This window comes from Streptomyces sp. NPDC058665, from assembly GCF_042714995.1.
Lineage (GTDB): Bacteria > Actinomycetota > Actinomycetes > Streptomycetales > Streptomycetaceae > Streptomyces.
In genome coordinates, this window is the sequence record NZ_JBHXRX010000064.1 from 1 (window position 1) to 50,885 (window position 50,885).

At 70.2% G+C, this 50,885-nt stretch carries 51 protein-coding genes and 2 pseudogenes; 20 read left to right on the forward strand and 33 right to left on the reverse strand.

Annotated elements, in window-relative coordinates:
• The 3 genes from ACFWV8_RS31100 to ACFWV8_RS31110 form a co-directional block, all read right to left on the reverse strand.
• On the reverse strand, nt 1–119 hold a 119-nt coding region (locus ACFWV8_RS31100), incomplete at its 3' end, for a PHP domain-containing protein (protein ID WP_384211683.1).
• Nucleotides 120–129: 10 nt separating this feature from the next.
• Nucleotides 130–741 (reverse strand): TetR/AcrR family transcriptional regulator, encoded by a 612-nt coding sequence (locus ACFWV8_RS31105; protein ID WP_384211521.1) that lies wholly within the window; start codon nt 739–741, stop codon nt 130–132.
• Between the two features lie 80 nt (nt 742–821).
• Nucleotides 822–1,439, reverse strand: a complete 618-nt coding sequence (locus ACFWV8_RS31110; RefSeq protein WP_384211524.1) for a TOPRIM nucleotidyl transferase/hydrolase domain-containing protein — start codon at nt 1,437–1,439, stop codon at nt 822–824.
• A 124-nt stretch (nt 1,440–1,563) separates the two neighbouring features.
• On the opposite strand from ACFWV8_RS31110, the gene ACFWV8_RS31115 reads away from it, so the two are divergent.
• Nucleotides 1,564–1,989: a universal stress protein gene (locus tag ACFWV8_RS31115; RefSeq protein WP_329384592.1), complete on the forward strand. Its 426-nt coding sequence runs from the start codon at nt 1,564–1,566 to the stop codon at nt 1,987–1,989.
• Between the two features lie 71 nt (nt 1,990–2,060).
• Here the strand turns inward: ACFWV8_RS31115 and ACFWV8_RS31120 are convergent, their stop codons facing one another.
• Nucleotides 2,061–2,417, reverse strand: coding sequence for a nuclear transport factor 2 family protein (locus ACFWV8_RS31120; RefSeq protein WP_384211527.1), 357 nt, complete (start codon nt 2,415–2,417; stop codon nt 2,061–2,063).
• Nucleotides 2,418–2,505: 88 nt separating this feature from the next.
• On the opposite strand from ACFWV8_RS31120, the gene ACFWV8_RS31125 reads away from it, so the two are divergent.
• The 3 genes from ACFWV8_RS31125 (at nt 2,506) to ACFWV8_RS31135 (ending at nt 6,867) form a co-directional block, all read left to right on the forward strand.
• The gene (locus ACFWV8_RS31125; RefSeq protein ID WP_384211530.1) at nt 2,506–3,018 is read left to right on the forward strand and encodes a winged helix-turn-helix transcriptional regulator; all 513 of its coding nucleotides are present in this window, start codon (nt 2,506–2,508) and stop codon (nt 3,016–3,018) included.
• Between the two features lie 185 nt (nt 3,019–3,203).
• Nucleotides 3,204–3,524 carry an SCP2 sterol-binding domain-containing protein gene (locus tag ACFWV8_RS31130; protein WP_329384601.1) on the forward strand — a complete coding sequence of 107 codons (321 nt, stop codon included), beginning with the start codon at nt 3,204–3,206 and terminating at the stop codon, nt 3,522–3,524.
• 109 nt (nt 3,525–3,633) lie between these two features.
• Nucleotides 3,634–6,867, forward strand: coding sequence for an ATP-binding protein (locus tag ACFWV8_RS31135; RefSeq protein WP_384211533.1), 3,234 nt, complete (start codon nt 3,634–3,636; stop codon nt 6,865–6,867).
• 130 nt (nt 6,868–6,997) lie between these two features.
• Here the strand turns inward: ACFWV8_RS31135 and ACFWV8_RS31140 are convergent, their stop codons facing one another.
• The 4 genes from ACFWV8_RS31140 to ACFWV8_RS31155 form a co-directional block, all read right to left on the reverse strand.
• On the reverse strand, nt 6,998–8,077 hold the full coding sequence (locus ACFWV8_RS31140) for a MerR family transcriptional regulator (protein WP_384211536.1): 1,080 nt from the start codon (nt 8,075–8,077) through the stop codon (nt 6,998–7,000).
• A 166-nt stretch (nt 8,078–8,243) separates the two neighbouring features.
• On the reverse strand, nt 8,244–9,104 hold the full coding sequence (locus ACFWV8_RS31145) for an ABC transporter permease (protein ID WP_384211539.1): 861 nt from the start codon (nt 9,102–9,104) through the stop codon (nt 8,244–8,246).
• A complete protein-coding gene (locus ACFWV8_RS31150; RefSeq protein ID WP_384211542.1) occupies nt 9,101–10,129 on the reverse strand; it encodes an ATP-binding cassette domain-containing protein in 1,029 nt (342 codons plus the stop codon). Before ACFWV8_RS31150 ends, ACFWV8_RS31145 begins: the two co-directional genes overlap by 4 nt.
• Nucleotides 10,130–10,221: 92 nt before the next feature.
• Nucleotides 10,222–10,812, reverse strand: coding sequence for an NADPH-dependent FMN reductase (locus tag ACFWV8_RS31155; protein ID WP_384211545.1), 591 nt, complete (start codon nt 10,810–10,812; stop codon nt 10,222–10,224).
• Between the two features lie 205 nt (nt 10,813–11,017).
• Between ACFWV8_RS31155 and ACFWV8_RS31160 the strand changes: the two genes are divergently transcribed.
• Nucleotides 11,018–12,511: an alpha/beta hydrolase gene (locus ACFWV8_RS31160; RefSeq protein ID WP_384211548.1), complete on the forward strand. Its 1,494-nt coding sequence runs from the start codon at nt 11,018–11,020 to the stop codon at nt 12,509–12,511.
• A 120-nt stretch (nt 12,512–12,631) separates the two neighbouring features.
• Complete coding sequence (map, locus tag ACFWV8_RS31165) at nt 12,632–13,399, forward strand: type I methionyl aminopeptidase (RefSeq protein ID WP_384211551.1); 768 nt, start codon at nt 12,632–12,634, stop codon at nt 13,397–13,399.
• 40 nt (nt 13,400–13,439) lie between these two features.
• Here map and ACFWV8_RS31170 read toward each other — a convergent pair whose 3' ends face one another.
• The gene (locus ACFWV8_RS31170; RefSeq protein WP_384211554.1) at nt 13,440–13,874 is read right to left on the reverse strand and encodes an acyl-CoA thioesterase; all 435 of its coding nucleotides are present in this window, start codon (nt 13,872–13,874) and stop codon (nt 13,440–13,442) included.
• Nucleotides 13,875–13,904: 30 nt separating this feature from the next.
• Nucleotides 13,905–14,348: a hypothetical protein gene (locus tag ACFWV8_RS31175; RefSeq protein ID WP_384211558.1), complete on the reverse strand. Its 444-nt coding sequence runs from the start codon at nt 14,346–14,348 to the stop codon at nt 13,905–13,907.
• 117 nt (nt 14,349–14,465) lie between these two features.
• Here ACFWV8_RS31175 and ACFWV8_RS31180 point away from each other — a divergent pair, with 117 nt between their 5' ends.
• The gene (locus ACFWV8_RS31180; RefSeq protein ID WP_384211561.1) at nt 14,466–16,442 is read left to right on the forward strand and encodes an FUSC family protein; all 1,977 of its coding nucleotides are present in this window, start codon (nt 14,466–14,468) and stop codon (nt 16,440–16,442) included.
• Here the strand turns inward: ACFWV8_RS31180 and ACFWV8_RS31185 are convergent.
• The 5 genes and pseudogenes from ACFWV8_RS31185 to ACFWV8_RS31205 all read right to left on the reverse strand — a co-directional run bounded on the left by ACFWV8_RS31185 (nt 16,436) and on the right by ACFWV8_RS31205 (nt 21,493).
• Entirely contained in the window at nt 16,436–16,834 is a 399-nt protein-coding gene (locus ACFWV8_RS31185) for an ATP-binding protein (protein WP_384211564.1), read from the reverse strand. The two genes, ACFWV8_RS31180 and ACFWV8_RS31185, sit on opposite strands and share 7 nt — an antisense overlap.
• 71 nt (nt 16,835–16,905) lie before the next feature.
• Nucleotides 16,906–17,340, reverse strand: a complete 435-nt coding sequence (locus tag ACFWV8_RS31190) for an RNA-binding S4 domain-containing protein (RefSeq protein ID WP_384211570.1) — start codon at nt 17,338–17,340, stop codon at nt 16,906–16,908.
• A 10-nt stretch (nt 17,341–17,350) separates the two neighbouring features.
• Complete coding sequence (locus tag ACFWV8_RS31195) at nt 17,351–18,286, reverse strand: ATP-binding cassette domain-containing protein (protein WP_384211686.1); 936 nt, start codon at nt 18,284–18,286, stop codon at nt 17,351–17,353.
• Nucleotides 18,287–18,409: 123 nt separating this feature from the next.
• Nucleotides 18,410–19,348 (reverse strand): annotated as a pseudogene (locus ACFWV8_RS31200) (ATP-binding cassette domain-containing protein); the annotation flags it as partial.
• Nucleotides 19,349–19,426: 78 nt separating this feature from the next.
• Nucleotides 19,427–21,493 (reverse strand): PhoX family protein, encoded by a 2,067-nt coding sequence (locus ACFWV8_RS31205; RefSeq protein WP_384211575.1) that lies wholly within the window; start codon nt 21,491–21,493, stop codon nt 19,427–19,429.
• Nucleotides 21,494–21,955: 462 nt separating this feature from the next.
• Between ACFWV8_RS31205 and ACFWV8_RS31210 the strand changes: the two genes are divergently transcribed.
• Nucleotides 21,956–23,251, forward strand: coding sequence for a VWA domain-containing protein (locus ACFWV8_RS31210; RefSeq protein WP_384211578.1), 1,296 nt, complete (start codon nt 21,956–21,958; stop codon nt 23,249–23,251).
• A gap of 85 nt (nt 23,252–23,336) precedes the next feature.
• Nucleotides 23,337–24,047 carry an AAA family ATPase gene (locus tag ACFWV8_RS31215; RefSeq protein ID WP_384211580.1) on the forward strand — a complete coding sequence of 237 codons (711 nt, stop codon included), beginning with the start codon at nt 23,337–23,339 and terminating at the stop codon, nt 24,045–24,047.
• 74 nt (nt 24,048–24,121) lie between these two features.
• Here the strand turns inward: ACFWV8_RS31215 and ACFWV8_RS31220 are convergent, their stop codons facing one another.
• On the reverse strand, nt 24,122–24,937 hold the full coding sequence (locus tag ACFWV8_RS31220) for a class I SAM-dependent methyltransferase (protein ID WP_384211583.1): 816 nt from the start codon (nt 24,935–24,937) through the stop codon (nt 24,122–24,124).
• Between the two features lie 106 nt (nt 24,938–25,043).
• Between ACFWV8_RS31220 and ACFWV8_RS31225 the strand changes: the two genes are divergently transcribed.
• Nucleotides 25,044–25,580, forward strand: a complete 537-nt coding sequence (locus tag ACFWV8_RS31225) for a DUF4240 domain-containing protein (RefSeq protein WP_384211585.1) — start codon at nt 25,044–25,046, stop codon at nt 25,578–25,580.
• Here the strand turns inward: ACFWV8_RS31225 and ACFWV8_RS31230 are convergent.
• From ACFWV8_RS31230 to ACFWV8_RS31240, 3 genes and pseudogenes are all read right to left on the reverse strand, one after another.
• Entirely contained in the window at nt 25,577–26,572 is a 996-nt protein-coding gene (locus ACFWV8_RS31230; RefSeq protein ID WP_384211689.1) for a threonine/serine dehydratase, read from the reverse strand. The two genes, ACFWV8_RS31225 and ACFWV8_RS31230, sit on opposite strands and share 4 nt — an antisense overlap.
• A 5-nt stretch (nt 26,573–26,577) precedes the next feature.
• A pseudogene (locus ACFWV8_RS31235) lies at nt 26,578–26,838 on the reverse strand (helix-turn-helix domain-containing protein); the annotation flags it as partial.
• A gap of 367 nt (nt 26,839–27,205) precedes the next feature.
• The gene (locus ACFWV8_RS31240) at nt 27,206–27,475 is read right to left on the reverse strand and encodes a hypothetical protein (RefSeq protein WP_329384655.1); all 270 of its coding nucleotides are present in this window, start codon (nt 27,473–27,475) and stop codon (nt 27,206–27,208) included.
• 345 nt (nt 27,476–27,820) lie between these two features.
• On the opposite strand from ACFWV8_RS31240, the gene ACFWV8_RS31245 reads away from it, so the two are divergent.
• The 3 genes from ACFWV8_RS31245 to ACFWV8_RS31255 are packed head-to-tail and all read left to right on the forward strand — an operon-like array spanning nt 27,821 to nt 28,975.
• Entirely contained in the window at nt 27,821–28,621 is an 801-nt protein-coding gene (locus tag ACFWV8_RS31245; protein ID WP_384211588.1) for a helix-turn-helix domain-containing protein, read from the forward strand.
• Nucleotides 28,600–28,809: a DUF397 domain-containing protein gene (locus ACFWV8_RS31250; protein ID WP_384211591.1), complete on the forward strand. Its 210-nt coding sequence runs from the start codon at nt 28,600–28,602 to the stop codon at nt 28,807–28,809. Before ACFWV8_RS31245 ends, ACFWV8_RS31250 begins: the two co-directional genes overlap by 22 nt.
• Complete coding sequence (locus tag ACFWV8_RS31255) at nt 28,802–28,975, forward strand: DUF397 domain-containing protein (protein ID WP_384211594.1); 174 nt, start codon at nt 28,802–28,804, stop codon at nt 28,973–28,975. The genes ACFWV8_RS31250 and ACFWV8_RS31255 overlap by 8 nt, the downstream gene beginning before the upstream one ends.
• Here the strand turns inward: ACFWV8_RS31255 and ACFWV8_RS31260 are convergent.
• Nucleotides 28,962–29,390: a DUF6210 family protein gene (locus ACFWV8_RS31260; protein ID WP_384211596.1), complete on the reverse strand. Its 429-nt coding sequence runs from the start codon at nt 29,388–29,390 to the stop codon at nt 28,962–28,964. The genes ACFWV8_RS31255 and ACFWV8_RS31260 overlap by 14 nt on opposite strands.
• Before the next feature lie 18 nt (nt 29,391–29,408).
• Here ACFWV8_RS31260 and ACFWV8_RS31265 point away from each other — a divergent pair, with 18 nt between their 5' ends.
• Nucleotides 29,409–29,897 carry an HIT family protein gene (locus ACFWV8_RS31265; protein ID WP_384211599.1) on the forward strand — a complete coding sequence of 163 codons (489 nt, stop codon included), beginning with the start codon at nt 29,409–29,411 and terminating at the stop codon, nt 29,895–29,897.
• Here ACFWV8_RS31265 and ACFWV8_RS31270 read toward each other — a convergent pair.
• The 3 genes from ACFWV8_RS31270 to ACFWV8_RS31280 form a co-directional block, all read right to left on the reverse strand.
• The gene (locus tag ACFWV8_RS31270; RefSeq protein WP_384211602.1) at nt 29,890–30,213 is read right to left on the reverse strand and encodes a hypothetical protein; all 324 of its coding nucleotides are present in this window, start codon (nt 30,211–30,213) and stop codon (nt 29,890–29,892) included. The genes ACFWV8_RS31265 and ACFWV8_RS31270 overlap by 8 nt on opposite strands.
• A 71-nt stretch (nt 30,214–30,284) precedes the next feature.
• Nucleotides 30,285–30,581, reverse strand: a complete 297-nt coding sequence (locus ACFWV8_RS31275) for a hypothetical protein (protein ID WP_384211605.1) — start codon at nt 30,579–30,581, stop codon at nt 30,285–30,287.
• 227 nt (nt 30,582–30,808) lie between these two features.
• Nucleotides 30,809–31,306: a hypothetical protein gene (locus tag ACFWV8_RS31280; RefSeq protein ID WP_384211607.1), complete on the reverse strand. Its 498-nt coding sequence runs from the start codon at nt 31,304–31,306 to the stop codon at nt 30,809–30,811.
• Between the two features lie 148 nt (nt 31,307–31,454).
• On the opposite strand from ACFWV8_RS31280, the gene ACFWV8_RS31285 reads away from it, so the two are divergent.
• The 3 genes from ACFWV8_RS31285 (at nt 31,455) to ACFWV8_RS31295 (ending at nt 34,319) form a co-directional block, all read left to right on the forward strand.
• Nucleotides 31,455–31,901, forward strand: coding sequence for a hypothetical protein (locus ACFWV8_RS31285; RefSeq protein ID WP_384211610.1), 447 nt, complete (start codon nt 31,455–31,457; stop codon nt 31,899–31,901).
• 9 nt (nt 31,902–31,910) lie between these two features.
• The gene (locus tag ACFWV8_RS31290; protein ID WP_384211613.1) at nt 31,911–33,719 is read left to right on the forward strand and encodes an alpha/beta hydrolase; all 1,809 of its coding nucleotides are present in this window, start codon (nt 31,911–31,913) and stop codon (nt 33,717–33,719) included.
• Between the two features lie 117 nt (nt 33,720–33,836).
• Nucleotides 33,837–34,319, forward strand: a complete 483-nt coding sequence (locus ACFWV8_RS31295) for a hypothetical protein (RefSeq protein ID WP_384211616.1) — start codon at nt 33,837–33,839, stop codon at nt 34,317–34,319.
• On the opposite strand, the gene ACFWV8_RS31300 is transcribed toward ACFWV8_RS31295, so the two are convergent.
• From ACFWV8_RS31300 to ACFWV8_RS31310, 3 genes are all read right to left on the reverse strand, one after another.
• A complete protein-coding gene (locus tag ACFWV8_RS31300; RefSeq protein ID WP_384211619.1) occupies nt 34,307–35,437 on the reverse strand; it encodes an ATP-binding protein in 1,131 nt (376 codons plus the stop codon). The two genes, ACFWV8_RS31295 and ACFWV8_RS31300, sit on opposite strands and share 13 nt — an antisense overlap.
• Nucleotides 35,434–36,093, reverse strand: a complete 660-nt coding sequence (locus ACFWV8_RS31305; RefSeq protein WP_329384683.1) for a response regulator transcription factor — start codon at nt 36,091–36,093, stop codon at nt 35,434–35,436. The genes ACFWV8_RS31300 and ACFWV8_RS31305 overlap by 4 nt, the downstream gene beginning before the upstream one ends.
• A 182-nt stretch (nt 36,094–36,275) precedes the next feature.
• Nucleotides 36,276–37,505 (reverse strand): RNA-guided endonuclease InsQ/TnpB family protein, encoded by a 1,230-nt coding sequence (locus tag ACFWV8_RS31310; RefSeq protein WP_384211625.1) that lies wholly within the window; start codon nt 37,503–37,505, stop codon nt 36,276–36,278.
• A 191-nt stretch (nt 37,506–37,696) separates the two neighbouring features.
• On the opposite strand from ACFWV8_RS31310, the gene metG reads away from it, so the two are divergent.
• Nucleotides 37,697–39,310 (forward strand): methionine--tRNA ligase, encoded by a 1,614-nt coding sequence (metG, locus tag ACFWV8_RS31315; RefSeq protein ID WP_384211630.1) that lies wholly within the window; start codon nt 37,697–37,699, stop codon nt 39,308–39,310.
• A gap of 68 nt (nt 39,311–39,378) precedes the next feature.
• Here the strand turns inward: metG and ACFWV8_RS31320 are convergent, their stop codons facing one another.
• The 4 genes from ACFWV8_RS31320 to aspS all read right to left on the reverse strand — a co-directional run bounded on the left by ACFWV8_RS31320 (nt 39,379) and on the right by aspS (nt 43,464).
• On the reverse strand, nt 39,379–40,215 hold the full coding sequence (locus ACFWV8_RS31320) for a hypothetical protein (protein WP_384211636.1): 837 nt from the start codon (nt 40,213–40,215) through the stop codon (nt 39,379–39,381).
• Between the two features lie 10 nt (nt 40,216–40,225).
• Complete coding sequence (locus ACFWV8_RS31325; RefSeq protein ID WP_384211642.1) at nt 40,226–41,044, reverse strand: hypothetical protein; 819 nt, start codon at nt 41,042–41,044, stop codon at nt 40,226–40,228.
• Entirely contained in the window at nt 41,037–41,546 is a 510-nt protein-coding gene (locus ACFWV8_RS31330; protein WP_384211649.1) for a SigE family RNA polymerase sigma factor, read from the reverse strand. The genes ACFWV8_RS31325 and ACFWV8_RS31330 overlap by 8 nt, the downstream gene beginning before the upstream one ends.
• Nucleotides 41,547–41,700: 154 nt before the next feature.
• Nucleotides 41,701–43,464 carry an aspartate--tRNA ligase gene (gene aspS / locus ACFWV8_RS31335; RefSeq protein WP_384211655.1) on the reverse strand — a complete coding sequence of 588 codons (1,764 nt, stop codon included), beginning with the start codon at nt 43,462–43,464 and terminating at the stop codon, nt 41,701–41,703.
• Between the two features lie 221 nt (nt 43,465–43,685).
• Here aspS and ACFWV8_RS31340 point away from each other — a divergent pair, with 221 nt between their 5' ends.
• Entirely contained in the window at nt 43,686–45,830 is a 2,145-nt protein-coding gene (locus ACFWV8_RS31340; protein WP_384211662.1) for a SpoIIE family protein phosphatase, read from the forward strand.
• A gap of 40 nt (nt 45,831–45,870) precedes the next feature.
• On the opposite strand, the gene ACFWV8_RS31345 is transcribed toward ACFWV8_RS31340, so the two are convergent.
• From ACFWV8_RS31345 to ACFWV8_RS31355, 3 genes are all read right to left on the reverse strand, one after another.
• Nucleotides 45,871–46,932 carry an AI-2E family transporter gene (locus tag ACFWV8_RS31345; protein WP_329384701.1) on the reverse strand — a complete coding sequence of 354 codons (1,062 nt, stop codon included), beginning with the start codon at nt 46,930–46,932 and terminating at the stop codon, nt 45,871–45,873.
• 319 nt (nt 46,933–47,251) lie between these two features.
• A complete protein-coding gene (locus tag ACFWV8_RS31350; protein WP_384211672.1) occupies nt 47,252–48,205 on the reverse strand; it encodes a pirin family protein in 954 nt (317 codons plus the stop codon).
• A gap of 150 nt (nt 48,206–48,355) precedes the next feature.
• Nucleotides 48,356–48,817, reverse strand: a complete 462-nt coding sequence (locus ACFWV8_RS31355) for an SseB family protein (protein WP_329384705.1) — start codon at nt 48,815–48,817, stop codon at nt 48,356–48,358.
• A gap of 173 nt (nt 48,818–48,990) precedes the next feature.
• Here ACFWV8_RS31355 and ACFWV8_RS31360 point away from each other — a divergent pair, with 173 nt between their 5' ends.
• Nucleotides 48,991–50,817 (forward strand): acyl-CoA dehydrogenase, encoded by a 1,827-nt coding sequence (locus tag ACFWV8_RS31360; protein WP_384211680.1) that lies wholly within the window; start codon nt 48,991–48,993, stop codon nt 50,815–50,817.
• Nucleotides 50,818–50,885: the final 68 nt, after the last annotated feature.

Below are 50,885 nucleotides of genomic sequence, written 5' to 3' on the forward strand. Positions count from 1 at the left end.
ATCGCGATATGAGACATCCCCATCTCATCGCACGCCTTGAACATGTCCCCCAACCGCGCCGCACCATCCAGCAACGAGTACTGCGTGTGCACATGGAGATGGGTGAATGGCCGCCGCATTTCCGTCCGTTCAGGCGTCAGCGTCGGCGCCGGTGTCAGCGTCGGCGTCGAGGCTCCGGGCGATCGCCCGCAGGCCGGTGGCGATCTCACTCGCCGACGGCGCGTGTTCGGGGTCGATGAGCCACTGCTGCGTGAGCCCGGCGACGAGCGCCATGTGCACGGAGCCGACAGCGCGGGCGGTCCCGGGCTCCTCGGCGTCGGCGATGCCGTGCAGGTCGGCGGCGAGCCGGGGCCGGGCGCGCTCGTACGCCTCCGCGATCTGCGCCCGGACCTCGGGCGTCCGCTCGGCCTGCGCGAGAGCCTCGGCCGCGGCGACGAGGAGCGGCCGGTGGGTGGTCTGGGACGCGATGACGCGCGCCCACATGGCTTCGAGCCGCTCCCCGACGGAGCCCGGTGTCTCGCCCAGGGGGTCGCTCGGGGGCTCCTGGACCTTGGCGCCCCACTCGTTGATCGACTCCAGCATCGCCGCGTTGAGCAGCGCCTCTTTGGAACCGTAGTGGTAATTGATCGTGCCGAGCGGCGCGTTGGCGGCTGCGGCGATGTCGCGCGAGGTGGTGTGCGCGTACCCGCGTTCCTCCAGGCAGCGCCTGGCCCCGGCCATCAGCTTTTCACGGTGTCCCATGGGCGACACCGTACAACAGGTTTGAACGTCCGTTCAGAACGTTGGTTCAGAACGGGCGTTCAGATGCCGTGCTCCGGGCGTCACAGGCCGGTCAGCAGGTCGTCCAGCGGGGCGGGGGTGCGGTCGGGGTCCAGGGCTTCCACGAGGACGCGGCCGTAGTGGATCTTGCGGCCCTTCTTCGTACCGAGGAAGCGCCTCAACTGCTGGTCCGCCGGGCGTCCCTGCTGCGCGGGCTGGCGCAGGAACGTCTGCAGGGCGCGTACGTCACCCTCCGCCCGTACCAGCTCCGCGACCCGCGCCACACCCAGCGCACGGATGAGTTCGTCCTCCAGGTCCGCCATGCAGACGAAGAACTCCTGCCGCGTCGCACCGGCCCGCTCCAGGCCCGCCGTGTAGAAGCGGCGTTCCGCCTCGTCGCACAGGCCGGTGAGGCGCAGGTCGAGGCCGGGTGGGCCGAGGAGTCCCGCGAAGCGGCCGACGCTCATCGCGCCGCCCATCGGGAGCACGCAGATCCCTTCGGCCGCCAGGTCCCGGCCGCGGCGCGTGGCCAGCGCGTCGACCGCGGCGGCGTCGCTCGGGCCTTCGAGCAGGACCGCCGCCCGGACGGATAGTCGCGCGGCCAGTTCGCGCGCGGGTCCGCCGGGGCCGCCGGCCGCCCACGCGATGACCGCTTGCCGGAAAGACCCCATGTCAGCCATGAGGCGAGTCTCCGCCCTTTCCGGCGGGCGCGGTAAGGAATTTCCACCGGCGCGCCGGAATAGCCGGGTGACACCGGAGGTTGTCCGCATCGCTGGTACAAGATTCAACTGATCGAGGTGTGTGATGGGCAGGATAGTGGTGGGAGTCGACGGGTCGGCTTCTTCGGTGAAGGCGCTGCACTGGGCCGTACGGCAGGCCGGACTCACCGGCGACACGGTGGAGGCCGCGATCGGCTGGGAGTACCCGGCGGCGGCGTGGGCGACGATGGCGCCCGGCATTCCGCCGGAGTTCGACCCGGAGAAGCTGGCGGCCCAGACCCTGGACGAGACGCTGGAGTCCGCCCTCGGTAAGGAGGGCGCGGCGGCCGTGGACCGGCAGGTCGTCGCCGCACACGCCGCCCAGGCACTGCTCGCCCGCGCGGAGGGCGCCGAACTGCTCGTGGTCGGCGACCGTGGTTACAGCGGGTTCAAGGCGGCGCTGCTCGGCTCCGTGAGCCTGCATGTCACGCAGCACGCGAAGGTTCCGGTGGTCGTCGTCCGCGGCGAGTGATCCGGACGAACGGCTCGGGGCGAATGATCCGGGCGAACGACTCCGGCGAACGGCCCGCGGGCCGGGCGGAGTTACGGTGCGATGGTCAGGTCCTCGATCAGACCGTCGCGCAGGGTGAACCGGAAGCGGAGGTCGACGCGCCCGCCGGGGAAGTTCCCCTCCAAGCGGTGGGTGACGGTGTGGTGCGCGTCGTCCTCGCTCTCGGCCGCGACGATTTCCGTGGTGTACGTGTACTCGCTCGCCGCGGTTTCGAGCCAGCGCCCGATCTCGGCCGAGCCGGTGTGCGTCGAGCCCTCGTCGGTGACGGTGGCATCCTCGTGCATGGTCGCGAGTGCGGCCGGGACGTCGCGGTCCCCGTGGGCGGCCAGATAGCGGGTGACGACGTCGGGGACAGCGGGGACTGCGGGGCTGCCAGGGATCGCGGGCATGGGTCTTCGGCTCCCTCGGTGCTAAAATTGAAGTGAGTAACTTCGACTTTAGCAGTAACTGGACGGGCGAGCGGACGGGGCGGGACACATGGCGGGGCGAGGGAACCGGATGCGGCTGGAGGACCGGACATGTCCGCTGTCCACCACCGTGCGGCAGGTGGGCGAATGGTGGACGCTGCTGATCCTTCATGACGCGTTCGACGGCTATACGCGCTTCGACCAGTTCCAGGAGAGCCTCGGCATCTCCTCCAGCATGCTCACCACCCGGCTCAAGACCCTTGTCGCCGACGGGCTGTTGGAGCGCCGCCCGTATCAACAGGGCCCGACGCGCTACGAGTACGTCCTCACGGACCTCGGCCGCTCGCTGCGACCGGTCCTCGTCGCCCTCGCCGCGTGGGGCAATTCGCGACTGCCGGCCGAGGAACGGACCATGGTCCTGGTCGACGCGGCGACGGGCACGGAGGTCGAGCCCGTGGTCGTCGACGCGGCCACCGGGCAACGGCTGGACGACAGCGAGAAGTACGTTTTCACCGCCGGTCCCGCGGCGACCGGCGGCATGCTCGCGCGGTATGCCAAGTCCGGTCAGCAGCAGGGGAGTTGACACGTACCTCTACTACAAACGCGCGGTTTTTCTGGACCGGATCACGTAGCCGGTCAGGACCGTTCTGTGCATCGTCACGACACGCGCGCAAACGTTCCGAATGTTTCCCTGAAGCTGCCTCAAGCGGTCCGTCGTGGGGGGTTGAATGGACCTCGACCACGCTCGCTTGAACGATGGAGAGACCCTTGAGCACTTCCGACAACACCATGCAGGCTCTCGCCGCGAGGTTCGACTCGGCTGCCGCCGCCGGTCTGGACCTCACCTTCGGCTTCAACGTGACCGACGAGAGCAAGCACTTCTCGTTGACCGTGAAGGACGGAACCTGCTCGCTGCAAGAGGGGGAGAACCCGGACGCCAACGCCACGCTCGTGCTGGACTCGGACACCCTGAAGTCCATCCAGTCGGGGACCACGGACGGGACGCAGGAGTTCACGGCCGGCCGGCTCAAGATAGAGGGCGACCCCGCGGTCGCCCAGAAGCTGGGCACGCTGTTCCCGGCCGCCTGATCGGTCTACGTGGCGGGCCCGCGGTCACTTCGGTGGCCGCGGGCCCGCTCGCGTCGCGGGGGGAGTTCTCGCATGCCGATTGTCAGTGGTGCCTTCTATGGTTTTGGGCATGACCCCTGCACTGATCGGGCGTGACCACCCCGCAGGCGTCCTTCGCGCGGAGATCGGCCGGGCGACGGACAGCCACGGGGGTCTCGTGCTGGTCGCGGGCGAGGCGGGCATCGGAAAGACCACGCTGGTCACGGCCGCCGCCCGGGAGGCCAGACAGCGCGGGGCACTCGTGCTGGGCGGCTCCTGCTGGGAAGGCAGCGCTCCGGGGTACTGGCCGTGGGTGCAGGTCGTGCGGGGCATGCGGCGCGGCCTGGACGAGGCGGAGTGGGCGAAGGCCGGGCAGGCGGCGGGCGGCCGGCTCACGGTGCTGCTCGGTGAGGCCGCGAGGGACGACGAGGCCAAGGACGCCTTCTCCGTGTACGACGCGGTGACGACCGCCCTCGTCACGGTCTCCCAGGACCGGCCGGTCGTGGTGGTCGTGGACGACCTGCACTGGGCGGACACCGCGTCGCTCAAGCTCCTCGAATTCGCCGCCCAGCACGCCTGGTTCGAGCGGCTGCTGCTCATCGGGACGTACCGCGACGTGGAGGTGGAGGCGCCCGGCCACCCGCTCCAGCAGCTCATCCTCCCGCTCGTCGCCCGCGCCACCACGGCCGTCACGCTGACCGGGCTCGACAGGGACGACGTGGGCGCGCTCCTCGCGCTGACCACCGGGCGGGAGCCCGAGCCCGCCCTGGTGGACGAGGTGCACAGCCGTACGGGCGGCAATCCGTTCTTCGTGGAGCAGACCGCCCGCCTGTGGCACGGCGGCAGCCCGGTGAGCACGATCGCCCCCGGCGTGCGCGAGGCCGTGCGGCGGCGGCTGTCGATGCTGCCGAAGCCGGTCGGCGACCTGCTGGTCACGGCGAGCGTGCTGGGCCGGGAGTTCCACCGCCAGGTGCTCGCCGCCGCCACGTCGGCGCCCGTGCCGCATGTGGACCGGCTGCTGGACCGGGCCGTCTCCGCCCGGCTGGTGGTGACGCGCGAGGGCGGGCGGTTCGCCTTCGCGCACGACCTCGTCCGAGAGACGCTCTACGACTCCCTGGAGGAGGCGGAGGCGGCCCGGCTGCACGGCGCGGTCGTACGGGGCCTGGACACCGCACCGGCGCTGGGCGGCAAGGTCTTCCCCGCGGATCTGGCCCGGCACGCCCATCTCGCCGGTGACACCGTGGAGCGCGACCACCGCATCGATCTGCTGCTCGCCGCCGCGCGGGACGCGTCGAGCAGGCTCGCGGGCGAGGAGGCCGTCGGTCACTACCGGCGCGCGCTGGAGGTGGCGGAGACCGCCGGGGAGGGCGACCCGCGCCGCGCCGTCCTGATCGCGCTCGACCTCGCCGGCGAGCTGCGGCACCACGGCATGGAGGACGAGGCCCGGCGGTATTTCGACCGCGCGGTGACACCGGCGCGTGAGCTGGGCGATCCGGAGCTGCTGACCCGCGTGGCGCTCACGGTCCACCAGGTGCACGACCTGCCCGGCCAGGGGCCGCAGGCGGCGGAGCTGCTGCACGAGGCGTACCGCGCGCTGTTCGGCGAAGGTCAGAGTGAGGGCGGGGGGAGCGAGGGCAGGGAGAGTGAGCGGATGGCGCAGGACCTCGCCGTCCGGGCCACCGATCTCGCCCGAAGGGACGATGACGACGAGGCGCTCGCCTTCTCCCTCTGGGCGCGGCACGACACGATCTGGGGACTCGGCACCTCCGAGGAGCGCCTCACCCTCACCGCCGAGATGTCGGCCGTCGCCCGCCGCACGAAGAACCTGGACATGGAGGTGCACGCCGCGGCGATGCGCTGGGTGACGCTGCTGGAGCTGGGGGACCCGCTCTTCGTGAGCCAGTTGCGGACGTACGCGGTCCTCGCCGAGCGGGCGGGCAAGCGCAGGTACGAGCTGGGCAAGGCTGTCGACCTGGGCATCGTCGCCGCGCTCAGCGGTGACTTCGAGCAGGCCGAGAAGTGGTACGCGGACACGGTCGAAGCGGCCGACGGGCACGGTCCGTACGAGTATCTGGCCTCCCATCTGCTCTGGGCCCTGAACATGATCCGGGGTCGTTACGAGAAGGCCGACACCGTCTCGCGCGGCCTCAGCGGCATGGGCTATCCGCTGTCCGTGCTGCTCGACGGGATCGCCGCGATCGAACGCGCGGACACGGAGCGGGCGCTGCGGCATCTGCGGGAGCTGGAGGACCGGCCGGAGCCGGTGTCGCGGATCTTCGCGCCGCTGCTGTTCCGGCTCCGTGCGCACACGGCTGCCGCGACGGGCGATCCCCGGTTGATCGCGGCGGCGCGGGACGACCTCGGCGCCCACAGCGGCCGATGGCTCGTCGCGCTGTACGGGTGCGACATCAGCGGACCGGTCGACCTGTGGCTCGGCATGCTGGACGCGGCGGAGGGGCGGTGGGACACGGCGGTGACCGCGTTCACGTCGGCGCGCGAGTCAGCCGAACGTCTCGGGGCGAGACCGTGGTCCCTGCGCGCGGGCGTGGAGCTGGCGGACACGCTGCGGGCGCGCGGCGGGCCGGGGGACGCGGCGGCGGAGGCGACGCTGCGGGCGGAGACGTCGCGGGCGGCGAAGGCGATGGGGCTGGAGCACCTGGAGAGGGAGGTGGCGAGCGCGCCGGACACCCACCACCCCACCCACCCCGTCACCGACCCCGATGAAGCCCAACCTGCCCCGCCCGGCCCGGAGTTCAGGCGGGACGGGGCGGTGTGGGCGCTCGCCTTCGACGGGCGGGCGGTGCATGTGCCGGACGCGAAGGGTCTGCGCGATCTGCACACGCTGCTCTCGCATCCGGGCACGGACTTCCCCGCCGTCCGGCTGCTCGCCCCCGACGGCGGCGAGACGGCGATGGCGGCGCGCGCCATGGGCGGCGACCCGGTCCTGGACGAACAGGCCAAGGCCGCCTACCGGCGACGGCTCGACCAACTGGACCAGGACATAGATCGCGCGGGCGCACACGGCGACGACGCGCGCGCCGCCACGTACGACAGGGAACGCCAGGCCCTCCTCGACGAGCTCCGCACCGCCGCCGGTCTCGGCGGACGCACCCGGCGTCTTGGCGACGAGGCGGAGCGGGCCCGTAAGACGGTCACGGCCCGAATCCGCGACACCCTGCGCAAACTCGACGCCCTCCACCCCGAACTGTCCGCGCACCTCCGCAAGTCGGTGACGACGGGCTCAACCTGCGCGTACCGCCCCGAACCAGCAGACCCCAACACCACGGACACCGCCGAAACCCCCACCCTCACCTGGCGCCTCTGATCCCCGGCCCCGCCGGCAGCCCGAGCACCTCGTCCACCGCCACCGACCCGGCGGCCGGCAGCGGCAGCCGTACGGACGCCGTGATGCCGTCATCGCGGCCCGTGCGAAGCGGTGCCCGTCGGGGTCGCCGTCAGTCCGTGAGCGCGTCGGCCACCGCGCAGGCCACGTTGTCCGGGCCGCCCGCCGCGAGGGCCAGCGCGATCAGCTCGCGCACGGCGTCCTCCGGCCGTGCCGCCGTACGGAGCACGCGCCGGATGTCCTCGGGGCTTACGGCCGTGAACAGGCCGTCCGAGCAGAGCAGATAGCGGTCGCCCGGCTCCATGTCGTGCAGCCGCAGATCGGGGCGGGCATGATCCTCGCTGCCGTCGAGGGCGCGCAGCAGCATGGCCCGTCGGGGATGGGACACCGCCTCCTCGGCGGTGAGGCTCCCCGCGTCGACCATCGACTGCACGAGGCTGTGGTCGTGCGTGATACGGGAGACCTCGCCGCCCCGCAGCAGATACGCGCGGGTGTCCCCGACATGCACGAGCGCCAGCCGGGAGCCGGTCCACAGCATCGCCGTGAGCGTCGTCCCGGAGCCGCCCGGAGTCCCCGGCGCCTCCGCCCGGTTCACCCGGTCCACCGCGTCCGCAAGGCCGTTGAGCACATCCGCGCCCCGGACCGACTCCTCCAGCGCCACCAGCGCGTCAACCGCAGCGCCGCTCGCCCGCGCACCGTCGTCCCCGAAGCCGTCCGCCACCGCGAGCAGCCGCGAACCGGCGTACGCCGTGTCCTGGTTGACCGGCCGGACCAGTCCTCGGTCCGACCCGGCCGCGTAACGCATCCTCATCTCGGACATCTCTTCGACGCCTTTCCCTGCCGGTCTCCCCGACAGTTGTCCAACGAGGAAGGTCACCAGGTCCCGGCGCATGGCGGTCTCCGTCTCCACCCGCGCCCAGTACGCCCCGATGTCCTGGCCGGCGGCCCGCGGATCCGTCTCGCACAGATCGCAGACCTCGCCGATCCGGGCCAGCGGCATCCCGACGCGGCGCAGCCACGCCACCAGCCGCGCGCGGTCCAACTGCGCCTCGGTGTAGTACCGGTAGCCGGTCGTCCCGTCCACACGCGCCGGAGTCAACAGCCCCAGCTCGTCGTAGAGACGCAACGCCTTCGGCGACAGGCGGGAGGCGCGGGCGAACGCGCCGATGGTCAGTTCACCCGTGCTCCCCATGCCGCGAAACACCCCCGTCCGGTCGCCCTGGCATCCTTCTTCCTCGTACCGGGCACCTCGCCCGGCACGACCGATGCTGGAGCCTGCCCCTCGGTGAAGGTCAACACCCGTGGCCCGCGGTTCTCCCCCGGGGAGTCGCAGGCCACCGGCCGTCGGGGTCGCCTGCTCACTTGCGGTTGTAGAGCCGCATCGTCCAGGTGCCAAAGACGAGCACCAGGCCCACCGACCAGCCCAGCGTCACCGCGATGTCGTGGGTCGGCCAGTTGCCCGCCATCAGTTCGCGGACCGCGCTGGCGAGTTCGGAGACCGGGCTGTTGTTGACGAAGGCCTGGAGCCAGCCCGGCATCGTCTTCGGGTCGACGAAGACGTTGCTCAGGAACGTCAGCGGCATGATCACCATCATGCTGACGCCCATCACCGACTTCTCCGTGCGCAGCATCAGCCCGAACATCGTCCAGATCCAGGAGAACGAGAAGGAGAAGACGAGCAGCAGCGCCACCCCCGCCGCGATGCCCAGGACTCCGCCGTCGGGGCGGTATCCGATGGCCAGGCCCACGCCGAGGATCACGATCGAGGCGATCATGTAGCGGATCACGTCGCCGAGCAGATAGCCGACCATCGGGGCCGGGCGCCAGATCGGGAGGGTGCGGAAGCGGTCGAAGACGCCCTTGGCGATATCGGTGTTGACCGCGACGCCCGAGTACATCGTGATCATCACGACGCTCATCACCATCACGCCGGGCAGCAGGAACTGGATGTACGCGGAGACCGACCCCGCCAGCGCACCGCCGAAGAGATACGCGTACATCAGGACCATCATGACCGGGAAGACGGTCACGTCGAAAAGCTGCTCGGGCACATGCTTGATCTTCAGCATCGCCCGCCAGCCGAAGGTCATCGACGCCGAGAGCGCGCTGGGCCTCGGTGGCCGTTCCTTGTTCACGAGCAGCGCGGCGAGGTCGTCGGCGGTGGGCGTCGCGAGGTCGAGGTCGTCCAGGTCCTGGGTCTTCGTGGCTACGGTGGTCATGCCGCCGCCCCCTCCTTCACATCGGTGGTCTCGGTGCCGGCGGTCCCGGAGGACTGCCCGGACGGCTTCTTCTTGTCGGTGAGGGCGAGGAACACCTCGTCCAGGCTGGGCTGGCCGAGGGAGAAGTTGTCCACGACGATCCCCGCGCGCGCCAGCTCCGCCAGTGCCCGCCCGGCCTGCTCCGCCGCGCCCTGGTCGCTGCCGCCGCCGCTGATCGTGGCGGTGAGCGCGAGCGGGTCCGGGTCCAGCACGATGTCCGCGCTCAGCGCGGCGGCCAGCACCCGCTGGGCGTCCGGCCGTTGGGCGGCTTCGCGCAACCGCAGATGGACGGCGCCGGAGCCGACCGACGCCTTCAGGTCGCCCTTGGTGCCCTCGGCGATCACCTTGCCCTGGTCGATCACCGCGATCCGGGACGCCAACTGGTCGGCCTCGTCCAGATACTGCGTCGTCAGCAGCACCGTCGTCCCCTGTGAGACCACGGCCCGCACGATGTCCCACACCTGGTTACGGCTGCGCGGGTCGAGGCCGGTCGTCGGCTCGTCCAGGAAGAGCAGGTCCGGGGTGTTCAGGATGGACGCGGCGATGTCGATACGGCGCCGCATACCGCCCGAGTAGTTCTTGACCTGCCGGCCCGCCGCCTCGTCAAGACCGAACGCGTCCAGCAACTGCCCCGCGCGGTCCCGGGCGTCGGGCTTGGTGTGCCCGAGGAGCCTGCCGAGCAGGACCAGATTCTCCGAACCGGTCAGGTCCTCGTCCACCGACGCGTACTGCCCGGTCAGCGCGACCCGGCTGCGGACCGACTCGGCGTCCTTCACCACGTCCTTGCCGAAGACGCGGGCCTCGCCGCCGTCCGGGCGGAGCAGCGTCGCCAGCATCCGTACGACGGTGGTCTTGCCCGCGCCGTTGGGACCCAGCACTCCGTAGACCGTGCCCGTCGGCACGGCGAGATCGACTCCGTCCACGGCTCGGTTCGAGCCGAAGACTTTCACCAGCCCTGTGGTCTCGATCGCGAGATCATTACTCATCATCAGTCCTTGTCGTTCTTCTTGATCGTTCTGGTCGGTCTGGAACGCGGGGGGGCGGTTTTCCTTATGACTCCGGGGGAGCCCGAAACTCATCAGCAGATGTACGGGCGGGCCGCCCGCGCCTCGCGGAGGCCCAGGCCCCACCACCCGAGCTGGTCGAGCAGCACGCTCGCGTCGCGGTCCCTGCGCTCCTCCGTCGCCGCGTCCACGTCGAGCACGTCGTCGCCGCCGGAGTCGAAGAGGTTGATCGACACCGCGTTCCGGAGGGTCACCGTGTGCAGCTCGGTGAAGACCGTGCGCAGCCCCTCCACCGCGTACAGCCCGCCCGACCCGTGGCCGTAACTGACGAAGGCGACCGGCTTCGTCCGCCACTCGTCGTACGCGAAGTCGACGGCCTGCTTGAGGGAGGCGGGGAACGAGCGGTTGTACTCCGGTGTCACCACCACGAAGGCCTCCGCGCGGTCGACCTCCGCCGTGAAGTCCGTCATCGGCTCCGTGGCCCGGTCGGGGTAGCGCACGGGGAAGTCGAACTCGGCCAGATCGACGACCGCCACGTCCAGCTCGTCCCGCTTGCCCGCCAGCTCGGCGAACCACCGCCCGATCACGTCACCGAGCCGCCCCTCGCGGGTGCTGCCGATGATGACCGCGACCCGCAGCGGCGTCGCCGCGCCGCCCTGTCGCATACGCGCCGCCTCCTCCCTCGTCCGCCCTCACCACTGAGGCGCTAGACGTGACCGCGCGCCCGCCAGATCAGATCTGGCGGCGTCCGCGTATCGGCGGAACCGCCCGCGCCGCGAAGTGATGACGAATGTCATGGCCTGCGTGGCGGCGCCGCGAGAACACTTGATCTCGCCGCCCACGGACCAAGCGCCCACAGGAGAACATCAGATGCGCAGAACTCTGTCCCTCGCCCTCGCGGCCACCGCCCTGGCCGCGGCGACGACCGCGATACCCGGAGCGTCGGCCGCGGCGACGCCGGACTCCCTACGGTGGGGTCCCTGCCCGGAGAAGGCCGCCGAGCCCCGTCTTGAGTGCTCGACGCTCGAAGTGCCGCTGGACTACCGTGATCCGGACGGTCGGCGGATCGACATCGCACTCTCCCGGCTGGCGAGCGACAACCCGTCGAAGCGCCGCGGCGTGCTGCTGACCAATCCGGGCGGTCCCGGCGGCCCGGGGCTCACCTTCCCGGCCGTGCTCGCCGCCTCGGGACTGCCGCAGGACGTGTTGGACTCGTACGACCTGATCGGCTTCGACCCGCGTGGCGTCGGCCGGAGCACACAGGTGGCCTGCGATCTGACGCCGGAACAGGAGGCCCGCGGCCTGTTCGCGCCGTACGCGTACACCGGCGCCGACGTCGCGCGCGAGGCGGGGAACGCGCGGACGATCGCCGAGCAGTGCGCGACCTCGGAGACGTCGTGGATGCTGCCGCACACCACCACCGCGAACACCGCGCGCGACATGGACCGGATCCGGGCGGCGCTGGGCGAGCCGAAGACCTCGTACCTCGGCTATTCGTACGGGAGCTACCTCGGCTCCGTGTATACGACGATGTTCCCGAAGCGCGGCGATCGCATCGTGCTCGACAGCAACTTGGGCCCTGGCGGTTACGACGTCAAGGCCTCGCGGTTGTTCGCGCGCGGACTGGAGGACCGTTTCCCGGACTTCGCGGCGTTCGCCGCCACGCGCCCCGAGTACGGTCTGGGCACCACCCCGGAGGGGGTGACCGCGAAGTTCTTCGAACTCGCCGGGCGGCTGGACGCGAAGCCGGTCCACGGCATGGACGGGACGCTCTTCCGCGGGATGACGTTCGACCGCCTCTACAGCGACGCGACCTTTCCTCAACTGGCGGAGTCATGGCAGGCGCTCGACCACGGCCGGCCGCTGCCCGACCAGCCGCCGACGGGCATGGGGGACCCCATGTCCAGCCGCTTGTACGTGATCTGCGGCGATTCGCGCTGGCCGGGGACGGTCCGCGAGTATCAGCGGAATGTCGCGGTCGACCGGCTGCGGTACCCGATGCTGGGCGCTTCCACGGCGAGCATAGGACCGTGCGCGTTCTGGCCGGGCGAGCGGGTCGAGCCGCCGGTGCGCATCGGTGACCGGGGCCCGGCGAACGTACTCCTGGTGCAGAACGAGCGCGACCCGGGGACACCGCTGGCCGGCGCGCAGAAGCTGCGGCGGGCGTTCGGGCAGCGGGCCGCGATGGTGACCGTCGACGGCGGCGGTCACGGCGTCTATCCGTTCGCAGGCAACACGTGCGCGAACGACGCGGTGACCAAGTTCCTGGCCGGCGGGCAGCGCCCGGGGCGGGACCTCGCCTGCGCGGCGGAGCCGGGACAGGATCCGCCACTCACCGGCGTGCAGAGCCTCCCGCTCGACTGACCGGCAAGCGCGAACGGAGCCTCCGGCGGACGTCCGCCGGAGGCTTTGGCTTGCCCAGACCCTTGGACGTGATACTAATACCGGTATAAGTATTGGGTCGGGTACGGGCAGGAGTCACACATGGTGGAGATCAAGACCGACGCCGCGTTGGACGCGATGCGGGAAGCCGGGCGGGTGGTGGCTCGCGCGCTGGCCGCGGCGCGGAAAGCGGCCGGTATCGGGGTGTCCCTGAAGGAGCTCGACGAGGCCGCCCGCGCGGTGCTGGACGAGGCGGGGGCCGGTTCGCCGTTCCTCGGGTACCGGCCGTCCTTCGCCCCCGTCCCGTTCCCCGCCGTGATCTGCACCTCCATCAACGACGCCGTGGCGCACGGCATCCCCACCGGCTACCGCCTGCGCGACGGCGATCTGGTGAGCATCGACTGCGGCGCCCTGCTCGACGGCTGGGCCGGCGACGCGGCCATCAGCTTCATCGTGGGAGCTCCACGCCCCGCGGACCTCGACCTGATCGAGGCCACCCAGCAGGCACTGGACGCCGGTATCGCCGCCGCTCTGGTCGGCAACCGCCTCGGCGACATCTCCCACGCCATCGACACCGTCGCCCGCGAGGCGGCCTGCGGCATGCCCGCCGACTTCGGCGGGCACGGCATCGGCCGCAGCATGCACGAGGACCCCCATCTCCCCAACCGTGGCCGCCCCGGTCGCGGTTTCCCCCTCCGCCACGGCCTGGTTCTCGCCATCGAGCCCATGCTCATGGCCGGCGGCCAGAACGTCTATCGCACCGACACCGACGGCTGGACCCTGCGCAGCATCGACGGCAGTCAGTCCGCCCACATCGAGCACACGGTGGCCATCACCGACCGGGGCCCCCGCATCCTGACCCTGCCCTGATCCGGAGTCGACACGACCCTGACCCGGCGTCGGCCCGGAGTCAGTCCGCCGGACGGACCTGTTCCGCGAGCAGTTCCCGTGCCTTCTCGCTCCACTCCGACGGTCGCCTCGTCGCCGGGTCCAGGCGGATCAGCGTGCGGTTGCCGTGGGCGTACGTCGGCGGGCCGCCGTCCCGGGAGCGGATGCCGAAGCCGTACCTGAGTGAGGTGCGGCCGAGGTGTTCGACCCAGATGCGGACGCCGTACTCGCCGGGGCGGTCGATCGGCGCCTCGAAGGTGATCCGGAAGTCCTTGACGACGTTGAAGGCGTCGCCGTGAGTCGTCCAGTCCCTGCTGAAGGCGATCTCCCGCTCCTGCCAGTACATCACCCAGGCACGTTCGACCAGCACGCCGTAGCGGTTGTTGTAGAGCATGCCGAAGGAGTCCAGCTCGTCGAAGTGGACGGCCACCGGCACCAGGAAGCCGTCATCCTCCATTCCTTCCGCGCCTTCCATCCCTTCCGTCACTCAAGGCTCCCGCGTGTGGAAGTAGTAGAAGGCCGCTATCGCCGTCGCCGCCCCCACCGTCAGCCCGATCCCGGACGACCGGAACACGCTCGCGTACGAGAGGCTGTAGAGAAAGCCCAGGGACATGCCGGCCACCACGCCGAACGCCCCCGCCCGTATCTCCGTCGCCAGCGTCTTGGGAAGCCGCAGCAGGATGAAGACGAGCAGGGCCACCGAGAGCCCTGAGACCACGCCGAGGGTGATCTGGAGGGCGTTGAGCGGTTCGCCGCGGCGCTGGATGAACGGTGCCCAGATGCCGTAGACGATGCCGAGCGTGACCGGGATCGCCACGGTGTGGAGAGGGATGTGCGGCCGCCCCCCGCCGGAGAAGCGCGACAGACGCGAGGGGCGCGCGTGCCGGGGCCCTGGCGACCTGCTCGCGGACGTCGGTGCGTGTGTGGCCATGGCAGAGAACTCCTCCCGCTCGTCCCTCTTCCAGAGCACACCCGCCGACGCCGCCCGGCAACTCGTACCCCCGCCCTCTGCTGACAGCCCGCCCCCTCATACGTCACTGTGGCCACCGTGATCTCTCCCCGCCCCGGACTCACGCCCCCCGAGTGGCTGCTCAGCGGTCTGCGCCCGAAGCCCGCCCCCGTCCCGTGGTCGGCCGTCGTCCGCGCCGGCGTCGCGCTCGCCGCGCCGCTCGCCGTCGGGCTCGCCTGCGACCGGCCCACCTACGGCGCGCTCGCCTCCATGGGCGCCCTGTCCGGCGTGATCAGCGACACCGCCGACGCCTACCGGCTGCGGATACTGAACATCGCCGTCCCCCAGCTCTTCGGCGCGATCGGCGTGACCCTCGGCACGCTCGTCTTCGACCAGGGCTGGGTCGCCGTCGCCGCGCTGACCCTCGTCGCGCTCGTCTCCGGGATGATCTCCTCGATCGGCGCGGTGGCCTCGGTCTCCGGGCTGCTCCTGCTCCTCAACGCCGTCGTCGGCGCCGGTCTCCAGATGCCCGAGCCCTGGTGGCTGGCCCCGCTCCTGCTCGGCTCAGGCGGCCTCCTCGTGCTCGCGCTGTCCCTGCTCGGCTGGCCCTTCCGTGGCCGCGTCGCCGAACGGACCGCCGTCGCCGACGCCTACCGCGCCTTGGCCGACCTGCTGGAATCCGCGGCCCGCGAGGACGGCGACTACGAGGTGAGGCGGCAGGCCGTCACCGAGGCGCTGAACAAGGCGTACGACCTCATCCTCGCCCGCCGCGCCCGCGACCACGGCAGGCGCGGCCCCCTCGTACGACTGCTCTCCCAGCTCAACGTGCTCATCCCGCTCGTCGAGGCGGCGCCCGCCGCGCATCTGCGGCGCCGCCCGCTGCCCGACGAGATCCCGGCCCTCGTACGGGAGTTGGCGCGCGCGATCGACGAGGGCCGGGTCGACGGCGCCGCGGACGCCGACCTGCCCGCGCCCGGCACCCCGTCCGAGCGGGCCGTCGACATCGCGCTGCGGCACGCCGCCTCGGTCGTGCACAAGGCCGACCCCGACCCGTACAACGTGGACGACCGCCTCGGCCGCCCCGCCGCGCTCCGCGTCCGGATCAGGCACGCCGGGCGCGACGTGCTGTTCAGCGAGCCGTCCTGGCGCTACGGGCTGCGCCTCGCGCTCTGCATCGGTCTCGCGCAGTCCCTGGTCTCGGTGATCGACGTGCCGCGCTCGTACTGGGTCGCCCTCACCGTCACCTTCGTCCTCAAACCCGACTTCGGCTCGGTGTTCTCGCGCGGCGTCCTGCGCGCGATCGGCACGGCGGCCGGTCTCGTCGTCGCCGCGGCCGTGCTGTCGCAGGTACCGCGCGGCTGGTGGGACGTGCCGGTGACGCTGGTGCTGGCCGCGTGCATCCCGGCCGTCTCCGCGAAGAGCTACGGCTTCCAGACGGCGGCCATCACGCCGGTGATCCTGCTGCTGTCCGACGTGCTCAACCACGAGGGGTTCGCGCTGGTCGTACCGCGCCTCGTGGACAGTCTCATCGGCTGCGCGATCGCGCTGATCGCGGGCTATCTGCTCTGGCCGGAGAGCTGGCACACGCGCATCGGGGACCGGCTGGCGGACGCCGTCGACGACACGGCGGACTACCTGACGTACGCCTTCGGCCCCGCCGACGGCCTCACCGCCGCCGAAGCGGCGGCGAACCAGGCCGAGCGGGTGCGCCGGCGGCGGACGATCTACCGCGATCTGTCCGTCGTACGGACCGAGTTCCAGCGCGCGCTCACCGAGCCCCCGCCGACCGGCACACGCGCCGCGGCCTGGTGGCCGCTGGTCGTCGCGCTGGAGCGGATCATCGACGCCACGACGGCGGCGCGGGTACGCGTCAACCACGGCGCGGCGCCGCCCGGCGCCGCCGAGATCGCGGACGCGGAGAGGCAGTTGAGGGAGCTGGCGACGCGGGTGCGCTCCAGCGTCGTCCTGTCGGACGTGCGGAAGGGGTGGTCGGCGAAGGAGGACGAGGGGGTGCTCGCGCCGCTGCGGCAGGAAATCAGGTCGGCGCAGGCGATCACCTCGCAGCGCGTTCAGTAGTCCGGCGCCTTGAGCGTCACCCAGACCCGCTTCCCCGGCCCCTCCCGCCCCGCCACCCCCCAGTCGTCCGCGAGCGCCGCGACCAGCGCGAGCCCGCGCCCGCACTCGTCGACCAGGTCGGGCGTACGGGGATGGGGCAGCGCCTCGCCCGCGTCCTCGACCTCCAGCCGCAGCAGCCCGTCGCCCCTGCTCACGGTCACGTGGATCTCCCGCCCTGGCGGCGACCCGTGCCGCAGCGCGTTGGTGACCAGCTCCGACAGCAGCAGCGCCGCGGTGTCCCCGAGCTCACCCGGCAGGCTCAGCCGCTCCAGCAGGGCCTCCCTGGCACGGCCGACACTGCGGGGGTGGCGGGGGAGCCGGAGCTTCATGTGCTGCTCACAGTCGCGGTTCATGGAGATGACCTTCCCCACGTGAACGGCTTTTACTTTCCGTACACGAAAGGTGACTGTCCGGGTTTGTGCGTTCAGTGCCCCTGGAGCTCGTCCAGCACGCGCCGCTCCCGCTTCGTCGGGCGGCCCGCGCCACGTTCGCGGACCGCGACCGGGCCCGCGAACTCGCGGGGCGGGGGCGGCGGGCTGTGGTCCTCGTAGCACTGGACGGCCACCGGCGCGCCCACCCGTTTCCGTACGACGCGGGTGAGCACGACGATCCGCTGGCGCTCCGCGTGGCGGACGCGGATCTCGTCGCCCGGCTTGACCGGAGACGCGGGCTTCACGCGCTCACCGTTGACCCGGACGTGGCCCGCGCGGCACGCGGACGCCGCCTGCGAGCGGGTCTTGGTCAGCCGCACCGACCAGATCCAGACGTCCGCGCGGACGGTGCCCTGGTCCCCGGTCCCGGACCCCGCTCCGGACCCGGTCCCGGACCCGTTCCCGCCGTGAGCTTCAGCAGCAGCCATGCCCCCGAGCTTACGGCGTGTCCTCCGTATCCCTGAGGGAAAGCGCGTCCAGCACCTCGTCCCCGGACGTCTCCGTGAGTTCCTCCCCGACCACCAGCCAGCGCGTGATCCGGACCGATTCGAGGAACGGCAGGTCGTGGCTCGCGATCAGCAGCGCGCCCTCGTACGACTCCAGCGCGCCCGTCAACTGCCGCACGCTCGCGATGTCCAGGCTGTTCGTCGGCTCATCCAGCATCAGCAGTTGCGGGGCGGGCGCGGCGAGCAGCATCGCGGCCAGCGCCGCGCGGAAGCGTTCGCCGCCCGAGAGCGTCCCGGCGAGCTGTTCGGCCCGCGCCCCCTTGAAGAGGAAGCGCGCGAGCTGCGAGCGGATGTGGTTGTCGGTGGTGCCGGGCGCCAGGCGCGCGACGTTCGCCGCGATGCTCAGCGCCGGGTCGAGGACATCGAGGCGCTGCGGCAGGAACCGCGCGGGCACGAAGGTCCTGGCCTCTCCCGACAGCGGCGCGAGTTCCCCGGTGAGCGTGCGCAGCAGGGTCGTCTTGCCGGAGCCGTTGCGTCCGACGAGCGCGATCCGTTCGGGGCCGCGTACGTCGAGCGTCCCTTCCCGCAGCCGCCCGAAGCGGGGCCGTACCGCGTCGAGGGTCAGCACCGTACGGCCCGCGGGCACGGCCGTCCTCGGCAGGCTCACCCGGATCTCGGCGTCGTCGCGGATCGCCTCCGCCGCCTCCTCGCGCCGCTCGCGCGCGTCGCTCAGCCGCTCCTCCTGGAGGACCCGCGACTTGTCCGCCGACTCCTGCGCGGACCGTTTGCGCATCCCCGCGACGATCCGGGGCGCCTTGCGCTGGGCGTTGAGCTTCTTGTCGTGGCGCTGCCGGCGGGCGTTCTTGATCTGCGTCTCCTCCAGCTCGCGCTTCTGGCGCCGTACGTCGGCTTCCGCCGAGCGCAGCATGCGGCCCGCCGCCTCCTGCTCGGTGGCGAGCGCCTCCTCGTACGCGGACCAGCCGCCGCCGTACCAGCTCACGGAGCCGGCCCGCAGCTCCGCGATCCGGTCGACGCGTTCCAGCAGCTCACGGTCGTGGCTCACCACGACGAGCACGCCGGAGCGCCAGGAGTCGACGGCTTCGTAGAGCCGGTGGCGGGCGGGCAGGTCGAGGTTGTTCGTCGGCTCGTCCAGCAGGAGCACGTCGGGACGCTCCAGGAGAAGTGCGGCCAGGCGCAGCAGGACCGTCTCGCCGCCGGAGATCTCGCCGACGGTGCGGTCGAGGTCGATGGCGCCGAGGCCGAGCGAGCCGAGCATGGCGACGGCGCGTTCCTCGACGTCCCAGTCCTCGCCGACCGTCTCGAAGTGCTCCTCGCGTACGTCTCCGTCCTCGATGGCGCGCAGCGCGGCGCGCCGCTCGGCGATACCGAGCGCCTGGTCGACACGGAGGGCGGTGTCGAGGGTGATGTTCTGCGGCAGGTACGCGAGGCTGCCGCCCACGGTGACCGAGCCGGCGGAAGGGCGCAGTTCGCCCGCGAGCAGGTGCAGGAGCGTGGTCTTGCCGGCGCCGTTGGCACCGACGAGACCGGTGCGGCCCCGGCCGATACTCACGGAGAGGCCGTCGAATACGGGGGTGCCGTCCGCCCACTGGAAGGAGAGCGCGGAGCAGGTCAGGGAAGCGGAGGTGCTTGGGGTGATGGGGGTGGACATCGTCGTGGTCCTCGTCGGCGCGTCGGGATGGGGGCGTCGTATGCGAGCACCACGCGGCGACAGGGCCTTGGCCCGGGGAAGGACACGGCTGTCCGAGAGTTCACGGACGGCACATGCATCGAGGTCGCAGCCACGCGGGGCGTACGGGCGGAGGGCGTGAGCCCGGAGCCGTACGGCGTGATGATCGCGAACCTCAGATGCGCAACGTCCACCTCTATCGGAGACAACAAGGACGCTTCGAACGATAGGCGACCCGGACGGCGGAGGCAAAGGCCTTTCGTCCCTGCCCGTCCCTCGCGGCGGAGACGTACCCGGGTACATGACAGTCGCCGGGCGGAACCGGAGATCCGGTCCCGCCCGGCGACTGTTCACAGCTCACTCAGGGCTTACATGGACGTCTCAGACGCCGATGTCGTCGCCGTCCTTGCGCCAGACGGCCACGACCGCCGGACGGACCATCTTGCCGCGTCCGTCGGGCCACGCGCTGAGCGGGTTGTCGACCGTCGCGCCGTCGAGCTCGCCCGGGTGCTGCACCGCGACCAGCACGCGCCGGTCCTGGACGATCGGGCCACAGGTCTCCGCGCCGTTCGGAACGGTGAGGAACTGCTTCAGCTCACCGCGCCGCTCACCCTGCGTCGCCACACCGAACAGGCCGTCGTGCGAACCGAGTTGGGCACCGTCCGTGGAGATCCACAGATTGCCGTGCGGGTCGAACGCCACGTTGTCCGGGCAGGAGATCTGGCTGACCTTGTCCTTCGGGTACCCCGCGAAGTAGGTCGCCGGGTCCTTCGGGTCGCCCGCGACCAGGAACAGCCGCCAGGCGAAGCCGTCACCGGCCGGGTCGTCCCAGTTCTCGGCGAGCTCCAGGATGTGACCGTGCTTGTTTGCCTTGCGCGGGTTGGCCTCGTCCGCCGCGGCCTTGCCCGCGGCGCCGCGGTCGCTGTTGTTCGTCAGCGCGACGTACACCCGGCCGGTACGCGGCGAGGGCTCGACGTCCTCGGGTCGGTCCATCTTCGTGGCGCCGACCTTGTCACCGGCCAGCCGCGTGAAGACGTACACCTCGTCGGCGGTCATGCCGGGCACGTGCGAGACATCGCCGGTGGCGAGCGGGATCCACACGCCGGAGCCGTCGAACTCGCCGTCCTTGGGCAGCTTTCCGCTGCCGTCGAACTCTTCGACCGGGCTGTCGCCGGTCAGCTTCGCGACATACAGCGTGCCCTCGTCCAGCAGCGTGAGGTTGTGGTCGCGGGCGGCGCGGCTGTTGCCCTTCTTCATCGACTTGGACGACACGAACTTGTAGAAGTAGTCGAACTTCTCGTCGTCGCCCATGTAGACGACCGCGCGGCCGTCGGAGGTGAGGCGCGGCTGCGCGGCCTCGTGCTTGAAGCGGCCGAGCGCGGTGCGCTTGCGCGGCGTGGAGTCGGGGTCGTACGGGTCCAGTTCGACGACCCAGCCGAAGCGGTGCGCCTCGTTGGGCTCCTGCTTCAGGTCGAAGCGCTTGTCGAACTGCTCCCACTTGCGCTCGGTGGCGGCGGTGCCGATGCCGTAGCGCTTGTCGGTGGCGCTCGATCCGTTGGCGAAGTACTGGTTGAAGTTCTCCTCGCCCGACAGGATCGTGCCCCACGGGGTGGTGCCACCTGCGCAGTTGTTCAGCGTGCCGTAGACCTTCTTGCCCGAGCGGTCCTCCGAGGTGCGCAGCAGCTCGGAGCCCGCGGCCGGGCCGGTGAGGCGGAACTCGGTCTTGACGGTGATCCGGCGGTTCAGCTCGTGGCGCGGAACGACGGTCAGCTTTCCGCTGCGGCGCTCCTCGTCCACCACGACGACCGACAGGCCGTGCGCGGCCCAGGCGATCTCGACCTGCTCGCGGGTGGGGTTGTCGGCGTCGTAATCCTTGAACATCAGGATTTCGTCCGTGTACTCGTGGTTGGCCACGAGGAGCTGCTTGCCGTGCTCGCTCTTGAGCGGCAGCAGACTCAGGAAGTCGTTGTTGTAGCCGAACTGGCCGGCCTGCGCCTTGGCGGTCTGCCTGTCCGGGTTGAACTCGGGGGCGCCGCGCAGGATCGGGTCGCCCCAGCGGACGACGATGTTCTGCGTGTAGCCGTCGGGGACGGTCACCTTGTCGGCGGTGTTGGGCGCGACCGGCGTGAAGCGCAGGCCACGCGCCCCGTCGGGCTTCTTGCCGCCCTTGCCATGGCCGTTGTCGCCCCCGGCGAGGGGGGTCGCCGAGGCGGGGGTGTTGCCGGAGCCCGCGACGAAGGCGGTGCCCGCGGTGGCGGCGACGGTCACCACGGCGGCGGTGCGCATGATGGACCTGCGGGAGAGCGCGGTGGCGATGATGTCGCCGGAGTACTCGTTCTCACTCGTGTTGGGCGTCTCGTGGAAGCACGCGTCGCCGCAGCGGAAGCGGCAGGTCATGGCGGAACGTCCGCCCGGGTGCGAGTTGAGCAGCGGCAGCAGTTTGCGCACTTGTCCCCTCCGGTGGGCCTTGCTCGGCGCGGCCTGCGCCGACAATGTGTCGGGATATGTACGGCGGTGACGCTATGCGCGTAGGCACCCGGTTCACCGACCGCAAGGTGAACGCGGAATGAATGCACGTCGACCGGGCATCCGCAGGGGGCACATTCCAGGTCCCGGGGCGCCCCTGCCGGAGCCGACGCCGGGTGGCCGCTAACCTTACGTATCCGCCGTGGCCAGGGATGCCGAGTTTAGGTCGGGGTATGTCCCCGAATCCCCTGTTTCCAGTACGGATATATGCCGCACCCAACTCTTCTGAAAGGCTCGCCCATGGGCATTCGGAGCTTGCTGCGCAAGGTGTTTGGACGCGAGCGTGCGGAGCGTGACGAGTCGGCGGCCACGTCGGTACCGGCCCAGACCGAACGCACGCATGAGCCAGAGCCTTCCCAGCCAACGACGACTACGTCGGCCACTGTGCCGGCACCGGCGAAGGAGCCGGCACCCGCCGCGGAGAAGGTGACGGCGGAGAAGTCCACGACGAAGACGACGAAGACCGAGACCGAGAAGCGGGCGGAGGCGGAGAAGGCCGAGGACCTGGTCGCCGCGGCCTTCGACAACCCGCGTACGTCGGCGCCGTCGACGCCGGAGGCGAGTGTCCCGGCCCAGACGAAGCGCGAGGAGCCGAAGACCCCGACGGTCCCGGCGCAGGCCCAGTCGACACCGGAACCGGCGAAGTCGGCGGAGCCGGAGCCCGTGCCGGAACCTGAGCCTGTTGTCGTGCCGGAGCCGGTGGCGGAGGTCGTACCCGAGCCGGAGCCCGAGCCCGAGCCCGTCGTCGTAGCGGTCCCGGAGCCGGTTGCGGAGGTCGTACCGGAGCCGGAGCCCGAGCCCGTCGTCGTAGCGGAACCCGAGCCGGTGGCCGAGGTCGTACCGGAGCCGGAACCGGAGCCTGTTGTCGTACCCGAGCCCGAGCCCGAGCCGGTCGTCGTAGCGGACCCCGAGCCCGTCGCGGTCGCCGAGCCCGCCCCGGAGCCGGAGGCCGCCCCCGCCCCCACCCCCGCGGCCCCCAAGGAAGCGGGCAAGTCGGCGTACTCCCTCGCGAGGGTCAAGACCCACGCGCCGGGCCTCGTCGACTCGTACAAGGCGGCGGGCGCCGCGATCAAGGGCGCCGGTCTGGACGGCGAGCGCGCGACGGTCTACCTCGTGCTCGACCGTTCGGGCTCCATGCGCCCGTTCTTCAAGGACGGCAGCGCCCAGCGCCTCGGCGAGCAGGCGGTCGCGCTCGCCGCGCACCTGGACGAGAAGGCGACCGTGCAGGTCGTCTTCTTCTCGACGGACATCGACGGTACGGGGGAGGTCTCCCTCACCTCGTACGAGAACCGGGTGGACGAACTGCACGCCGGGCTCGGCCACATGGGCCGGACGAACTACCACCGCGCGGTGGAAGAGGTCGTCGCCCTGCACGAGAAGGCGGGCAACCCCGGCCCGGCGCTGGTGATCTTCCAGACGGACGGCGCGCCGGAGGCCAAGCAGGCGGCGGAGAAGGCGTTCGCGGAGGCGGCGAAGCTGCCGCTGTTCTGGCAGATCGTGGCGTTCGGCGAGCACAAGGCGAAGGGCTTCGACTTCGCGCGGAAGCTCGGCGCGGACGAGAAGGCCGCGAACGTGGCGTTCTTCCACGCGGGCCCGACGCCGAAGGACCTCCCGGACGCGGAGGTGTTCGGCAATCTGCTCGCGGCGGTCCCCGCCTGGTGGTCGTCCCACAAGGCCTGATCGCAGCTGAGGCTCTACGAGACGCGCCCTCCGTAATACGACGGAGGGCGCGTCTCGTTCTTGTGCGCTGTGAGAGGGTCGAGAGGTGATTGTCGAACGTGCGTACGCCTCCAAGCCCCTGGACGACGCGGCTGACTGGCCCTGGTCGGTGCCGTGCGTCGCCGAACTGCTCGCGAACGGGCTGCGGTTCACCGCGCCGGTGACCTTCCTCGTCGGCGAGAACGGCTCCGGCAAGTCGACGCTGGTGGAGGCCCTCGCGGAGGGCTTCGGCCTCGACTCGTGGGGCAGCTCGCACGAATGGCGTTACGTCGGCCCACGCCCCAAGTCGCAGCTCGGCGAACGGATCCGCTTCGACGCGGCGTCGGGCCGCGGCAGACGCATGCTGAGCAACTGGTCGGCGCGGCAGGGGTTCTTCCTGCGCGCGGAGACCGCGATGGACGCGCTGAAGCGCGAGAGCTTCGACCCGGAGTCGGCGAGCCACGGTGAAGGCTTCCTGGCGGTGTTCCGGGAGAAGTTCCAACGGCCGGGCCTCTATGTGATGGACGAGCCGGAGGCGGCGCTCTCGTTCCAGTCCTGCCTCGAACTCATGGGCCACATCGACCAGTTGGCGAAGAACGGCGGCCAGGTCATCTGCGCCACGCACTCCCCGCTGCTGACGGCGCTCCCGAACGCGGACATCATCGAGGTCGGCGACCACGGCCTGCGCCGCACGACGTGGGACGACCTGGCCCTGGTCGACCACTGGCGCCGCTATCTGACGGACCCACGGCTGTACTTGCGGCACATCCTCGACTGACGGGCTGACGGGCCGGGATCAAGACGTTCAGCCGCTCCGGTGCCGGATCCACCGCGACGAGTGGATGGCCGCCCTCACAGCGTTCGCGACACCCGTAGTTCCGTGAGGTACCGCTTGGTGATCCGGCCTCCGTACCGTCCGTCGATCAGTCTCGCGACGCATCCCAGCAGCCCCTCCCGGGCCTCCGGCGGCAGTGCCCGGTGGCCGGAGTAGGTCCGCAGTACGTCCAGGTACTCAGCCGTCGTGTACGCCAGGTCCCATTCGTAGCGCCGGACGACGACAGGGCCGAACCGGCCGCTGCGTGCGACCTCGTCCCTGTGGTCCGAGGTGTCGACATCATCCGCGGGGGCGGGCCGCAGCCCCGGGGGCGTTGCAGGGTCGAAACGCTCGTAGCAGCCCTGGACATCGACGAAGAACCGCTCGCTGCCGCCCGCCACATGCTGTGTGGCGACCACGGCGAGCGCGCCGCCGGCCCGCAGCGCGTCGGCGGCTCTCACCATCCGGACCGCCGGATCGATCCAGTGGAACGCCGTCGCCGAGACGATCGCGTCGAACGGCTCCAGCGGCAGCGGCCACGTCTCGAAGTCCGCCGTCACGACCTCGACCCACCCGAACCGGGCGAGGTTCCGCCGGGCGACGGCCGCCATGTTCGCGCCGAGTTCGACCGCGGTGATCCGGCAACCACGCTCCGCGAGCGGCACGGTCGCCTTCCCGGTGCCCGCGCCCACCTCCAGAACGCGACGACCGGGCCCGGTACCGGCCAACGCGTCGAGATCGTCGAACAGCTCCGACGGATACCCGGGCCTGGCCCGGTCGTACAACTCGGCGTCCTCGTCGAACGTCCGGCTCAAATGGCTACGGCGCGTCTCATCGGGCATGTCGTCGCGCATGCCCGCATGCTAGAGACCACCTCACGTAGTGATCAACCGGGTTTAGAGGCTCTGGTTCGCGGAGGATGAGACCGGTTGTCAGTGCCGGGTGGCATGCTCTGCCCCTATGAACAAGCAGCAGTTCTGGCGGCTGATCGAGGCCGCCCGCGAGCAGGTGCCGGACCCCGAGGACGGGGAGGCCGTCGCCGACCGCGCGAGCGAACTCCTCGCGGCGCGCCCGGTCGAGGAGATAGTCGCGGCGCAGCAGACCCTGTGGAACGTGCTGGGCGACTCGTACACGAACCCCCTGTGGGCGGCGGCGTACCTGATCAACGGCGGATGCTCCGACGACGGATTCGACTACTTCCGGGGCTGGTTGCTGTCGCAGGGCGAGGAGGTCTACGCACGGGTGGTCGCCGCTCCGGACACCCTCGCGGAACTGCCCGTGGTACGGGCGGCGTCGACGAACGGCATGGAATTCGAGTGCGAGTCGGTACTGAGCATCAGCTGGAACGCCCATCTCAAGGTCACGGGCGAAGAACTCCCCGCCGATTCGTTCACCATCCGGCACGAGGAACTGGACCCGGCCTGGAACTTCGACTTCGACGACCGCGCCGAAATGCGCCACCGTCTGCCTGGCCTGTCGGCGCTCTACCTGGACTAGGACCCCCAGGACCCCTGCCCTACAGACGCAACCCGCGTCCAGCGGTCGAAATCCGTCGGGGTCACGTTGCTCCCGCACAGGATCGTCGCGACCGTCCTGCCGTCGAACCGGCCGCCGCCCTCCAGGATCGAGGCGACTCCCAGCGCCCCGGCCGGCTCGACCACCAGCCCCGCGTGTACGTGGAGGAGTCGCATCGCTTCGATGATGGCGCCCTCCGTCACCAGCACCGCGTCGTCCACGACCGAGGCGAGGTCCTTGAGCACCTCCGGGAGGACATACCGGCCCGCGACCCCGTCGGCGATCGTGTTCGGGGCCCCGACCTCGACCGGCCGGCCCGCGCGCAACGCCAGCGTCATCGCCGGGGCGTTCTCGGGCTGGACACAGATGATCTCCGTGCCCCCGCGCAGACTCCTCAGCGCGTAGCCCACACCCGATGCCATCGCGCCGGCGCCCAACGACACCACCACCGCGTCGAGTTCACCGGGCAGCTCCGAGAGCTCGACCCCGATCGTGGCCGCTCCCTCGCACGTATCAAGGTCCTTGCTGTCCTCGACCAGGAACGCGCCGGTCTCGGCGGCATGCCGCGCGGCGGCGTCGAGCGCCTGCTCGATCTCCCCGTCGACCAGGATCACGTTCGCGCCGAGCGTTCTCATTCGCTCGATCTTCAGCGAGTTGGCCGCCGACGACGCGACGACAGTGACCCCAATGCCACGCAGCCGGCCGCCGAAAGCGAGCGCCTGCCCCAGGTTCCCCGCGCTCGCGCAGACGACGGCATCCGCCGCTCCGGTGTCCTGAAGGCGGTTGAGAACGGTCTCGGTTCCACGCCCCTTGAACGAGCGGACGGGATTCAGGGTCTCCACCTTCAGAATCACGCGGCAGCCGAGCGCGTCACCCAAGGACCCGCACTCGTACTGCGGCGTGTCCAGGAACACCGGATTGATCCGGGTGCGGGCCAGAAGGATTCTCGCGAGGTCCAACCGCACCGCGCGCATGTCGCTCATGCTCCGAGACCGGAGCGGGGGTGGTGCTCGTCGCGCCAGGCCCGGGGCGAGATTCCGTAAGCCTGTTTGAGCGCCTTGCTGAAATACGTCGCGTCCACGAAACCCCAACTCCGCCCTGTCGCCGCGATGGTCCGCCGCCGCCCGTTCGGGCCTGCCGGCTCTCGCTTGCATTCGGCCAGGCGGCTCGTACGGATCCAGTCTCCAAGGCTGATGCCCGACCGGGACAGTACGGCGTAGAGGTTTCGATGCTGGGTTCCACGACGGCGTCAGCGTGCACGCCCTGGTGGATGTCGTCACTGAGGGCCAACGTCGACCGCCACCAGGGACTCCCACACCGCGTGCCGGACGACTTCCTCCCGGTCCCTCGGCGGAATGAACGCGGTGTCCAGGACCGGGCTCACGAGGCAGACCCGTCCGCCCCGGTCACGGCGCCGGCCCGGCAGTACCTCCCGATCGGATCCGCGCCACCGGAGGAGGGGATGGGGACTACGGCACCGGCACGGTGGATGCCGTTGAGTGGCTCCAGGCCAACCGCGACCCCGCCGACGGAAGCGTTCAGTTCATCACCTGCTACAACCCGCCGTTCTAGTCACCGCAACGTTCCGGAGGCCGGTGTCAACCGTGTCACCCATGCCGCCCGCGCCGACTGTGCCGGTTGCGTTCCGCCAGCCGCGCGCTCAAGTTCGAGGCGGGCGGTACGAAGTCCGGGCACTTCGCGCTACCGCACTGGCACTTGGGCCACGCGAGCACGGCACCCGGTCCCAGGACCTGCTCCGCGTCGGCGTTGCCGCCGCCGTCACCGTTGCCGTCGATCTTCCGCACCACCAGCACCCCATCCGTACCGAACGTACTCATCAGCCGGGACAGAAACCGCCGCGCATCGCTGCCGCTCATTTCGCCACCCGCTTCAGTCCTTGTTCAACGCGCCGCAGCAGCTCTGGTGTCACTGGTACGTACATACGAGGTACACCCTCGGGCACGAGCCGCCAGAAACCACCGCTGTGCACAACGGCGTCCAATTCGGCCATGTGAGCGGGGATGTGGGGTGTTCGAGTCTCTGGTTCGAACATGCGAAAGACGCACCTTCCGTCATTGCGTAATTACATTCCGTGCATCAAGAATCGGCATGTGGGGCCACGTCCAAAAGGGCTTGGCCATAGCCCGGTTGCCGCTGGACACAGGGGAGTTGTCGTGGTCGCACGGAAGTCGAACGCAGGTCAGAAGCCGTCGGCCCGAGAAATGCTGGCGAAGGAACTGGCGCGGCTGCGCGAGGAGTCGGGGATGTCCTTGGCCCAACTGGGCGAGGAGACGACGTATGACCGTGCGTATCTGCACAAGCTTGAGACGGGCGCGCGGGTGGGGTCACCGGAGGTGATCGCGGCGCTCGGTGCGGTGTACGGGGCGGCGGGCGAGCACCTGTCGATGCTCTGGGTGCTGGCGCGGGAGGACGCGTTCGCGGACAAGTACAAGCGGTTCATGCAGTTGGAGGCGAAAGCAACCGTTCGCTACGAGTACGCCGTCGGCACGATCCCTGGTTTGCTCCAGACCGAGGGATACGCGCGTGAGGTTCTTCAAGCCGCCCACCCCAAGGACGACAACGATCTATCCGAACAGGTTGCGGCTCGGCTGGGACGGCAGGACTTGCTGCGGGGTGACGACCCGCCCCACTTCCGCGCCGTACTCGATGAATCCGTACTCCGGCGCGAGGCGCAGGATCCGAAGGAGTGGGCAGCTCAACTGGAACACCTGGTGGCGGTAAGTGGGTTGCCGAACGTCACCATTCAGGTGTTGCCTTTCTCGGCGGGGCTGCACGGTCTCGTAGGAACGTCGCTCACCATCTTGTGGCTGCCGGACGGGTCAGCGGTCGCGTACACAGAGGACGCGCGCTCGGGGGAACTATTCGAGGGCGCAGCAGACGTCGAAGACCTACGTCTGTCCTACGATCTACTACGAGACTTGGCCCTTTCGCCCCGGGAGTCCGTGGCGTTCATCAAGACACTGATGGAGGACGGCAGATCATGCGCGCCCGACCAGACCTGACCACCGCGCAGTGGCGCAAGTCCAGCTACAGCAACCCCGACGGGGGCAACTGCGTCGAGGTGGCCGACGGCTACCCCGGCGTCATCCCCGTCCGTGACAGCAAGACGCCCGAAGGCCCGGTGCTCCTCCTCAACCCCGCCGCGTGGGGCGACTTCGTCGCCTTCGCGAGCGGTCGGCGCCATGTCTAGCCCGGAGTGGCGTAAGTCGAGTTACAGCAACGGCGACGGCGGCAACTGCGTCGAGATCGCAGACAAAGGCCCTGGCCCCGTACTGGTCCGGGACAGCAAGACCCCGACCGGCCCGGTCCTCGTTCTCAACCCCACCGCCTGGGCCGATTTCCTCAGCCGCCTCTGACGCGTCTGGCGGACCACACCAGGAGTCCGGGGCCGTCGGGCGTGTGCACGGGTAGCCACGCGTCGTCGGCCTCGGTCAGGCGGGACTCGTCGAGCCGCAGCGGGTGCGGGGTCTCGGCCTTGCCGTCGCACGCCCAGTACCTGACGGCGCCGACGGCCTCCCGCAGGGCGTCCAGCTCCGCGCCTTCCCAGACGTGGCCGTCGGCCCCGCCGCCCCGGAAGGGTTCGAAGACGGTCGCGAGCGCGTCGACCTGGCCCGATCCCCCGGGCATGGGGACGAGGTAGCCCTCCGCCTGGCCCTGGCGGCGCGAAGTGCCGCCGTACTCCTGCTGGTAGAAGACCCCGGTCGGCGCGTCGACCACGACGTGGACCCAGTCACCGCCGGTGCCGTCGGGGTCGATGAAGACGTATCGCATGGTCGTAGTCTCCAGCACATGGAACGACACGACATGGATCTCGCCGCCTACGAAGAACGCGCCCGCAACGGACCCTGCTTCGTGTGCGCGTTCCTGCGTGGGGATCCCGGCTATCGGCACGAGACCGTCTACGAGGACGACGCCCATATCGCCTTCCTCGATCGCTGGCCCACTCTCCCCGGGCGGGTACTCGTCGCGCCCAAGGCTCATGTGGAGCATGTCGTGCGGGAGTTGGACGAGGACGCGTACAGCGCGCTCATGCTCGTCGTGCGGCGCGTCGCGCTTGCCGTGGAGCGGGTGCTGGAGCCGGAGCGTACGTATCTGCTCTCGCTCGGCAGCCAACAGGCGAACGCCCATCTGCACTGGCACATCGCCGCCCTGCCGCCCGGCGTGCCGCCGGAGCGGCAGCAGTATCACGCGCTCATGGCCGAGAACGGGATCCTGACGCCGACCCCCGACGAGGTCGCCGCCCTCGGCGCGCGGCTGCGGGCAGCGCTGGCTACCTGACTTCCGTGCTGGGTTGCCGACGCCAGTCCCATGCCGGATGCCGGTTCACCAGGGTGAGGAACTCGTTCGCCGGCAGGATCTCGAAGTGGTTGGTGTCGACGAGACCGTCGAAGCCATCGAGCACCTGGCGGAGGAAGACCCGGGCCGCGTCCATGGACTCGCACGAGACGTAGACCCCGTACGGCTCGCCGATCCGGGCCGCCACCTGCTGGAGTTCGTCCGGCTCGTAGTCCGCCAGGATCGCGCCCGAGAGGTCGATGACGTACGAGTAGCCGTGCCAGTAAAGCCTTTCGTCGCCCGTCACAGAATCAGGCACGAGCTCGAAGGACTCGAAGGAGCGGATTCGCCCTTCAAGCGACGCGCGTCGCTCCGCGGGAGCGAGAAGGATCACGGACGGCCAGGACACGCCTTCACCTCCGCAGGCGCCTCCACGCCGTCGAGCGGCCTGACCCAGCGGCTCCACCGCGCCTGCGGCGCATACCCGGCCTTCGCCCAGGCGTGGTGGGCGAGTTCGTTGTGGTCGAGGACCATCGCGGGTCGACGGCCAGGCGGTACAGGTGGCAGGAGGCGGGTGCCCCCGTCGACGTCGTCGATGATGCTGGCGCCCTCCGCCGACCGGGCCCAGAAATCCAGCAGCGCGGGGACCTCGGTGGGGGTCACGGTACGGATCTTGACCTTGCTCATGAGGACTGTCTAGTGCTCTGACCGGATAGGTTCGCCGGGTCGTTCAGGCTGTGCCGGCGAGGGGGCGGCCCCCGGGCGATCACCGGAGCCCGGTTCCCGCCCGCCGAGGCCAGCAGCATCATCGCGCGCCGGTAGCGTCATGACCGCCAACCCGGCGAACCCATGCGGTCAGAGCACTAGCAGGAGCGCCCCCGGCCGGGCAGACAATTCCGTCCCCCGGACGCTGCTTACGCCTCCACCAAGTCCCCGTTGCTCCACGCGTAGACCTCACGGTCCTTGACCGTGATCCGGTACTGGTACTGCTCCGAACAGTCCGTCCGCGCCCCGGAGTTGTCCTGCGCGTCCTCCGCGAACCAGCTCGCCTTCAGTTCGGGGCCGTCCGTGAACGCACCGGCCTCGCACGCCTTTTCGTCGCCCAGCTTCAGCGCGGTGTCACCGAGAGTGAAGCGCAAGAGCTTCGCGTTGCCCGTGGTCTCCGCCTTGATCGTCACGTCCTTGGCGTCCGCGGGAACCCACGCGGGCAGGACGAAGATCCCCTCCCCGTCGCCCGACTCCGGCGCGCTGTCCGCCGTCGGATAGTTCTTTATGCGCTCGCCGAGGACGACATCGTTGAACGCGTCCGGGAAGTGCTCGTCGTGCTTCTTCAGCACGGGTCTGAGCACCGACCCGATCACCCACAGCCCTACGCACGCCCCGACAACGATGATCAGCACCTTCTTGTTCATGCGCCTCATTGTCCAATGAACGTTTTGATTTCGGCCCTCGGGGCCAGAGATCATGTCCACACGGCCGGATGCGCCCGGGAGCGGGCCGACGGGCCGACGGGCAACGCGCCGACGGGCAACGGGGAAGAGAACGGGGAGGGCGTCGCGCATGCCGTGGGACGAGTGGGAGGGGCTCAAAGCCGATGCGGCGGCCCGCGGTGCCACCCAGATGCGGCTGAACCAGCAGCCGGCCGATCCAGGGGGCGGCCCCGCCGAGAATCTGAAGTCGGACAAGAAGGCATGGGTGACCGCCGGCGAGGGCGTCAGCGGCCTGAAGACCGGCATCGGCAAGGCGTTGACCGCGCTGGAGAGCGGACAGGCGGGGCTCGGTGACAGCTCCGGATGCCAGAGCGCCGCGGCGCAGAAGGAGTTGTACGACTCCTGGAAGAAGTACGTCGGCGATGTGAGCGCCCGCTGTGGTGAACTCGGCGGGCTGCTGGAGCAGGCGGGCCACGACCTGTCGAAGTCCGACCAGTCGGTCCTGACGGACCTCGACCGGCTCAAGGTGAAGTACGCGGACACCGAGGCTGTCGGCGGCCAGGCGAAGGAGAAGTGATCCGCGGCCATGGATCTCGCGACGCTCAAGGCCCTCAGGCCCGCGGAGTACGAGGAGGCCGCCGACGGCTACCGGACGACCGGCGACATGGCCAGTGCGGCCAAGGACACGATCGACAACCGGATCGGCGCGGGCGTACGCAACCAGTTGAAGGGCGAGGCGGCGACGGCAGCCCTGCGGGAACTGCGGGAACTGGCCAAGAACTTCCACTACGCGCAGACCGAGTGCGCTCTGGTGAGCACCGCGCTGAACGGTTTCGCCTACGACACGGCGGCGGCCAAGCGGAAACTTGACGCGGCGATCGCCGACGCCGGCGCCGACAACTGCACGGTGCGGCAGGACGGTTCGGTCAGCTATCCCGCAGGAAAGAAGCCGGGCGAGGAGAAGAACGAGCCGGGCGGCACCGTGACCGGCAGCGCCGGGGGCAGCGCGACGTCCGACGCGCTGGAGCGCCAGGCGGCGGGCATCCACCCCAACCCGTACTACGGCAGGGCCATGGCGTACGCGAACCGGATCGCCGACGCGCTGAGGGAAGCCACCGACGCGGACGCCAAGTGGGCGCCGAAACTGCGCGCGTTGAAGGCGGACGACGACCTGACCGTCTCCAAGCAGGACTGGGCCGACGCCCAGTCGGACATGGGCGGGGTGCGCGAGGCGGGCACGACCTACCTCGACTCCCTGCCGCAGGCCCCGAAGGACGGCACCCCGGCGGCCAACGCGGCCTGGTGGAAGGGGCTCAGCCCGGAGGAACAGGCGGCGTGGCTCTCGACCCGGCCCGACACCGTGGGAGCGCTCGACGGGCTGCCCGCCACCGTGCGCGACGAGGCGAACCGCGTCGTCCTGGAGGAGAAGCGCGGTCAGCTCCAGATGGAACTGGACTCCATGCCGAAGCCGCCCGCCAACGAGTGGACCTGGATAACGGCAGGCATGTACCCGTCCAAGGTGCACACGGACGAGTGGATGGCGTGGCACAACAAGTACGGGGACCGGTACGAGCAGCTCAACAAGTCCCTCAAGGGCATCGGGAGCATCCAGGACCGGTTCGACAGGACCGGGGAGAGGGGCCTGCCCGAGGCGTACCTGCTCGGCTTCAGCCCGGAGGGCAACGGCCGGGCGATCGTGGCCAACGGCAATCCGGACACGGCCGACCACCAGGCGGTCTATGTACCGGGGACGACGTCGAATCTGGGCGGTATCGGCGGGGACATCGGCCGGATGGAGAACGTGTGGCGCGTGGCCGACGGAGCGAACAACGGCTCCGTCTCCACGATCACCTGGCTCGGATACGACGCCCCGCAGGACATCGTCAAGGATTCCCCGTTCAGCCACTACGCCGATGACGGCGCCCCGGCCTACAACCGCTTCATCGACGGCCTCGATGCCTCGCGTACGGCCGAATCGGACCCGCACCGCACGGCGATCGGCCACTCGTACGGCACGACCCTCATCGGGTCAGCGGCGCGGCAGGGTGAGCTGAACGTCGACGATGTGATCTTCGCGGGGAGTCCCGGGGTGCAGGTGAGCAACGCCGACCAGATGGATGTCCCGAAGGGGCACGTCTGGAACCAGGAGGCGAAGGGGGATGTCGTCCCGGACGTCGGACGCTTCGGGCACGGCGGAACCGACTGGGACGGAGCTTTTACGACTCCGAGCGACGAACGCTTCGGCGCCAACCAGTTGCAGACGGACACCGAAGGCCACAGCGACTACTGGAAAGAAGAGACCGACAGTCTGCTCAACCAGGGACTGGTGGTGGCGGGCAAGGGCGAGAACGCCGAGCTCAAACCGCCGCCGGACCGCTGGGCGCATGTGAAGTAGAGATGACCACGCACACCCGCACGTTCCGACCGATCGAGGCTTCTCGACTTGAAGATCAAGCTGGGCGCGTCCGCGCTCCTCATGTCCCTCGCCCTGATGACCCTCACTGGATGCGGCATGACTGACAACAAAGGCTCCACCGGTTCCGACGGCTCCGACGACGTCCCCAGCGCGGGCACCAGCAACTCGGAGGACGCCGCCGACGAGGCGGAGCGGATCTCCAGCGAGCTCTACGACCTGATCGGCGTCAAGGGAAAGGCGTCCGACACCGGACCGGGCGTCTCGGAGTGCGGCGACAAGGACCCGGAGAAGTACTTCACGATCTTTCACCCGTGGACCTTCACGCCTGCGTCGGCCGACGACCTCGAAGGCGTGATGGAACGGCTCAGGACCGAACTGCCCAAGAACGGCTGGGAGGTTGTCGAGTACGGGCCGGACACCAGCATGAACAAGAATCTCCGGCTCACGGCCGACAACGACGAGAAGAAGTACAGCGTCAAGATCGCGTACCTCGCGAAGGACAAATCGCCGAACCTCAACCTGATGCTCGTCTCCGGCTGCTACCAGGTCCCCGACGGCGAGAAGGTCTACCGGTTCTGAGGCGGCAGCTCCACCCGTACCGCCAGCCCGCCGCCCTCCCCGCCCGGCTCCGCCGACACCGTGCCGCCGTGGGCCGTCGCTATCGAGCGGACGATCGAGAGGCCCAGGCCCGCGCCCGGCCCCATGCGGTCGCGGCCCTCGCCCCGGCGGAACGGCTCGAAGAAGGCCGGGATGTCCTCCGGAGCGATGCGGGGGCCGTCGTTACGGACCGTCAGAGCCGTGCCCGACACGGAGACGTCCACCTCGCCCTCCCCGTACGCCTGCGCGTTCGCCAGCAGATTGCCGACCAGCCGGTCCAGCAGCGCCCGGTTGCCCCGGACACGCGCCGTCTCCGCCCCCGGCTCCGTCAAAGTCACCGTCAGGCCGTGCCGGGCCGCCTCCTCCGTCACCAGGTCGCCCCAGCGGATCTCCTCCTGGTCCTCGACCTCCCGCTCGCTGCGCGCCAGGACCAGCAGGCCGTCGATGAGCTGTTCGCTGCGGCGGTTGTTGGCGAGCAGCAGCTCCTTCGTACGGGCCAGCTCCTCCGGCGAGCCCGCGCCCGTGAGGCCCACCTGGATCGCCGTGCGCTGCGTGGCCAGCGGCGTACGCAGTTCGTGGGAGGCGTTCGCGATGAAACGCCGCTGGCTGTCGAAGGCCTTCTGGAGCCGGCCGAGCAACTCGTCGAGCGTGTCGCCCAGTTCCCTCAGCTCGTCGTCGGGGCCGGTCGACCCGATCCGCTCGTGCAGGTTGTGCGCCGACAGCTGCCGCGCCTTCGCCGTCATCGCGTGCACGGGCCGCAGCACCCGCCCCGCCGTCCACCAGCCGACGCCGACCGCGCACAGCGCCATCACCACCAGCGCGCCCACCGACCAGAACATCAGCTCGTCCGACGCGGCCTCGCTGACGTTGTCGGTGAGCTGGTAGACGGTGACGGGCGCGAGCTTGCCCTCCTCGGTGAGGTAGTAGCCGTTGCCCGACGACGGTGGCAGCGCCGGTACGACACTGGCCGCGATCTCCTCCGCCTCCGTCTGCGTACCGGCGCTGGACAGCAGGTTCACGACCGCGAGCAGACAGCCGCCGAGGACGAGGAAGACCGCGCCGTACACAAGGGCGATCCGTTCCCTGATCGCACCCGTCACAGCACGTAACCCCCTCCGTCCAGGTCCACCGGCCTGATCAGCGCCGGATCGCCGAGCTTGGCACCAAGCTCCCCCACACAGAGGCGTACGACACCTGAGAGCGGGTCCGTCTGCGCGTCCCACGCGCGCTCCAGCAGCTGCTCCGTCGTCACGGCCTTTCCGTCCGCCTCCAGCAGGATCTGGAGCACGGTCAGCTCCTTCACGGAGAGGTCGAGGGCCTTGCCGTCGCGCACCGCCGTACGGCTCACGGTGTCCAGCCGCACACCGCGCCGCTCCAGCGTCGGCTGTAACGCCCGCGAACTCCGCCGGCGCAGCGCCCGCACGCGCGAGACCAGCTCGGGGAACTCGAAGGGCTTGCCCAGATAGTCGTCAGCGCCCAGATCGAGCCCCTTGACGCGCTCCTCCATGGAGGAGGACGCGGTGAGCATCAGGATCCGGGTCCGGGACTCGTCGGCGACGAGCCGGCGGGCGACGTCGTCGCCGTGGACGCGGGGGAGGTCACGGTCGAGAACGACGACGTCGTAGTCGTGCAGCCCGAGATAGGCCAGGGCGGCGTCCCCGCTGTAGACGGTGTCGACGGCGAACCCGGCCCGCCGCAGCCCGGTGGCGATCAGCTCGGCCAGGATTTCCTCGTCCTCGGCGACCAGCACGCGCATCTTGAATCCTCCCCGCCCCGTGCGGGGGCGCACGAGTGTCGTCCTTCTCCTTCTTAAGATGCCTTTGCCGGGGTCATAGGTTGTGTCGAACCCACACTCTTTAACCACACTCTCAGCTGAATCCTCCCCTCCCTGGACGGAATGGATTCCCGGTCCTCCAGGGTTGGTCGGGGATTTCTGGCTCACGCTGCCGGAGGAGGCTGCGCCCCGTCTGGTCTTCCGCGATCGGCACCAGCCGGGTTGAGACCAGCCCGGACCAGCATCACGTGTGCGGAGTTCTTGTCCCTGGGGGACACGGCTCCGCACGCGGTGCAGGCATAGGTACGTGTCGAAAGAGGCAGTGCGTGCTTGGTTCTCGCTCCGCACCGTGCGCAGTCCATCGTGGTGTACGCGGGGTGCACCAGATGCACAGCGCGTCCGTGCTTGCGGCCCATCTCGACCAGGGCCGACTTCGTCGCGCCGATCGCCGCGTCGGCCGCCTTGCGGGCCATGGTCGACTTCGCGAGGAACTTCGGGCGGAAGTCCTCCACCGCGACGGCATCGTGGTCGCGGACCACGGACTTGGCCCACTTGCGGCCGGTGTCCTGGCGCTGTCGGGCGACCTTCTTGTGCAGCTTCGCCGTCAGCTTCTTCGCCCGGCGGTACCCCTTCGAGCCAGCCTGCCCGCGCGCCGGCCTCCGGCGGGCCATCATCCGCTGATATCCGGACAGCTTGGCGGCCGCCTTCCTGCCATGCCCGGGGTGCGTGAGGTCGTGGGCGTCGCTCGTGGTGGTCGCGATCTCCTTCACGCCCCAGTCGATACCGATCACGGCACCCGTTGCGGCTAGCGGCTCGACTTCGAGGGGCACGACGAACGAGCAGTACCAGTGTCCGACACTGTCCTGATAGACACGCACACTGGACGGAACCGCAGGCAGCTCCCGCGACCACACCACCGTCAGCACGATCCCGCCCGCCAAGTGCAGCTTCCCGTCCCTCAACCGGAACCCGGGCCTGGTGTAGTTCAGGCTCGGCCTGGCCTCGCGCTTCTTCTTGTACTTCGGCATCCCGGCCCGCTGCCGCATCGGCAGCCGTTCCCTGATGTCCTTCTGCGCCTTGGCGCGAGACTTCCCGAAGTCCCGGATGATCTGCTGCTGCACCACCAATCTGCCCTCACGCAGCCAGCCATTCATGGTACGGGCCTCGGTCAGCATCTTGTCGAGCTGCGCCGGACCGCACGTGCGCCTGTCGACGCCTTCGGGCCGCTGCTTGTTCCACAGGTGGGTCTGTCGGGACTTCGCACAGCACTCGTTCCACACCCACCGGCACCGGTCCCACTCCGCGAGGAGGGCAGTGCGAGCGGTGGACGACACGCGGACACGGAAGGTCCACCGGGTATGCCCGGCATCTCCTTCACTCCGTCTCGTCACCATGAACCAACTTTTAGCAGCACCTACTCATCTCGCTCACAAGTTCCTGGAGGGGCCACACGATCGATTGGATGCTCGAACGCACGTACGACTTATCGGCACAACCGCCAGACACCACCGCCTGGCGACCGGCGCGGCAGTCCCCCGAGGTAACCAGGTGAAGGGTCCTCCGCCGGGCCGTTAGGATTTCGACCATGGCCGCCACTGGATCCGAAGAGCAGGGTGGGCGGGCGTACTACGTCACCACCCCCATTTACTACGTCAACGACGCTCCTCACCTGGGCCACGCCTACACGACCGTCGCAGGCGACGTGCTCACCCGCTGGCACCGCCAGCGGGGCGAGAAGGTGTGGTATCTCACTGGCACGGACGAGCACGGTCAGAAGATCATGCGTACGGCCGAGGCGAACGGTGTCACCCCGCAGGAGTGGGCGGACAAGCTCGTCGACGAGGCGTGGCGGCCTCTGTGGAAGCACCTGGAGATCGGACACGACGATTTCATCCGGACGACGGAGAAGCGCCACACCGACCGCGTCCAGGAATTCGTGCAGGACCTGTTCGACAAGGACGAGATCTACAAGGGCGGCTACGAGGGCCCGTACTGCGTGGGCTGCGAGGAGTACAAACTCCCGGGGGAGCTGCTCGACGGCGAGGGTGAGTTCGCGGGTCTGAAGATCTGCGCGATCCACAAGACGCCGGTGGAGATCCTCAAGGAGGAGAACTACTTCTTCAAGCTCAGCGAGTACGGCCCGAGGCTCCTGGAGCACTACGAGGCCAACCCGGGCTTCATCCAGCCCGAGTCCGCGCGCAACGAGGTCGTGAACTTCGTCAGGCAGGGGCTTCAGGATCTGTCGATCTCCCGGTCGACGTTCGACTGGGGCGTGCCGGTGCCGTGGGACGAGAAGCATGTGATCTACGTGTGGATCGACGCGCTCCTGAACTACGCGACGGCCGTCGGCTACAACGAGAACCCGGCGAAGTTCGAGGAGACCTTCCCCGCCGACGTCCATCTCGTCGGCAAGGACATCCTGCGTTTCCACGCGATCATCTGGCCCGCGATGCTGCTCGCGCAGGGTCTGCCGCTGCCGGGCAAGGTCGCCGCGAACGGGTGGCTGATGGTCGGCGGCGAGAAGATGTCCAAGTCGAACCTGACCGGCATCAAGCCGCAGGACCTGACCTCGCACTTCGGTGTGGACGCGTACCGCTGGTACTTCCTGCGGGCCATCGCGTTCGGGCAGGACGGCTCGTTCTCCTGGGAGGACTTCTCCGCCCGGTACACCTCCGAGCTGGCGAACGACTACGGCAACCTGGCGTCGCGCGTCGCGGCGATGGTCGGCAAGTACTACGGCGGCACGCTGCCGGAGGCGACGTCCGGCGGGGCCGCGGAGCAGGCCGTACGGGACGGGCTGGCCAGGGCGGTCGGCGAGGCTGACCGGAAGATCGGCGAGGAGCTGGACTTCCAGGGCGGCATCCTGGCGATCTTCGACTTCGTGAAGCAGGTCAACGGCTACATCACGGAGCAGGAGCCCTGGAAGGTCGCGAAGGACACGTCCGACGCGGGCCGGGCCGGGCTCGCGACGATCCTTTACACGGCCACGGAGGCGCTGCGCGGGGTCGCGGTGCTGCTGAACCCGGTGATGCCGGACACGTCCCAGAAGCTGTGGGACTCGCTGGGCGCGGAGGCCTCGCTGGGCGCGCTGGCGGACCAGCGGGTCCAGGACGCGGGCACGTGGGGGCAGCTGCCGGCGGGCACGACGGTGACGAAGGGCGCGGTGCTGTTCCCGCGTCTGGAGGAGAAGTCGGCGTAACCGCGGAGATCGGGGCGCCGGACGGGCCGCGGGTGCGGCGCGTCCGGCGCTGTCGCGAAACGGCCCCTTCAGCGGCCCAGTGACGACACGTCGCCCATCACCACCTGCGGGTGCTTCGACGGGTCCAGCCAGCGCAGGAGTTCCTTCATCCGGCCCATGGGGATGGAGACGCAGCCCTGGGTCGGGCCGCCGTGGTCCACATGGATCCAGATGCCGCCGCCCTTGGCCGCGCCCAGCGGTCGTGTCCAGTCCAGTGGGGTGGTGCCGGGCTTGCGGTTGTAGTTGATCGCCACGACGTGGTCGAAGGACCCCGCCAGGGGCTCACCATCGAAACCCACGCCGCCGAGCGTGAAGGCCGGGCCCCGGTCGTACGGGAGTCTCGTCCCCGGGTCCGGCAGCCGGCCGCCCGCGTCGGTGAGGCCGAAGACGCCGACCGGGCTGCGGAGGTCGCCCTGCCGGTGGTCGTCGGTCCAGCCCTTCAGGGCGTTGTGCGCCGGCCACGGGTCGGTGACCGACCGCCAGCCCTCGACGGGGTCCCGTTCGTAGAGGACCAGGGTCGCGCGGTTGGAGTCGGGGGCGTCGCCCGTGACCACGACGGCCTGGCGGCTGGACGCGGGGATCCCCGACCGGGTCCGCGGGCCGAGCGACGGGATCTCCCTGGGGCGTACGGCCTGCTGACCGGCCGCCGACTCCGGCACGGCCCGCCCGAGACCGCCGCGTGCGCCGTCCCGCTCGTCGCCGCCCGCGCCCTTGTCGTCGACGGCCTTGTCGTCCACGGCCTTGGGGACGGACGATCCCCCGTCTTCCCCGAATCCGCCGCCGAGCCCGCCCGCGCAGCCGCCGAGCAGCAGACCGGTCGCGAGGAGGAGGGCGGCCACGTGGCGCGGGCGTACGCGGTGGGACATGAGTGACCTTTCAGTTCGCATGGACGTCGGTCCCCCCGTTGTCGTGGGCCTGGGCGGTCGGAGCCCTGCTGGGCTCGCGGCCCGCCGCGGAAGCGGGATGGCCCGCACCGGCGATCATGGCGCGTGTGTCGTCGAGGATCGGGGAACTCGCCCCCGCCCCGGCGGCGCAGACACTGACTTGGATGCCTACGTCGGCGCCGGGATCAGGTCCGGCGAGCAGCGCGGTGTACTCCTCGGTGCCCATGAGCTTGCGGCAGAGCACCGAGGGCCGTGCCAGCGGGTGGAGAGCGGGCGGGTCCTGGGTCTTGGTGTGGAGCCCGCGGAACTTCTTCACCTCCAGCGAGACCAGCACGCTCCCGGACGGCAGCGTCGCGACCGGTTCGCAGCCGGTCTCCGGCTCCTTCGCGCAGGCCGGTGTGAGGGTGTCGGGCACCCGCCGGCTGGCGACGTACCCGCGGGGCATGAGGTCGCGCGCGGGGTCGCCGGGCACCGCGAGCGCCTGCCAGCCCGGCGGGAGCCGCAGGGTGAGATCCCCCAGGTCGGGGAAGCGGACCGCGCGGCCGTCCTCGCTGCCGGTGGCCGAGACGGTAGGCGCCGGGCTCGCCGGTGGCGCGCCCCCGTCCCGGCCGCCGTGCAGGAGGCCGGGCAGGAGCGTGCCGGCCACGGCGAGACCGGTCACCGCCACCGCCGTCGTCCCGGCGGCCCGGCGGCGCCTGCGGCTGCGGGCGGCCCGCTCCCGTACGCGGCGCAGGCGCTCGTCGGGGGCGGGCAGCCGGGGCACGGCGCGCTCCAGCAGGATCCGCAGCTCCCGCTCCTCGTCCTCAGACACCCCGCTCACCGCCGTCCACCGGCACGGGCAGCGCGGCCCGCAGCGTGCGCAGCGCCTTCGCCGACTGGCTCTTGACCGTCCCCGGCGAGCAGCCGAGCGTGGCCGCCGTGTCCTCGACGCTCAGGTCCTCGAAGAAGCGCAGCACGACGACCGCGCGCTGCCCCACCGGCAGCGACCGCACCGCGGCGGCCAGCGACTGCTCCAGGTCCACGCTCTCGTACGCGTCGAACGGGCCCGCCGACTCCGGGACTTCGCCGTGCGGCACCTCGCCGCGCCACCGTCTGCGCCACCACGACGCGTGCGTATGGACCAGCGCCTTGCGTACGTATGCCTCCGGACGCTCCCCGGAGATCCGGTGCCACTTGGGCCACACCTTGGCCAGCGTCGTCTGGAGCAGGTCCTCGGCCAGATGCGCGTCGCCCGTCAACAGCCAGGCCACCCGCAGCAGTCGCGGCCCGCGCGCGGCGACGAACGCCTCGAAGTCGCCGTCGCCCGGGTCCATCGTCTTCTCGCCCTCGCCAATCCGTTCGGTCGTCCACGACCGATCAACGTCCCGGAGGGCCGCGCAGGTTGCCCTTTGGCAAGAAGACGCCACGCGAAGGACCCGGAACCGTACGGTTCCGGGTCCTCGCGGCGAACGGAAAGCAGCTACGCGGCTACTTCGCGGCCGGCTTGCGGAGCTGGATGTTCAGCTCCCGCAGCCGCGTCTCGTCCAGCTCGGTCGGCGCGCCCATCATCAGGTCCTGCGCGTTGCCGTTGAGCGGGAAGGCGATCGTCTCGCGGATGTTGGGCTCGTCGGCGAGCAGCATCACGATGCGGTCGACGCCCGGCGCGATGCCACCGTGCGGCGGGGCGCCGAGGCGGAAGGCGCGCAGCATGCCCGCGAACTCGTGCTCGACGGTCTCGCGGTCGTAGCCCGCGATCTCGAACGCCTTGAGCATCAGCTCCGGCTCGTGGTTCCTGATCGCGCCCGACGACAGCTCGATGCCGTTGCAGACGATGTCGTACTGCCAGGCGAGGATGTCCAGCGGGTCCTTCGTCTCCAGGTCTTCGAGACCGCCCTGCGGCATGGAGAAGGGGTTGTGCGAGAAGTCGATCTTTCCGGTCTCCTCGTCCTTCTCGTACATCGGGAAGTCCACGACCCAGCAGAACCGGAACACGCCCTCCTCGAAGTGGCCCGAGCGCCTGGCCGCCTCGACGCGGACCGCGCTCATGATCTTCGAGACCTCGTCGAACTCGCCCGCGCCGAAGAAGATCGCGTGGCCGGGCACGAGCGACAGGCGCTCGGTGAGGACCTTGACGTCGTCCTCGGTGAGGAACTTGGCGATCGGGCCGGTCAGTGCGCCGTCCTCGCCGACCCGCACCCACGCCAGGCCCTTGGCACCCTGCTCGACCGCGTAGTCACCGAGGCCGTCGAAGAACTTCCGCGACTGGCCTGCCGTGTCCGGCACCGGCAGCGCGCGGACGTGCTTGCCCGCGAACGCCTTGAACTCGGAGTCCTGGAAGACGTCCGAGATGTCGACCAGCTCCAGCTGGGCGCGCAGGTCCGGCTTGTCGTTGCCGTACTTGAGCATCGCCTCGCGGAACGGGATGCGCGGGAAGGGGGACGTGACCTCGCGACCGCCGCCGAACTCCGTGAACAGCTCCGTCATGAGCTTCTCGATCGGCCGGAAGACGTCCTCCTGCTCGACGAAGGACATCTCCACGTCGAGCTGGTAGAACTCGCCGGGCGAGCGGTCGGCGCGGGCGTCCTCGTCGCGGAAGCAGGGCGCGATCTGGAAGTAGCGGTCGAAGCCGGAGATCATCAGCAGCTGCTTGAACTGCTGCGGGGCCTGCGGCAGGGCGTAGAACTTGCCCGGGTTGAGCCGGGAGGGGACCACGAAGTCGCGGGCGCCCTCGGGGGACGTCGCGGTCAGGATCGGGGTCGCCATCTCGTTGAAGCCCAGCGCGGTCATCTTGTGGCGGATCGCGGAGATGACGGCCGTACGCAGCAGGATGTTGCGGTGCATGCGCTCGCGGCGCAGGTCGAGGAAGCGGTATTCGAGCCGCCGCTCCTCGTTGACGCCGTCGTCGGTGTTGATCGTGAACGGCAGCGGTCCCGCGGCGCCGAGGACCTCGACCTCGCCGACCTCGATCTCGATCTCACCGGTCGGCAGGTCAGGATTCACGTTGTCCGCGCCACGGGCGGAGACCTTGCCGTCGATACGGACGACGGTCTCCTTGGTGAGCTTGGAGAGCGCCTCGTTGGCGGGGGTGCCGGGGCGGGCGACGAGCTGGACGAGACCGTAGTGGTCGCGGAGATCGATGAAGAGGATGCCGCCCAGGTCTCGACGATTGTGCAGCCAGCCGCTCAGCCGGACGTCGGTGGAGACGTCAGAGGCGCGGAGCTCGCCGCAGGTGTGGGACCTGTACCGATGCATCGTCGTTCATCCAGTCTTAGCTCTTGGCGGGTGGGCTTGGCCGCTCCAGGTTACCGGCAGGGCCAAGGGCGCCTCCCCCGCATTTACGGGCTCCTCCCGGTAACCGGCCCGCGCCCGGCCCGCGCCCGGTCCCCGCCCGGACCTCGCACCCGTCCCCGCCCGGCCACCCGCACGCCCGCTCGGCACCGCACCCATCACCCGCATCGGTCTAAAGTGGTGCAATGCGCACCGAGGATGTACTGGCCGCGATCGCGACCGGTCTGTGGCGCTGGGACAACGCGGCCGGGTACGTCACCCTCGACGCGGAGGGGGCGCGGCTGCTCGGGCTGCCCGCGGAGCCCACGGTCCTCAGCGAGGCGGCCATGCGCGCGCGCCTGCATCCGGTCGACTGGGCCGAGACCTACGGCATCGTGCGCCTCGCCGTCGCCGAGGGGACGGTCGCCGAGGCCCAGGTGCGGGTCGTGGGCGAGGACGGGCAGGTGCTCCGTACGATCAGGTCCCGCTCCAAGCCACTGGTCACCAAGCGCGAGTACGGCGACGACTACGAGCTGATCGGCACCCTTCAGGAGATCGTCGCGCCCCATCCGGGCGCGCTGACGGGGCAGAGCCCGGTCGCCGGCGACTGGCGGCGCTCGCGTGAGGCGTTCCTGCTCGACGCGGGGCGGGCGCTCGCCGAGGCGCGCTCCACCGCCGAGGTGCTGCGGGTCGCGGCGTCGCTGTCCATGCCGGGCTTCTCCCCCGACGGGCTCGCCGTCTTCGGCGTCGAGGGTGATCATCTGACGGTCATCGGGCACCACGGGCACCCGGACGGCGCGGAGGGACCCTTCACGGACATGTCCGTGAACACGGACTACCCGGCGGCCGAGGTCGTACGGACCGGCCAGGCCATCTATCTGCCGACGCCCAGGGACTACCACGACCGCTACCCGGCCACCTGGCCGCTGGTACAGGGTTTCGGCCGCCAGTCCTGGGCCTTCGTGCCGCTGATCGTCGCCGGGCGCACGATGGGCGCCTGGATGGCGGCCTTCAAACACCGGGTGACGTTCACGCCCGACGAGCGGTCCGTGCTGACGACGGTCGGCAGGATGCTCGCGCAGGCGCTGGTACGCGCGGAGGTCGCGGAGACCGAGCGCGAGCTGTCGCTGGGGCTCCAGCGCTCGATGATGCCGACGCTGGGGCCGGACATCCCGGGGATGAGCGTGGCCGCGCGCTATGTGCCGACGGGCGGCGGGCTCCAGGTGGGCGGCGACTGGTACGACATGATCCCGCTGCCCGGCGGCGGCAAGGTAGCGCTGGTCATCGGGGACGTCCAGGGGCACGACGTACGGGCCGCGGGCCTGATGGGGCAGCTGCGGATCGCCCTGCGCGCGTACGCGGCCGAGGGGCACCGGCCCGACGCGGTACTGGCCCGCGCCTCGCGCTTTCTGCACGGCATGTACGAGTTCTCGGTCCCCCACGGCCTGACGGACGCCGACGAGGACGAGGACGGCGAGGACCCCGAGTACGGCTTGGCGCGCTTCGCGACGTGCCTCTACATGGAGGTCGACCCGGACTCCGGCACGCTCGACATCGCGCGGGCCGGGCATCCCGACCCGGTGATCCGTTCGGCGGACGGCACGGCCCTCATCCGGCAGACGGCGGGCGGGCTGCCGCTGGGCATCGAGGCGGACTCGATCTACCCGACGACCCGGGTGGTCCTGGAGCCCGGCGACACCATGATGCTCTGCACCGACGGGCTGATCGAGACCGGCGGGCACGACATGCTGAGCGGCTGGACGCGGCTGCGGCCCGTGCTGGAGAACAACACGGGCGTGTCCCTGGAGAAGCTCGCGGACGCGCTGGTGCAGGCGGTCCACGGCCCCGGCTCGCACTACACGACGGGCCCGCTCGCCGACCGCCGCGAGGACGACATCGCGCTGATGCTGCTGGCGCGGGACACCGCACCGGCGCTGCCGGCGAGGCCGCACCCGCGCCGTACGGTGCTGACGATCTCCCAGGCCGAACCGGAGCAGGTCGCGGGCGCGCGGCGGCAGTTGAAGGACCTGCTGCACGACTGGTCGGACGAGGAGCAGGTCGACTCGGCGGTGCTGATGCTCTCCGAGATGGCGACGAACGTGCTCGTCCACACGGACGGCGACGCGGTGCTGATCGCGGAGGCGGCGGGGGAGCGGGGCAAACGCCGCCTGCGGGTGGAGGTCGCGGACGCCAGCGACGAACTCCCCCACAAGCGCAGGCCCGGCGAACTGGCGTCGAGCGGCCGGGGGCTGGTGCTGATGGAGATGCTGGCGGACGCGTGGGGGGTGGACCCGCGGGGCGAGGGCAAGTCGATCTGGTTCGAGATCTACGAAGAGGGCGAAGCGGGCTGACCGGGTCGCTCCGGTGCGGCCCGCTTGGGCGCGGTCCCTGTCACGGAGAGCGCGCCTCGTACCGTTCGCGGATCTCCGCCAGGACCCCGAAGGCCGCCGCCGTCAGCGGTACCGCCAGCAGCGTTCCCAGGATCCCGGCCACGCTCGCGCCCGCCGTGATCGCCAGCATCACGACCGCCGGATGCATCTGCACCGTACGGCTCTGGATCACCGGCTGGAGCACATGGCCCTCCAGGACCTGCACGGCCAGTACGACCCCGAGCGCCCACAGCGCGATCACCACGCCCCGGTCGGCGAGCGCGACGAGCACCGCGACGGCGCCGGTCAGGAACGCCCCCAGGTACGGGATGTACGCCCCCACGAACACCAGCGCGCCCAGCCCGACCGCGCCCGGCACGCGCAGGATCAGCAGGCCGGCGGTGATACAGATCGCGTCGATGAGCGCGATGAAGGTCGTCCCGCGCATAAAGCCCTCGACGGCCCCGAACGCCCGCCGCGCCATCGCCTCGACGACGTCGCCCGTACGGCGCGGGGCGAGGGAGCGCAGCGCGCCGGCGACCCGGTCGGAGTCCTTGAGGAAGAAGAAGATCAGCAGCAGTGCGAGGACGGCGGTGGCGATCAGTTCGCCGACGACGCTGAGCCCGGTGATCACGCCGGAGGCGGCCGTACCGCCGAACTTGCCCAGCAGATCCCGCGCGTTCGACGCGATGTCGTCCAGCGACGTCCCGGCGGCCCCGAACTGCTTGCTGAGGTCCCGCCCGGCCTGCCTGAGCGAGTCCACGATCTGGTCGCCGGTCTCGATGAGCGCGGTGACGACGACGTATCCCGCCCCGCCGACGACCGCGACCAGGGCCAGACAGGTCAGCCCGGCGGCGAGGGACTTGGGCATCCGCATGGCGACCAGCCGCCGGTAGAGCGGGCCGAGGAGCGCGGTCCCGAGGATCGCGAGCAGTACGGGGGTGACAGCCGTCTTGAAGGTGATGACGATCCACACCCCGACGGCGACGACACCGGCGACGAGCAGCACGACGGCGCACCAGGCACCCACCCGCCAGACCTCCGGGGGCAGCACGCCGGGCGGGCCCCCGCGCGAGTTCTCCATCCGCCCACCCGACCACGCCGTCCGGGGCGCTGCCCTACGGATGGGGCCGGGTGGGTGACGGAGTGTCACTCACAGGTGGAGCGGGGCCGATCGGGGCGGAGTCCGCCCCGATCCACCCCGACCTAGGGCGTGTCTTTCGGATCTTGCCGGGCTCGCGAACCCTGGCACGCACGCTCTCCCCCGTAGCCCCCAAGGGGGCACGGGAGGTGCCCCCTCCGCGTCGGCTCCCTCCTCCGCCTTGCGACCGCACGCACCAACGGGACATCAGCCGCTGCCGCGGCGGGCGCTCCCTCATCCGGCCTGATCCAAAAGACACGCCCTACTCGGTACCCGCGGGCACCGTGCCCAGCCGGCCGGCCTGGAAGTCCTCGAAGGCCTGCTGGAGCTCGGCGTGACTGTTCATCACGAACGGTCCGTAGTGCGCCATCGGCTCCCGGATCGGCCGGCCGCCCAGCAGGACGACCTCCAGGTCCGGGGTGTTGGAGTCCTGGGACTCGTCCGCGCGGACCGTCAGTGACGACCCCGCGCCGAAGACCGCGGTCTGGCCCGTGTGCACGGGCCGCCGGTCGGTACCGACCGCGCCGCGTCCCGCCATGACGTACGCGAGACCGTTGAAGTCCTCGCGCCACGGCAGCGTGACCTCGGCACCCGGCCGCAGCGTCGCGTGGATCATCGTGATCGGCGTGTGCGTGATGCCGGGGCCCTCGTGCCCGTCCAGCGAGCCCGCGATCACCCGCAGCAGCGCGCCTCCGTCGTGCGAGGTCAGGAGCTGCACCTGGCCGCCGCGGATGTCCTGGTAGCGCGGGTCCATCATCTTGTCGGCCGCGGGCAGGTTCACCCAGAGCTGGAGGCCGTGGAAGAGACCGCCGGACACCACGAGCGACTCCGGCGGCGCCTCGATGTGCAGCAGGCCGGAGCCCGCCGTCATCCACTGGGTGTCGCCGTTACGGATCGTTCCGCCGCCGCCGTTGCTGTCCTGGTGGATGAAGGTGCCGTCGATCAGGTACGTCACGGTCTCGAAGCCGCGGTGCGGGTGCCAGGGGGTGCCCTTCGGCTCTCCAGGCGCGTACTCCACCTCGCCCATCTGATCCATCATGATGAACGGGTCGAGGTGCTGGTAGTTGATCCCCGCGAACGCCCGGCGCACCGGGAACCCCTCGCCCTCGAAGCCACCGGGCGCGGTGGACACGGCGAGCACGGGCCGGGCGACGGCGTCGGCTGCCGCCGTGACACGGGGAAGGGTGAGCGGGTTTTCGACGGTCACAGCGGGCATCGGGGGCCTCCTCGGCTTCGGGCTCCAATTTAGTTGAAAGGTGAACATCTGACAAGGCAGCGGTTATTCCGCATGCGTGTCACGCGCGTCACCAGGGGAAATCCGGTGCCGGCCGGGATTCAGCCGCCCACCTGTCAGCCGTACGACGGCTCAGCCGTACATCCGCCGCATCGCGAAGTCGACCATCTGCTCCACAGCCTTCGCGTCGAACACCATCCGGTGCTCGCCCTCCATGTCGATCACGAAGCCGTAGCCCGTCGGCAGCAGATCGATCACCTCGGCACCGGTGATCACGAAGTACTTCGACTCCTTGCCCGCGTACCGCCGCAGCTCCTTGAGCGTGCTGAACATCGGGATGACCGGCTGCTGGGTGTTGTGCAGGGCCAGGAAGCCGGGGTTGTCACCGCGCGGGCAGTAGACCTTCGACGTCGCGAAGATCTGCTGGAAGTCCTCGGCGGACAGCGACCCGGTGGTGAACGCCCGCACCGCGTCGGCCAGCGAGGGAGGGGACGGCTCGGGGTACAGCGGCTGCTCCCCGTATCCGCCGCCCATCGGCTGCTGCGGGGGCGCGTACTGCTGCTGGGCGCCAGCGTTCTGGTCGTAGCCGTACATGGACCCAAGACTACTGAGGAAAAGGCCCACCCATGGGCCGCATGCGCTCCTCGTCGTCCTCGTCACAGATGTCCGGTAGGGGTTGCATCTTATTACCGACGGGTAGCATCATCGGAGCACTACTGATACGCGTACGAGGAATCCGCCTCCCAACCGCTTACGGAGCCGTCGCCATGGGGCACTACAAGTCGAATCTCCGCGACATCGAGTTCAACCTCTTCGAGGTCCTCGGGCGCGACAAGCTGTACGGCACGGGCCCGTTCGCGGAGATGGACGTCGAGACAGCCAAGACGATTCTCTCCGAGGTCACCAGGCTCGCCGAGTCCGAGCTGGCCGCCTCCTACGCCGACGCGGACCGCAATCCCCCCGTCTTCGACCCCGAGACCAACACCGCCCCCGTCCCCGCCTCCTTCAAGAAGAGCTACCAGGCCTTCATGGACTCGGAGTACTGGCGGCTCGGCCTGCCCGAGGAGATCGGCGGCACGACCTCGCCCCGCTCCCTGATCTGGGCGTACGCGGAGCTGCTGCTCGGCGCCAACCCGGCGATCTGGATGTACACCTCGGGCCCGGCCTTCGCCGGCATCCTCTTCCAGGAGGGCAACGAGGCACAGAAGAAGATCGCCGAGATCGCCGTGGACAAGCAGTGGGGCTCCACGATGGTGCTCACCGAGCCCGACGCGGGCTCGGACGTGGGCGCGGGCCGCACGAAGGCCGTCGAGCAGGAGGACGGCTCCTGGCACATCGAGGGCGTGAAGCGCTTCATCACCTCCGGTGAGCACGACATGTCGGACAACATCCTTCACTACGTGCTGGCCCGCCCCGAGGGAGCGGGACCCGGCACGAAGGGCCTGTCCCTCTTCCTCGTACCGAAGTACGAGTTCGACTGGGAGACCGGCGAGCTGGGCGAGCGCAACGGTGTGTACGCGACGAACGTCGAGCACAAGATGGGCCTCAAGGCGTCGAACACGTGCGAGCTGACCTTCGGCGACCGGCACCCCGCCAAGGGCTGGCTGATCGGTGACAAGCACGAGGGCATCCGCCAGATGTTCATGATCATCGAGTTCGCCCGGATGATGGTCGGCACGAAGGCCATCGCCGCGCTCTCGACGGGCTATCTGAACGCGCTGGAGTACGCGAAGGAGCGCGTCCAGGGCCCGGACCTCTCGCAGTTCATGGACAAGAGCGCGCCCAAGGTCACCATCACGCACCACCCGGACGTACGCCGCTCGCTGATGACGCAGAAGGCGTACGCCGAGGGCATGCGCTCGCTGGTGCTCTACACCGCCTCCCTCCAGGACGAGATCGCCAAGCGGGAGGCGGAGGGCGAGGACGTGAAGGCGCAGCACGCGCTGAACGACCTGCTGCTGCCGATCGTGAAGGGCTACGGCTCCGAGAAGTCGTACGAACAGCTGGCCCAGTCGCTCCAGACGCTCGGCGGCTCCGGGTATCTCCAGGAGTACCCGATCGAGCAGTACATCCGCGACGCCAAGATCGACACTCTTTACGAGGGCACCACCGCCATCCAGGGCCAGGACTTCTTCTTCCGGAAGATCGTCCGCGACCAGGGGCAGGCGCTGAACACCCTCTCCGAGGAGATCAAGCAGTTCCTCGCCGTCGGGACGGGGGGCGCGGAGCTGGCGCCGGCCCGCGACGCGCTCGCCAAGGCGGCCGTCGACCTGGAGGCGATCGTCGGCAGGATGCTGACCGACCTCTCCGCCACGGCCGACGACGTCAAGAACATCTACAAGGTGGGCCTCAACACCACCCGCCTGCTGATGGCCTCGGGCGATGTCGTCACCGGCTATCTGCTGCTGCGCGGTGCGGCGGTGGCCGTGGAGAAGCTGGAGACGGCGTCCGCGAAGGACGTGCCCTTCTACCAGGGCAAGATCGCGGCGGCGAAGTTCTTCGCGGCGAGCGTCCTGCCGGGGGTCTCGGTGGAGCGCGCGGTGGCCGAGTCGGTCGACAACTCGCTGATGGAGCTGGACGAGGCGGCGTTCTAGAAGTCGTCCGGCGCTCTTCCGCCAAGTCGTCCACGGGCGCCGGGCGGGCCGTGATCACGGCCCGCTGA

What these genes read in the sequence shown, in the direction of transcription:
- ACFWV8_RS31105 (WP_384211521.1), bottom strand. Translation starts at nt 741, where the DNA reads ATGGGACACCGTGAAAAGCTGATGGCCGGGGCCAGGCGCTGCCTGGAG.
- ACFWV8_RS31110 (WP_384211524.1), bottom strand. Translation starts at nt 1,439, where the DNA reads ATGGCTGACATGGGGTCTTTCCGGCAAGCGGTCATCGCGTGGGCGGCC.
- ACFWV8_RS31115 (WP_329384592.1), top strand. Translation starts at nt 1,564, where the DNA reads ATGGGCAGGATAGTGGTGGGAGTCGACGGGTCGGCTTCTTCGGTGAAG.
- ACFWV8_RS31120 (WP_384211527.1), bottom strand. Translation starts at nt 2,417, where the DNA reads ATGCCCGCGATCCCTGGCAGCCCCGCAGTCCCCGCTGTCCCCGACGTC.
- ACFWV8_RS31125 (WP_384211530.1), top strand. Translation starts at nt 2,506, where the DNA reads ATGGCGGGGCGAGGGAACCGGATGCGGCTGGAGGACCGGACATGTCCG.
- ACFWV8_RS31135 (WP_384211533.1), top strand. Translation starts at nt 3,634, where the DNA reads ATGACCCCTGCACTGATCGGGCGTGACCACCCCGCAGGCGTCCTTCGC.
- ACFWV8_RS31140 (WP_384211536.1), bottom strand. Translation starts at nt 8,077, where the DNA reads ATGGGGAGCACGGGTGAACTGACCATCGGCGCGTTCGCCCGCGCCTCC.
- ACFWV8_RS31145 (WP_384211539.1), bottom strand. Translation starts at nt 9,104, where the DNA reads ATGACCACCGTAGCCACGAAGACCCAGGACCTGGACGACCTCGACCTC.
- ACFWV8_RS31150 (WP_384211542.1), bottom strand. Translation starts at nt 10,129, where the DNA reads ATGAGTAATGATCTCGCGATCGAGACCACAGGGCTGGTGAAAGTCTTC.
- ACFWV8_RS31155 (WP_384211545.1), bottom strand. Translation starts at nt 10,812, where the DNA reads ATGCGACAGGGCGGCGCGGCGACGCCGCTGCGGGTCGCGGTCATCATC.
- ACFWV8_RS31160 (WP_384211548.1), top strand. Translation starts at nt 11,018, where the DNA reads ATGCGCAGAACTCTGTCCCTCGCCCTCGCGGCCACCGCCCTGGCCGCG.
- map (WP_384211551.1), top strand. Translation starts at nt 12,632, where the DNA reads ATGGTGGAGATCAAGACCGACGCCGCGTTGGACGCGATGCGGGAAGCC.
- ACFWV8_RS31170 (WP_384211554.1), bottom strand. Translation starts at nt 13,874, where the DNA reads ATGGAGGATGACGGCTTCCTGGTGCCGGTGGCCGTCCACTTCGACGAG.
- ACFWV8_RS31175 (WP_384211558.1), bottom strand. Translation starts at nt 14,348, where the DNA reads ATGGCCACACACGCACCGACGTCCGCGAGCAGGTCGCCAGGGCCCCGG.
- ACFWV8_RS31185 (WP_384211564.1), bottom strand. Translation starts at nt 16,834, where the DNA reads ATGAACCGCGACTGTGAGCAGCACATGAAGCTCCGGCTCCCCCGCCAC.
- ACFWV8_RS31190 (WP_384211570.1), bottom strand. Translation starts at nt 17,340, where the DNA reads ATGGCTGCTGCTGAAGCTCACGGCGGGAACGGGTCCGGGACCGGGTCC.
- ACFWV8_RS31195 (WP_384211686.1), bottom strand. Translation starts at nt 18,286, where the DNA reads ATGCTGCGCTCGGCGGAAGCCGACGTACGGCGCCAGAAGCGCGAGCTG.
- ACFWV8_RS31220 (WP_384211583.1), bottom strand. Translation starts at nt 24,937, where the DNA reads ATGCGCGACGACATGCCCGATGAGACGCGCCGTAGCCATTTGAGCCGG.
- ACFWV8_RS31225 (WP_384211585.1), top strand. Translation starts at nt 25,044, where the DNA reads ATGAACAAGCAGCAGTTCTGGCGGCTGATCGAGGCCGCCCGCGAGCAG.
- ACFWV8_RS31230 (WP_384211689.1), bottom strand. Translation starts at nt 26,572, where the DNA reads ATGCGCGCGGTGCGGTTGGACCTCGCGAGAATCCTTCTGGCCCGCACC.
- ACFWV8_RS31240 (WP_329384655.1), bottom strand. Translation starts at nt 27,475, where the DNA reads ATGAGCGGCAGCGATGCGCGGCGGTTTCTGTCCCGGCTGATGAGTACG.
- ACFWV8_RS31245 (WP_384211588.1), top strand. Translation starts at nt 27,821, where the DNA reads ATGCTGGCGAAGGAACTGGCGCGGCTGCGCGAGGAGTCGGGGATGTCC.
- ACFWV8_RS31250 (WP_384211591.1), top strand. Translation starts at nt 28,600, where the DNA reads ATGCGCGCCCGACCAGACCTGACCACCGCGCAGTGGCGCAAGTCCAGC.
- ACFWV8_RS31255 (WP_384211594.1), top strand. Translation starts at nt 28,802, where the DNA reads ATGTCTAGCCCGGAGTGGCGTAAGTCGAGTTACAGCAACGGCGACGGC.
- ACFWV8_RS31260 (WP_384211596.1), bottom strand. Translation starts at nt 29,390, where the DNA reads ATGCGATACGTCTTCATCGACCCCGACGGCACCGGCGGTGACTGGGTC.
- ACFWV8_RS31265 (WP_384211599.1), top strand. Translation starts at nt 29,409, where the DNA reads ATGGAACGACACGACATGGATCTCGCCGCCTACGAAGAACGCGCCCGC.
- ACFWV8_RS31275 (WP_384211605.1), bottom strand. Translation starts at nt 30,581, where the DNA reads ATGAGCAAGGTCAAGATCCGTACCGTGACCCCCACCGAGGTCCCCGCG.
- ACFWV8_RS31280 (WP_384211607.1), bottom strand. Translation starts at nt 31,306, where the DNA reads ATGAACAAGAAGGTGCTGATCATCGTTGTCGGGGCGTGCGTAGGGCTG.
- ACFWV8_RS31285 (WP_384211610.1), top strand. Translation starts at nt 31,455, where the DNA reads ATGCCGTGGGACGAGTGGGAGGGGCTCAAAGCCGATGCGGCGGCCCGC.
- ACFWV8_RS31290 (WP_384211613.1), top strand. Translation starts at nt 31,911, where the DNA reads ATGGATCTCGCGACGCTCAAGGCCCTCAGGCCCGCGGAGTACGAGGAG.
- ACFWV8_RS31295 (WP_384211616.1), top strand. Translation starts at nt 33,837, where the DNA reads ATGACTGACAACAAAGGCTCCACCGGTTCCGACGGCTCCGACGACGTC.
- ACFWV8_RS31305 (WP_329384683.1), bottom strand. Translation starts at nt 36,093, where the DNA reads ATGCGCGTGCTGGTCGCCGAGGACGAGGAAATCCTGGCCGAGCTGATC.
- ACFWV8_RS31310 (WP_384211625.1), bottom strand. Translation starts at nt 37,505, where the DNA reads ATGGTGACGAGACGGAGTGAAGGAGATGCCGGGCATACCCGGTGGACC.
- metG (WP_384211630.1), top strand. Translation starts at nt 37,697, where the DNA reads ATGGCCGCCACTGGATCCGAAGAGCAGGGTGGGCGGGCGTACTACGTC.
- ACFWV8_RS31320 (WP_384211636.1), bottom strand. Translation starts at nt 40,215, where the DNA reads ATGTCCCACCGCGTACGCCCGCGCCACGTGGCCGCCCTCCTCCTCGCG.
- ACFWV8_RS31330 (WP_384211649.1), bottom strand. Translation starts at nt 41,546, where the DNA reads ATGGACCCGGGCGACGGCGACTTCGAGGCGTTCGTCGCCGCGCGCGGG.
- aspS (WP_384211655.1), bottom strand. Translation starts at nt 43,464, where the DNA reads ATGCATCGGTACAGGTCCCACACCTGCGGCGAGCTCCGCGCCTCTGAC.
- ACFWV8_RS31340 (WP_384211662.1), top strand. Translation starts at nt 43,686, where the DNA reads ATGCGCACCGAGGATGTACTGGCCGCGATCGCGACCGGTCTGTGGCGC.
- ACFWV8_RS31345 (WP_329384701.1), bottom strand. Translation starts at nt 46,932, where the DNA reads ATGGAGAACTCGCGCGGGGGCCCGCCCGGCGTGCTGCCCCCGGAGGTC.
- ACFWV8_RS31350 (WP_384211672.1), bottom strand. Translation starts at nt 48,205, where the DNA reads ATGCCCGCTGTGACCGTCGAAAACCCGCTCACCCTTCCCCGTGTCACG.
- ACFWV8_RS31355 (WP_329384705.1), bottom strand. Translation starts at nt 48,817, where the DNA reads ATGTACGGCTACGACCAGAACGCTGGCGCCCAGCAGCAGTACGCGCCC.
- ACFWV8_RS31360 (WP_384211680.1), top strand. Translation starts at nt 48,991, where the DNA reads ATGGGGCACTACAAGTCGAATCTCCGCGACATCGAGTTCAACCTCTTC.